Raw genomic sequence first — 40,923 nt, forward strand, 5'->3', positions numbered from 1 at the left:
CGACTTGCCCCGCGATCGTTTCGGCCACCCTGCGGTTTACCGCTATACTGCCCGCCTTTTCGTTTCATCATCAGGTTTCACGTTCTTGGACATCATCGACAACGCCGCCGCCGAATCGGCGGCCGAAGGCTTCACCCGCATCGCCCTGGGCGTGGAATACAAAGGTTCGCGCTACCGCGGCTGGCAGCGCCAGGCCAGTGGCGTGCCCAGCGTCCAGCAAGCGCTCGAGCAGGCGCTGTCGAAGGTGGCCAACGAACCGATCAGCGTGATCTGTGCCGGGCGCACCGACGCCGGGGTGCATGGCTGCGGGCAGATCGTGCATTTCGATACCCAGGCCGTGCGCGACGAACGCGCCTGGACCCTGGGCACCAACTTCAACCTGCCCCACGACATCAGCGTGGTCTGGTCCAGGCCGATGCCTGCGGATTTCCATGCCCGCTTCAAAGCCAACGCGCGGCGCTACCGCTATGTCATCTACAACGACCCGATCCGTCCGGCCCACCTCGCCGAGGAAGTGACCTGGAACCATCGGCCGCTGGATGTCACGCGCATGGCCGAAGCCGCGCAGTACCTGCTCGGCACCCATGACTTCAGCGCTTTTCGCGCCAGCCAGTGCCAGGCCAAGTCGCCGGTCAAGCACATCCATCACCTGCGCGTTACCCGCCATGGCCAGATGATCGTGATCGATGTGCGTGCCACCGCCTTCCTCCATCACATGGTGCGCAACATCGCCGGCGTGCTGATGGCCATCGGTACCGGCGAGCGCCCGGTGGAATGGGCCCGCGAGGTGCTCGAGGGGCGTGATCGCCGCGCGGCCGGGGTTACCGCGCACCCTTATGGGCTGTACCTGGTGAAGGTGGAGTACCCGCCCGAGTACGCGCTGCCGCAGCGTTACATCGGCCCACACTTTCTCACCGGTTTCGAGTCGTTGCTGGACTGACGGGGCAAAGGTCATTTGCTACCATCGGCGCTTTCATCGATCACTCAGGGTTCGCTGTCCATGAGCAACGTTCGCAGCAAGATCTGCGGGATTACCCGCATCGAGGACGCCCTCGCCGCTGTCGAGGCCGGCGCCGATGCCATCGGCCTGGTGTTCTATGAAAAAAGCCCGCGGGCCGTGGACGTGCGCAAGGCCCGGGCGATCGTCGAGGCGTTGCCGCCCTTCGTGACGACCGTGGGCCTGTTCGTCAATGCCTCGCGTTGCGAGCTGAACGAGATCCTCGAAGTCGTTCAACTGGACCTGCTACAGTTCCACGGCGATGAAAGCCCGGCTGATTGCGAGGGTTACCATCGCCCTTGGATCAAAGCCCTGCGTGTACGCCCCGGCGATGACCTCGAGGCGGCCTGCAAGCACTACGCCGGCGCCCGCGGCATCCTGCTGGACGCTTATGTGCCCGGCATCCCGGGGGGAACCGGCGAAGCGTTCGACTGGTCTTTGATACCGCAACACCTGAGCAAACCGATCATCCTGGCTGGCGGCCTGTCAGCCGACAATGTCGCCCAGGCCATCCGCCAGGTGCGCCCGTACGCGGTGGATGTCAGTGGTGGCGTGGAACAAGCCAAGGGCATCAAGGATGCCGTGAAGATCGAGGCCTTCATGCAGGCAGTGCGCCAGGCATGACGGCGGATGTGACGGCTGGCCGCGCGCCATCGTCCATAGGTTTCGCAGCCCGATGCTGCCAGGCCGCGCCTGCAATACAGCGGCTCGGGCCATCGGCGTAATTATTGGAGGTGGGGCGGTACATGGCGCAGTCATGGCCGGCTCATCGTCGTTTCAAAGCAGAATTTGAGCTCAAGGGCAGGGTGGGGCAGGCAACGCCTCCCGCCCGCCATTACTGGAGAAAGAAAGCATGAGCAACTGGTTGGTAGACAAACTGATCCCTTCGATCATGCGTTCCGAGGTGAAGAAGAGCTCGGTGCCCGAAGGGCTGTGGCACAAGTGCCCGTCCTGCGAGGCCGTGCTTTACCGTCCGGAGCTGGAAAAGACCCTCGATGTCTGCCCCAAGTGCAACCACCACATGCGCATCGGCGCACGTGCGCGCATCGACATCTTCCTCGACCAGGACGGCCGTGCCGAACTGGGTGCCGACCTGGAGCCGGTCGACCGCCTGAAGTTCCGTGACGGCAAGAAGTACAAGGACCGCCTGACCGCTGCCCAGAAGCAGACCGGCGAGAAAGACGCACTGATCTCCATGAGCGGTACCCTGATGGGCATGCCGATCGTGGTCAGCGCCTTTGAATTCTCCTTCATGGGCGGTTCGATGGGTGCCATCGTCGGCGAACGCTTCGTGCGCGCCGCCAACTACGCCCTGGAGAACCGCTGCCCGATGGTGTGCTTCTCCGCCTCCGGTGGTGCGCGCATGCAGGAAGCGCTGATCTCGCTGATGCAGATGGCCAAGACCTCGGCGGTGCTGGCGCGCCTGCGTGAAGAAGGCATCCCGTTCATCTCGGTGCTGACCGACCCGGTCTATGGTGGTGTTTCCGCCAGCCTGGCAATGCTCGGCGACGTGATCGTCGGCGAGCCCAAGGCACTGATCGGCTTCGCCGGCCCGCGGGTCATCGAGCAGACCGTGCGCGAGAAACTGCCGGAAGGCTTCCAGCGCAGCGAGTTCCTGCTGGAGCACGGCGCCATCGACCTGATCATCTCCCGTGACGAGCTGCGTCCGCGCCTGGCCCGCCTGCTGGCCCAGATGACCGGCCAGGCAACCCCGGCAGAAGCCCGTGAGGCGGCTGCGGTAGCGTGATGAGCCAGCGCAACCTGGGCGAGTGGCTCGCCTACCTCGAACAGTTGCACCCTACGGCCATCGACATGGGCCTGGAGCGTTCCCAGCAGGTGCTGGCGCGCCTGCAGTTGGGCAAGCTGGCGCCTCGCGTGGTGACAGTCACCGGCACCAACGGCAAAGGCTCCACCTGTGCTTTCGTGGCCTCGCTGCTGCGCGCCCAGGGGCTCAAGGTCGGGGTCTACAGCTCGCCGCACCTGTTGCGTTACAACGAACGCGTGCTCATCGATGGCGTCGAAGCCAGCGATGAGCAACTGTGCGAAGCCTTTGTCGCCGTCGAGGCGGCGCGCGGCGATACCTCGCTGACCTATTTCGAGATGGGTACCCTGGCGGCGTTCTGGCTGTTCAGCCAGTCGCAACTGGATGCCGTGGTGCTCGAGGTGGGCCTGGGCGGCCGGCTGGATACGGTCAATGTGGTGGATGCCGACATTTCGCTGGTCACCAGCATCGGCGTCGATCATGTCGACTACCTGGGGGACACCCGCGAATTGGTGGCCTTCGAGAAGGCCGGGATCTTCCGCCGGGGCAAACCGGCCCTGTGCGGTGACCTGGATCCGCCACAACCCTTGCTGGACAAGGCGAGCGAGTTGGCTTGCCCGTTGTTCCTGCGCGGGCGCGACTTCGACCTGGGCAGTACCGACAACTACTGGCATTGGCGCGGCAGCAAGGCCGACGGCACGCAGCTTGAATTGCGCGACCTGCCGTTGCTCGACCTGCCCATGGAGAACGCAGCGCTGGCCCTGCAGGCTTTTGCGCTGATGGACCTGCCGTGGGATGAGGCGCTGGTTAAGCAAGCGCTGCTGGACACCCGTATCACCGGCCGGCTGGATCGGCGCTCGCTGGTATTCAAGGGCAAGCGCATAGAGTTGCTGCTGGATGTGGGCCACAACCCGCATGCGGCCGAGTATTTGGCGCGTCGCCTGGCAGCCCGCCCGCCGAAAGGTCGGCGTCTGGCGGTTTTCGGGCTGTTGGCCGACAAGGATCTGCAGGGTGTGATCGCGCCTTTGCAGGGATTGGTCGGGCATTGGGCAGTGGCGCCGCTGGATACGCCGCGCAGCCGCCCGGCTGAGGAACTGGCCAAGGCCTTGACGAACCTCGGTGCGACAGTGAAGTCTCACCCCAGCGTCGATGCAGCCCTCGAAGGGCAGTGCGCCCAGGCGACGGCGGATGATCAGATCCTGCTGTTCGGTTCGTTTTTCTGCGTCGGCGAGGCCCTGGCCTGGCTTGAACGGCAGGCCCCAGAGGATGGAGTAGATGGCAGTGCTGGATAAAGGGATGAAGCAGCGCATGGTCGGTGCGCTGGTGCTGGTGGCGCTGGCGGTGATCTTCCTGCCGATGCTGTTCACCCGCGAGGACGAGATGCGCCAGGTGCGTGTCGAGGCGCCCCAGGCGCCAGCCATGCCGAGCCTGCCTCAGGTGCAGGTCGAGCCGGTGCAGGTGCCGGAGCCGCAGCCATTGCCGGAGCAGGCTGATCCAGCGCCGGTGGTGATCGATGAATCGACGGCGCCAGTGACCACGCCAAGCCAGCCCATCGCGCCAGCGCCTCAGGCCCAGGTGGCTGCTGCACCCAAGCCGCAGACGCCGGTGCCGACGCCAAAGGTCGAAACCCGTCCAGCACCTGCGCCCGCACCTGCTCCGGCAGTCACGGCGGCGGCGGCGAGCAAGCCGGCCGCGCCAGGCAAGATCGACGTTAACGGCCTGCCGGTGAGCTGGTCGATCCAGCTGGCCAGCCTGTCCAACCGCGCCGGTGCCGAAAAACTGCAAAACACCCTGCGCAGCCAGGGCTACAACGCCTACATCCGTTCGGCCGGTGGCATGAACCGGGTGTATGTGGGGCCATTGATCGAACGCGCCGAGGCCGAGCGCGTGCGTGACGTGATCAATCGCCAGCAGAATCTCAAAGGGATTCTGGTGCGCTTCCAGCCAGAGCGCGGCTGAAACCATCGCGGGGCAGGTCGCAGCGGCGCACCGCCGCTCCCACGGGTATTGAGGGTTGTGCAATCCCTGTGGGAGCAACTGTCTGCTGTTGCCTGTGCTGGCCTTATCGCTGGAAAGCCAGCTCCCACAGGCATGGCATTAGTCCTGAAGGTCATGTGATCCTTGTGGGGGCCGGCTTGCCGGCGATAGGGCCTCGTCAGGCGCCACGGCCCGAATTGCAAGGTGCAAAGCTGTCCCTGGAGTCAGCCTGCAGCCCTTCAAACACCTGACATTCCGCTTACCCCAAGCCCGCCGCTCTGGTAAAATGCGCCGCCTCAAACGTCGGCAGGCAGCACCGTGGCATTTACCTGGGTTGATTGGGCGATCATCGCGATCATCGCCATTTCCTCACTGATCAGTCTCAAGCGCGGCTTCGTCAAGGAAGCCTTGTCTCTGGTCATCTGGATTGTCGCCGGGGCGTTGGCCTGGATGTTCGGTGGCTCGCTCTCGGTCTATCTCGAAAGCTACATTCAGACGCCCTCGATGCGCACCATCGCCGGCTGCGCCATTCTTTTCGTCGCCACCTTGCTGGTGGGGGCAATGCTCAACTTCCTCATCGGCGAGTTGATCCGCGTGACCGGGTTGTCCGGTACCGATCGCTTCCTCGGCACGGCCTTCGGCGCCGCGCGTGGGGCCTTGCTGGTGGTGGTGGCTGTCGGGCTGCTCAGCCTGGGGCCGGTACAACAGGATCCGTGGTGGCAGGAATCTCGCCTGATACCACAATTTCTATTGGTAGCCGACTGGTCGAAAAACCTGATTCTCGGGTTCACCGGCCAGTGGATGTCCAGTGGGGTCAGCGCACCCGTTGACCTTCCGTTCAAGGAACAGTTGCTCGGGCCTGCAAAGCCCTGAGCGCTATTCACTCAAGTTTCATCAAAGTAGGGGTTGCGTCGCATGTGTGGCATCGTCGGTATCGTCGGTAAGTCGAACGTCAATCAGGCGCTGTATGACGCGCTTACGGTCCTCCAGCACCGCGGCCAGGACGCTGCCGGTATCGTGACCAGCCATGACGGCCGGTTGTTCCTGCGCAAGGATAATGGCCTGGTGCGCGACGTCTTCCAGCAGCGCCACATGCAGCGCCTGGTCGGCAGCATCGGTATCGGCCACGTGCGTTACCCGACCGCCGGCAGCTCCACCTCGGCCGAGGCCCAGCCGTTCTATGTCAACTCGCCGTACGGCATCACCCTGGCGCACAACGGCAACCTGACCAACGTCGAGCAGTTGGCCAAGGAGATCTACGAGTCCGACCTGCGTCACGTCAACACCAACTCCGACTCCGAAGTGCTGCTGAACGTGTTCGCCCATGAACTGGCGGTGCGCGGCAAGCTGCAGCCTACCCAGGAAGATGTGTTCGCCGCGGTCTCCCACGTGCACAGCCGCTGCGTCGGTGGTTACGCGGTGGTGGCGATGATCACCGGCTACGGCATCGTCGGCTTCCGTGACCCCAACGGCATCCGTCCGGTGGTGTTCGGCCAGCGTCACACCGACGAAGGCGTCGAATACATGATCGCCTCCGAAAGCGTTGCGCTCGACGTGCTCGGCTTCACCCTGATCCGTGACCTGGCGCCGGGCGAAGCGGTGTACATCACCGAAGAAGGCCAGCTGTTCACCCAGCAGTGCGCGAACAACCCCAAGCTGCAGCCGTGCATCTTCGAGCACGTCTACCTGGCTCGCCCGGACTCGATCATCGACGGCGTCTCGGTGTACAAGGCGCGCCTGCGCATGGGCGAGAAGCTGGCCGAGAAGATCCAGCGCGAGCGCCCGGACCATGACATCGACGTGGTCATCCCGATCCCGGACACCAGCCGCACCGCCGCGCTGGAGCTGGCCAACCACCTGGGCGTGAAGTTCCGCGAAGGCTTCGTCAAGAACCGCTACATCGGCCGTACCTTCATCATGCCCGGCCAGGCTGCGCGCAAGAAATCGGTGCGCCAGAAGCTCAATGCCATCGAGCTGGAATTCCGCGGCAAGAACGTGATGCTGGTGGACGACTCGATCGTGCGCGGCACCACCTGCAAGCAGATCATCCAGATGGCCCGCGAAGCCGGCGCCAAGAACGTCTACTTCTGCTCCGCGGCCCCCGCAGTGCGCTACCCCAACGTCTACGGCATCGACATGCCGAGCGCTCACGAACTGATCGCCCACAACCGCACCACCGAACAGGTGGCCGAGTTGATCGGCGCCGACTGGCTGATTTACCAGGACCTGCCGGACCTGATCGAATCGGTCGGTGGCGGCAAGATCAAGATCGAGCACTTCGATTGCGCGGTGTTCAACGGTGAGTACGTCACCGGCGACATCGACGACGCCTACCTCGAGCGCATCGAGCAGGCCCGCAACGACCTGGCCAAGGTTAAGACCCAGGCAGTCAGCGCGATCATCGACCTGTACAACAACTGACTTTGGGAGCGACGGCATGACGGATCAATGGGATGCCGGGCGACTGGACAGTGACCTCGAGGGTGTCGGTTTCGACACCCTGGCGGTCCGCGCCGGTCAGCACCGCACACCGGAGGGCGAGCACAGCGAAGCGCTGTTCCTGACCTCCAGCTATGTCTTTCGCACGGCCGCCGACGCCGCCGCGCGTTTCGCCGGCGAGACGCCGGGCAACGTCTATTCGCGCTACACCAACCCGTCCGTGCGCGCCTTCGAAGAGCGCCTGGCGGCAATGGAAGGTGCCGAACAGGCCGTGGGTACTTCCACCGGCATGGCGGCGATCCTCGCCGTGGTGATGTCGCTGTGTAGTGCCGGCGACCACGTGCTGGTGTCGCAGAGCGTGTTCGGCTCGACCATCAGCCTGTTCGAGAAGTACTTCAAGCGCTTCGGCGTGCAGGTGGACTATGTGCCGCTGGTCGATCTGAACGGTTGGGAGAAGGCCATCAAGGCCAACACCAAGCTGTTGATCGTCGAGTCGCCGTCCAACCCGCTGGCCGAGCTGGTGGACATCACCGCGCTGGCCGAGATCGCCCATGCCCGTGGTGCCATGCTGGTGGTGGACAACTGCTTCAGCACCCCGGCCTTGCAGCAGCCGCTCAAGCTTGGCGCCGACATCGTGTTCCATTCGGCCACCAAGTTCATCGACGGCCAGGGCCGTTGCATGGGCGGCGTGGTTGCCGGGCGCAGCGAACAGATGAAAGAAGTGGTGGGCTTCCTGCGCACCGCCGGTCCGACCCTCAGCCCGTTCAATGCCTGGATCTTCACCAAGGGCCTGGAGACGCTCAAGCTGCGCATGCGTGCCCATTGCGAGAGTGCCCAGCGCCTGGCCGAGTGGCTCGAACAGCAGGACGGTGTGGAGAAGGTGCACTACGCCGGGCTGCCGAGCCATCCGCAGCATGAGCTGGCCAAGCGCCAGATGAGCGGTTTCGGCGCGGTGGTCAGCTTCGAGGTCAAGGGTGGCAAAGAGGGCGCCTGGCGCTTCATCGATGCTACTCGGGTGATCTCGATCACCACCAACCTGGGCGACAGCAAGACCACCATTGCCCACCCGGCCACCACTTCCCACGGCCGTTTGTCGGCGCAGGAACGTGAAGCGGCGGGCATCCGTGACAGCCTGATCCGCGTCGCCGTCGGCCTGGAAGATGTGGCCGACCTGCAAGCCGATCTTGCCCGCGGCCTGGCGGCGCTGTGATCGACTGGAAGGGTGGCGAGCCTGGCCATAACGGCCGGGTAGCCCTGGTCACCGGTGCCGCGCGCGGCATCGGCCTGGGCATCGCCGCCTGGCTGATCTGCGAAGGTTGGCAAGTCGTCCTCAGTGACCTGGACCGCCAGCGTGGCGCACGGGTGGCCAAGGCGCTGGGCGACAACGCCTGGTTCATCAGCATGGATGTCGCCGACGAAGCCCAGGTCAGTGCCGGGGTGTCCGAAGTGCTCGGGCAGTTCGGCCGGCTGGATGCGCTGGTGAGCAATGCGGCGATCGCCAATCCGCACAACCAGACGCTGGAAAGCCTGTCGCTCAGCCAGTGGAACCGTGTGCTGGCGGTCAACCTCAATGGTCCGATGCTGTTGGCCAAGCATTGCGCACCCTACCTGCGCGCCCATGGCGGTGCCATCGTCAACCTGACCTCTACCCGTGCCCGGCAGTCCGAGCCGGATACAGAAGCCTATGCGGCAAGTAAAGGCGGGCTGATGGCACTGACCCACGCCCTGGCGATGAGCCTGGGGCCGGAAATACGCGTCAATGCCGTCAGCCCCGGCTGGATCGATGCCCGCGACCCGTCGCAGCGTCGAGCCGAACCCTTGACTGAGGCCGACCATGCCCAGCATCCGGCGGGCAGGGTAGGGACGGTGGAGGACGTGGCGGCCTTGGTGGCATGGTTGCTGTCGCGCCAGGCAGGGTTCGTCACCGGCCAGGAATTCGTGGTCGATGGCGGCATGACCCGTAAGATGATCTACACCTGAGCTGTAAGCTATTGAGATACAAGAGAAAGGGCCGCGAGGCCCTTTTTTGTTGCCTGTGTCCCGTGGGCGCGGGCTTGCCCCGCGATGAGGCCGGCAGCGGCAGCCCGGATGCCCATCTGGCCACGCACCGCTTTTTTGCCCTTTTTTTAAAAAAATTCAATGGGGCTATTGACTTAGCATCGGTACCTGCGTAAATTTCGCGGCCTCAGCGAAGCAAACGCAACAAGCAACATCGCGGGGGTGATTAGCTCAGCCGGGAGAGCATCTGCCTTACAAGCAGAGGGTCGGCGGTTCGATCCCGTCATCACCCACCACTTCCTGAGAATGTTCCTGGTACAGGAAGCTTCTAACGAAGCTGAACGTCAGAGAGGAACAGGACGCAAGTCCACACTGCGCGGCGGTAGTTCAGTCGGTTAGAATACCGGCCTGTCACGCCGGGGGTCGCGGGTTCGAGTCCCGTCCGCCGCGCCATTTTTCAGTAACAGATGGGTGCCTGGCACCGGTCTGAAGTCGAAGGCAAATATGCCTGAGGCTGATCCCAGTTTCAATCAGGTGAAAACCTGAACGATACGCAGCGGTAGTTCAGTCGGTTAGAATACCGGCCTGTCACGCCGGGGGTCGCGGGTTCGAGTCCCGTCCGCTGCGCCATCTTGTGTTTTGAACTCCTTGAACAGTTCGAAGCAAAACAAAAAAGGCGATCTCGCATCGCTTTTTTTGTGCCTGGCTTTCGCGTCCAAACGCTGGAAAGCCTGGATCCCAGTTTCAATCGGGTGCAAGCCCGAGCGATACGCAGCGGTAGTTCAGTCGGTTAGAATACCGGCCTGTCACGCCGGGGGTCGCGGGTTCGAGTCCCGTCCGCTGCGCCATCTTCAGTTCTGAGCCCCTTGAACAGCTCGGAACAACAAAAAAGCGACCTTCGGGTCGCTTTTTTCGTTTCTGGCGGTTGGCAGGCTGCCTGTCTCAGAGCCTGAAATTACCGATCAACCCTTTCAGCTCACCGCCCACCCGCTCAAGTTCGATAGACGCCTCCTCGATTTGCCGGCTGGCATCGAGTGAGTGGCCGGCGACATCGCGCACCCGCTCCACATTGCGGCGAATGCTCACCACGGCCGTGCTTTGCTGCTCGGTACTGGCTGCAATCTGCTGGTTCATGCCCTGGATATCGTCAACGCTGGTCGTGATGACCTGCAGGGCCTCGCTCGCCTGATTGGCAAGCGCAACGGTGCTGCTGGCCACGCGGCGGTTTCCTTGCAGGCACTCCACCGCCTGGCGGGCACCTTCCTGCAGGCGGGTGACCAGCGTTTCGATCTCGGCAGTGGAGCGCTGGGTACGCAGGGCGAGACCGCGCACTTCGTCGGCTACCACCGCGAAGCCGCGCCCGGCTTCGCCAGCGCGGGCGGCCTCGATGGCCGCGTTAAGCGCCAGCAGGTTGGTCTGCTCGGCCACCGAGCGGATAACCGTCATGATGCTGCTGATCTGCTCGGCAGAGGCGCACAGCTGTTGCACGGCCTCGGTGCTGCTGCTGATGTCACTGGCCAGCTGGGCAACCTGGCGCTGGGTATCGCAGACCACCTGCTGACTGAGTTCGGCCTTGTCAGTGGCCTGGCGGGTCGCCTCGCTGGCCAGCGAACTGTTGTGCGCCACCTCCTGCACGGCGCAGGCCATCTGGCTCATGGCCGCCGCCACCTGACGGGTTTCGCTCTGCTGGCTGGCGGCGCCGCTGCTGGTACGTTCGATCACGCCAGCCAGGGCCGCCGAGGCCTGTGAAAGCTGCCCGCTGGCCTGGCCGATCCGGCGCAGGATGCCGCGCAGATTGGCGCTGCTGCGCTCGAGGGCCTGGAGCAATTGGCCGAACTCATCGCGGCGTGGGCCAAGGTCACTGGCGCTCAGGTCGCCTTCGCCAATGCGCCGGGCCATGTCCAGGGCCTGTTGCAGGGGAGTGCAGATCTGCCGGATCAGCAACCAGGCTACCAGGCAGGCCAGTAGCAGTGTGCCGCAGAACACGGCGAGCATGAGGCGCGTGCGTTGGCCGAGCTCGGCAGCACTGACCTGGTTCTGCTGGGTGATGAGCTGATTGATGTGTTCGATGGCCGCAAGCACTTGTGTGGTGAGCTGTTTGCCCGTGGCGCTGGCCAGTGTCTCGCTACCCGCCGCGAGACTGTGCTGCAGGTCGCTCATGTAGTTGCCCATGATCTTGCGTGTGGCGCCAAGATGGGTCTGCGCCTGGTGGTAGGGCATCTGCGTCAGGTTCTCGTCGATCAGCCCGTTCACTTTTCGGTAGGCCTGGTGCAGGTTTTCCAGCTCTGCACGTTCACCGTTCAGCGCATAGGCCATCTGTGTGGCACGGATGTCGTTGAGGCTGTCGAGAATGTAGTTGACCGAGACCAGGCGTTCAGCCCGATGGGTCAGGGTGCCGAGGGTGAAGATTGCGGTCAGGACCAGCACGGCCACCAGCAAGACCAGTGGGGTAAGGCTAAGCAACAGTTTCAGGCGGACCGGCAGATTCTTCATCAGCGATTTCCTTGGGCATTCGAACGGGCGAATAAGTCTAGCGAGGGAATTTCCTTGTCTGGTTAGGAGGTTCTTGTGACTGGCGTACGAAAAATCGCTAATAACAGTGGGAAGATTCCTGGTGCTTCGGCCTGCGTTGTCCACGCCTTTACATGAACCTTGCTCAATGTTGGCCCTTTCAAGGTTTCGGTGGCTTGTGGATGTGTTGCACAATAGGCACCGTTCGATTTACCCGGAATTCACGATGTCCAGATCATCCGTCTACGGTGCGCTCGGGCTGGCCCTTGTGCTGGCGGGCGTATCCGGTTGCTCCTCGAAGAAGGCTACCGTGTACGAGCACGAGAACTTCGACGACTCGGGCACCTTCTCACGCAGTTTCCCAGTCAGCGAAGCGGGCTCCTGCGAAGCCGCCCGGCGTGCGCTGCTCAGCCAGGGCTACATTATCACTAGCAGCGATGCCAACCAGGTGGCCGGCAACAAGAGCTTTCAGCAGAGCGCTGAAAACCACATGCAGATCAGCTTCAACATCACCTGCGTGCCGGACATGAGCGACAAGCAGCGTTCGACCATGTTCGCCAACGCCCTGCAGGACCGCTACACCCTGAAAAAATCCAACACCTCTGCCAGCCTGGGGGTCGGGGTGCTGGGCTCGGTGTCGATGCCGATCGGCTCCAGCGACGACTCGATGGTCAAGGTCGCCAGCGAGACAGTGGCCGCGCCACAGTTCTACGAGCGTTATTTCGCCTTGGTGGAGGGCTACCTGCCGAAGCCGAAAAAGGTGAAGAAGGCCGATGCCCCTGCCGAGCCGCCGAAAGTGGAGCAACCAGCGCCGGCCTTGGGGCTGCCCGAGCCTGCGCCAACCTCGCTGGCACCCGCCCAGCCAGATGTGGCGCCGCAGGCGGCGAGCGCCCCGGTGGCCGTGCCTGCCGCAGCCCAGGCCAGCGCGCCTGCTGCCCCTGAACCGGCCGCCGCGGTGCCCGTTCACGAAGCGCCAGCAGCCCCGCTTGTGGATGACAGCCACGGTTCGCAACCGGTTGCACCGCCCGTCGAGGCGGCCCCGATCCAGGCCCAGCAACTGCCTGTACAGAGCGAGGCGGCACCGGCTTCGCCGTGAGCTGTCGCTAACTTCCTGCAGGCCTGCTACGTTTACCGTTCATGGGGCTGTAATGGTTCCGTCATCCGAAGCGCTTAGGGTGGCGGTGGAACCCATGAATGAAGAACGAGGAAGCAGGCAGATGGACGACTACCAGGAAGAATTGCTCGAATTCCAGGCTTATGAACTGGATGTGCCAGAGCCGGCGGAAGACGCCACCGAGCTCTAGGCTTTGTACGAAAAGTGCCTGCGCGACGATCATGCTGCGTTGAAAACAGGCTCGGAATGCTCATTTGCAATTAGCAAACTCCGCTTCCTCGCCTGTTTTCGCCTTGCCTGATCGCCGCTCGGCGACTTTTCGTACAAACCCTAACCCACCTGCCGCTGATGGCGGCGATACTCCCCCGGCGTTACGCCCGTCCAGCGCTTGAATGCGCGCTGGAAGGCTTCGGCCGATGCAAACCCCAGCAGATAGGCGATTTCGCCGAAGGCCAGCTCCGTGTCACGGATGTAGGTCTCGGCCAGGTCGCGGCGCGTGTCGTTGAGCAGGTTGCGATAGCGCGTGCCTTCTTCGGCGAGTTTGCGCCGCAGGGTCCAGGTGGGCATCTGCAGGTGCTGCGCCACTTCTTCCAGATCCGGTTCGCGGCCGCCGTTGAGCAGCGGCCCCAGCAGGTGGGTGATGCGTTCGCCCAGGCTGCGTACCCGGGTGCGCTGGGCCAGTTCCGTTTCGCACAGCTGCAACAGGTGCTGCCAGGTGCTCGGACAGTGTTGCGGGTTGGCCAGGGCCAGGGTGGCCTGGCTCAGGCGCAACTGGTTGGCCGCGGCGCCAAACTGCACGGTGGTGCACAGGCGCTGGTATTGCTCGGCATAAGCCGGCGCTTCGAACTCGATCTCCAGCCGCTCGGCCTGGATCGGCCTGCCGGCCAGGCTTGACAGCTGCGCCAGCCAGCCGCCGAGCAGCGAGTCGACCACGAAGCGGTTGTAGGCGTTGTACGGGCTGATGGAATAGAAGCGCAGCCAGGCGCCTTGCGGGTCTTCATGAAAGCTCGACTGGCCACGGTAGTTGGCGGCATACAGCGGTTCGAAGCGCAGCAGCGTACGTGCGGCCTCGCCGAGGGTTGGCGCCTGGGCGGCGGTGACACCGGCCAACCCGGCCTGGGCCAGGCGGCTGAGGTGGCCCATGTGCAAACCCAGGGCAGGCTCGGCGCTCAAGGCGATGGCGGCGTGGCCCAGGTGCATGTAGCGCGGGATCGACAGGCGCGCCCCGGGTTCGGCCAGGCGCCGATTATCCAGCCCATAACGCAGCAGCAGTGGCTGCGGATCGTGGCCGAGCTGGCCGAGCGCTTCGGCCAGGGGCTGGACGAAGCCTACCGACAACTCGCCCAGGCGCACGCGCTGACGGGGCATGCCGTTACAGCCACAGGTTGAGCAGGCGGGCGCCCTGGCTGGCGCTGCCCGCCCACAAGGTGCCGGCCTCGCTGGCAAAGCCCTGGCCGCCGCCGCTCTGCTCCCAGAACTGCCCGCGCAGGAACACGCTCATGCTGGCGGCGCCGTCGCTGGCCGCCTGGGTCAGCCGTTGCCAGGCCTCCTGCTCGCTGACCTCGCCACGCTGCACCGGCAGTTCGGCCGCCGCGGCCTGGTGACGGTTGCCGCGCCAGGGCAGTTGCCAGCGCTGCTTGCCACTGAGGAACACCGGGTTGGCGATCAACTGTACCGATTGCCCGGCCAGCAGCCGGTAGTTGTCCGGGTACCAGCTGTCACTGCCGACCAGCACGCCCAGGCGCCCGGCGGGCGTCTGCAGCACCTGCAGCGGCTGCTGGCGGCCATGGTGGATGTAGCGGCGGGTTTCGCTGTCCGGGTAGCGCTGGTATTGCGGTTGCCCCAGCACGCTGCCGTCAGCGGCGAACACCAGGCTGCTGTTGAACAGCGGGCCGCTGCCGGCATGCAGCACGCCGTTCCTCACGTAAGGGGCGGGCAGGACGATCGAACCGGCCACCAGGGTGACCCCGAACTCCCGCGCCAGGCCGCCGAACAGCTGCTGGTAGTCGGCGGCCATCTGCGCGGCCTTCATGCGCAGGCGCGCATCGCTGCGCCGGTCGTCGCCGCTGGCCGACAGCATCGCCAGGCCGTAGCGCAGCGGGTTGCTCAACTCCAGCCATTGCCAGGCCTCGCGGTCGCGGGTGGCCTGGTACAGCTCGTTCTTTTCGCCACGGGCCCACAGCCAGGTGCCGATATGTTCGGGCAGTACCACCACGGTACGGGCATTCACCAGGCCCTGATCGCGGGCCTGTTGCAGGTACGCCGACAGCTTGCGGTGCAGGCGCGCAAGGTTCTGGTAATCGCCTGGATACAGCAGCGGCTCCACACCCAGGAGATTGCCGCGCTCGCCCGGTACCCCCTGGTTGAGCGCCAGCTCGATACGCAGGTCGGACAGGTAGTGGCCTTCCGGTCGTTGCAGGGTCCAGAAGCCGTAGCCGCAAAGGCCGGCGATGATGACCAGCGCCAGGGCGCCGGCTAGCAGTTTTCGCATGGAGCGGTTCAGCGCAGTAGAGAAAGAGGAGGTTAGGGTAAGCCTGCTGTGCAGCAGGATCAATAAGTTGTCAGTTTCGATCATTGAGCGCATTCAAACGCCTGTTTAATGTCGGCCTCAGACAAACGACGGGGGCCCGCCTTCGAGGTTCCCGCATTCCGTGATCACGCCACCTGTGGAGCTTATCCATGGCCAACACCCCCTATCCGCACCTGCTGGCCCCACTCGACCTGGGCTTCACCACCTTGCGCAACCGTACGCTGATGGGCTCGATGCACACCGGGCTCGAAGAGCGCCCAGGCGGCTTCGAGCGCATGGCGGCCTACTTCGCCGAGCGTGCCCGCGGTGGCGTCGGCCTGATGGTTACCGGCGGCATCGCCCCCAACGACGAGGGTGGGGTGTATTCCGGCGCGGCCAAGCTGAGCACCGAAGCCGAGGCCGACAAGCACCGGATCGTCACCGAGGCCGTGCATGCAGCCGGTGGCAAGATCTGCCTGCAGATCCTTCACGCCGGCCGCTATGCCTACAGCCCCAAGCAGGTGGCGCCCAGTGCCATCCAGGCGCCGATCAATCCGTTCAAGCCCAAGGAGCTGGACGAGGAGGGCATCGAGAAGCAGATCGCCGACTTCGTCACCTGTGCAAGCCTGGCCCAGCGCGCCGGCTATGACGGCGTCGAAATCATGGGTTCGGAAGGCTACTTCATCAACCAGTTCCTGGCGGCCCACACCAACCACCGCAGCGATCGCTGGGGCGGTAGCTACGAGAACCGCATGCGCCTGGCGGTGGAGATCGTGCGCCGGGTCCGCGAAGCGGTCGGGCCGAACTTCATCATCATCTTCCGCCTGTCGATGCTCGACCTGGTCGAGGGCGGCAGCAACTGGGAAGAGATCGTGCTGCTGGCCAAGGCCATCGAGCAGGCCGGCGCCACCCTGATCAACACCGGTATCGGTTGGCACGAGGCGCGCATCCCGACCATCGCCACCAAAGTGCCGCGCGCGGCATTCAGCAAGGTCACCGCCAAGCTGCGCGGCGCGGTGAGCATTCCGCTGATCACCACCAACCGCATCAACACTCCTGAGGTGGCCGAGGCCGTGCTGGCCGAAGGCGACGCCGACATGGTGTCGATGGCCCGGCCGTTCCTGGCCGACCCGGACTTCGTCAACAAGGCCGCGCAAGGCCGCGGCGACGAGATCAACACCTGCATCGGCTGCAACCAGGCCTGCCTGGACCACACCTTCGGCGGCAAGCTGACCAGTTGCCTGGTCAACCCGCGCGCGTGCCACGAGACCGAACTCAACTACTTGCCAGTACTCAACGTCAAGCGCATCGCCGTGGTCGGCGCCGGCCCTGCCGGCCTGGCTGCCGCCACCGTGGCTGCCGAGCGTGGCCACCAGGTGACCCTGTTCGATGCCGCCAGCGAAATCGGCGGGCAGTTCAATGTGGCCAAGCGTGTGCCGGGCAAGGAGGAGTTCTTCGAGACCCTGCGCTACTTTGGCAACAAGGTGAAGAGCACCGGCGTCGACCTGCGGCTCGATACCCGCGTCGATGTGGCGGCGCTGGTCGAGGGCGGTTTCGACGAAATCATCCTGGCCACCGGCATCGCACCGCGTACCCCGGCCATCCCCGGCATAGACAACGCCAAGGTGCTCAGTTACCTGGACGTGCTGCTGGAGCGCAAGCCGGTGGGCGAGCGGGTGGCGGTGATCGGCGCCGGCGGTATCGGTTTCGATGTGTCCGAGTACCTGGTGCACAAGGGTGTGGCCACCAGCCAGGACCGCGAAGCGTTCTGGAAGGAGTGGGGCATCGACGGCCAACTGCAGGCCCGTGGCGGCGTGGCCGGTATCAAGGCCGAGCCGCATGCCCCGGCGCGCCAGGTGTACCTGCTGCAGCGCAAGAAAACCAAGGTCGGTGACGGCCTGGGCAAGACCACCGGCTGGATCCACCGCACGGGGCTGAAGAACAAGCAGGTGCAGATGCTCAACAGCGTCGAGTACCTGAGCGTGGACGATGCCGGCCTGCATGTGCGCGTCGGTGACGGCGAGCCGCAGTTGCTGGCGGTGGACAATATCGTCGTCTGCGCAGGGCAAGACCCGCTGCGCGAGTTGCACGAAGGGCTGTTGGCCGCGGGGCAGTCGGTGCACCTGATCGGTGGCGCAGACGTGGCTGCAGAGCTGGATGCCAAGCGTGCGATCAACCAGGGGTCGAGACTGGCCGCCGAGCTCTGATCCATCACAATCGCGGGGCAAGCCCGCTCCCACGGGCTATCGTGGGAGCGGGCTTGCCCCGCGATGCGTTTGTCCGGGCAACTGATAAACTCGCGCCATGCCCGAATTCTCCCTACCCCAAGCCCCCCTGCAACGCCTCGACCTGCCCTGGCTCCGGCATGCCGGTGTGGAGGCCGCCGTCCTGCGCCTTGACCTGATCGATCCCCTGATCAGCGGCAACAAATGGTTCAAGCTGCGTCACCACCTGCTCGAAGCCCGGCAGGCCGGATCACCGGGCCTGATCAGCCTGGGCGGCAACCACTCCAACCACCTGCATGCCCTGGCCGCCGCCGGCAAGCGCTTCGGCTTCGCCACCGCCGGGCTGCTGCGTGGCCATGAGCAGGACACGCCAACCGTGCGCGACCTTCGGGCGCTGGGCATGCAATTGCACTGGCTGGGCTTCGCCGGTTACCGAGACCGGCACCAGGCGGGTTTCTGGCAGCCCTGGCAGGCCCGTTATCCGGGCTGGCACTGCATCCCCGAAGGCGGCGGCGGCCCCGCCGGTGCCCAGGGCTGCGCGCTGATCGTCGAACAGTGCCGGGCGCAACTGGCCGTGCTGGGTTGGCAGGACTACGACGCCTGGTGGCTGGCCGCCGGTACCGGCACCACCCTGGCGGGGCTGGTGTTGGCGGAGCAGGGCAGGCATGCGGTGCATGGCGCCCTGGCCGTGCCCCTGGATCATGGCGTGCCGCAAACCGTAGCGGCCCTGGCGGGCACGTACGGATACACATTGCATGAAGCCAGCCGTGGCGGCTTTGCCCGGATCGACGACGAGCTGTTGGCGTTCGTCGCCGAGAGCGAACAGCTGGCCGGCATGCCGTTGGAAGCCTTGTACACCGGCAAGGCGCTGCTGGCCCTGCGTGACCAGGTGGCGGCCGGGCGCTTCATGCCCGGCACCCGCCTGGTGTTCCTGCACAGCGGTGGCCTGCAGGGGCGACGCGGTTACTTGTAGGGCAGCATGCGCAGCAGGGTGTTGTCGCGGCGCACGTAGTGGTGATACAGCCCAGCCAGCGCGTGCAGGCCGATCAGCCAGTAGCCCCAGCTGCCGATGCGTTCATGCCAGCCTTTGATGAACTTGGCCAGGTCTGGGTCCGGCGCGACGATGGCCGGCAGTTCCAGGCCATAGAAGGGGATCGGCTTGTCGGCGGCGCTGAGGATCGCCCAGCCGGCCAATGGCAGGCCGATCATCATCAGGTACAGCAGCAGGTGCACCAGGTGCGACAGCCCGGTCTGCCAGGCCGGTGGCTTGGGCACGATCGCTGGGGTGGGGCGCGACAGGCGCAGGGCCAGGCGCAGCCACACCAGCACAAACACGCTCAGGCCAAGCATGAAGTGCAGGTCCTTCATCACATCGCGTTCGGCGCTGCCCTTGGGGAACAGGCCACGCAGCTCGATGCAGGCGTAGACGGCGGCCAGCAGCACCAGCATCAGCCAGTGCAGGGTGATCGACAGCCGCGAGTAGTGGGCTGCGGGGGTGGATGAAACCATGGTGGATCCTCGTCATCAGGTCTGGAAGGGCGCTCTTGATTGGCGCCTGCTCTCAACTTTAATCGCTGGCGTGAAAAACGGCTTGCTTCAGATCTATCAAGTGCAGCCGACATAGCCAACCAGGTGCTGGCCATGGGCCTGCGCCTGTTTTCTATCGCACAAGGATGATGTGTTCAATGAAACCCCTGATTACCGCCCCTCGGGCGGCGCTGTTCGCTTCCCTTTCCCTGTTGCTTGCCGGTTGTGAGCAAGCCCCGGCCGTCAAGACGCCGCCGGTTGCCCAGATGACCATTCCGCTGTGCGTCAACGACCAGTGCGCGGTACTGGATCAAAATGGCGCCTTTCGCGTAGGCCCCGACAACGACTACGACCTGATCTACACCCAGCCCTTCACCAATGCCTTCATCTTTGGCAAAGGCGACTACTGGAATCTGGCCAGTGGCGACGGCAAGCATGTGCTGCGCGCCGAGCTCACCGATGAGGTCTTCCCCTTGACGCCGGGCCTGTTCGGCTTCGTGCGCGATGGCAAGTCCGGGGTGATGGACGAGCAGGGCAAGGAAGTCCTGCCGGCCGCGTTCGATAGCATCTATGTCGGTGGCGAGAATGACTTCATCGTCGTTGAGCTGGATGAGCGGCGCGGCATTCTTACGCCCAAGGGCGAGAAGGTCAGCGAAGCGGTGTTCGATTCGTTGTACATACGCGACGATTTCACCAAGCGCGGCAACTGGGTGCTCGCCCAGAAAGGCAGTGAAAACTGGGGCTACAACCTGCAGACCAAGGTGCTGCGCAAGCTTGATTTCGACACCATTTCCAGCGCGGCGGACGGTTTCCTGGTGGTCTCCCGCGAAGGGCAATCCGGTGTCGGCCTGGCCAATGCCGCAGGCGATCTGGTGATCCCGCTCGGTAAATACTGGCTGGGCACCCCGGGCGCTGGCCTGGTGGGTTACCGCGATGGCTACGACAAACCCTGTGGTTACCTCGACTACCAAGGCAAGGTGATCATCGAGGCGCAATACCAGAGCTGCGAAACCTTCGGCAAGACCGGCGCCATGGTCCAGGTGCCACGCACCGAGCAAGACCGTGGCAAGGCCGGCATGATCGGCCACGACGGCAAGTGGCTGATCCAGCCCGAATACGATTCGGTCGGTGACGCAGGCCTCGGCCTGATGGGCATGAGCGGCCATCGCCCGGGCTTCAACCATATCGGCAAGCTGCAGAACGCCTTCCTGGCGACCTACGGCACCATCGACCTGGACCAGGGCAAAGTGCTGGTCCAGCCCACCTACCAGCAGATCGGCGTGATCACCCCCCAGCGCTTTGCCTTCACCGAACTGAAGTCGCCGCGCAAGACCGTGGTATTCCTCGGCATGCCGAGCGAGGCAGCCACCGTGGGCCTGATGGACGCGCAGGGCAAGGTACTGATCAAGCCTGAGCAGTTCGTGATGCTCAAACTGACGGCGGACGGGCATCACCTGGTGGCTTCCGAGGGCAGCACTTCGGATGCGTCGCGGGCGCTGTACGACCTCGACGGCAAGCTGCTGGTGCCGGCCAAATGGCAAGACCTGCAGGTTGACGAAGCAAGGGGTGCGATCTTCGGCTACAGGGTCGAGGGCAATGGCGACGACGCCGTGCGAACCCTGCGTGCCCTGTACCGGCTGGACGGCACCGTGGTGTTCGACACCAACCGTCTGCCATGTGGCGCGGAGCAGGTAGTGGATGGCAAGGGCAAGGTGCTGTGGCCGCAAGATGCCCAGGCACATTGCCCGGCGCCTGAGCCTGTGGCCGAGGCCTCCTGATCTTCGCGACCGCCTGCCGGGCCTCTTCGCGGGTCAGCCGCTGAAGGGGCCTGGGCTCATCACCCAGGCAGGTGCGGCCAGCTGTCGGCCACCAGGAATACCCGCTCTACTTCTTCCCAGCCCCCGTCTGCCTGCTGCGTCATTCTGGCCAGCAGCTGCGCGGGTGCGTGGGCGTCCAGCCCTGCCAGCCACGCCTGGAATTGCGCGGCACTCAAACTGTCCCCTGGCGCCAGGTGTGCCGGTGCCAGCCAGGCATGGCGGGGCAGGGGCTGCCAGCGCTGCGCCGGGTCGTAGGCCCAGTCTCGCCGGTGCAGCCAGCCGCCACGCAGGTGTTCGGGGTTGCTGCCGCTGGGCGGTCGGGCTGGCGGGCCGGCCAAGGGATAGAACAGATAACCGCCGAGCCACAGGTGTGCCTGCACCTTGTTCACGCCCAGCGCGTCAAGCACCTGACGGCTGTGCGGCCCACTCGACATGGGCAACTGGTGCTGCGCCAGGTGCGCCAGTTTCTGTCCCAGCCGGTCATGGCAACCAGGCCCAAGCCAGTCGGCGGGGTCGCTGCCCTTACCCGTACTGGGCCCCAGGTAAAGTTTGATTGCCAGCTCCAGGTGATGATCGCCTTCGCGGTCGCGCAGCAGGATATCCAGCTCGCCCAGGGTGTGCCCGCCATCGCGGATCGCCAGGTTGGCCGCCAGCAGCTCGATGCCCGGCGCCTGGCGCAAGGCGAACTGCCACAGCGCTTCGTAATACAGCCCCAGCCTGCGGCTGCTCAGGCGTGCCAGCCCTTCGAGCAACGGCGCCGGGGCCTGGTCGAGGGCGCGCAGCCAGTCGGCCAGGCGCGCCGGGTCGTCGGCCCAGCCGCTGGCGTGGAGCGGGTGGCGCTGTGGCTGCGGGGCGTCTTGCAGCAGGGGCGGCGACAGGATCGTCCAGGCCAGGTCGCGCACCGCGGGGTGGCGCAACTGGCGGGGCAGGGGGGCGAGGTCGGCGAAGGGCATCATCCCGCGAGCATAGCCGGTTTGCCGCTGCCCGGTGCTTTCGCCCATAATCCCGGCATAGTCACCCCGCCGCAGAGCCTTGCAGGAGCACCATGGAGCAATTTCGCAATATCGGTATCATCGGACGCCTTGGCAGCTCCCAGGTGCTCGACACCATTCGCCGACTGAAAAAATTCCTCCTCGAGCGCCACCTGCACGTGATCCTCGAGGACACCATCGCCGAAGTACTGCCCGGCCACGGCCTGCAAACCTCCACCCGCAAGCTGCTGGGCGAGGTGTGCGACCTGGTCATCGTGGTCGGTGGCGACGGCAGCCTGCTTGGCGCCGCCCGCGCCCTGGCCCGGCACAACATCCCGGTGCTGGGCATCAACCGCGGCAACCTGGGTTTCCTCACCGATATCCGCCCCGATGAGCTGGAGCAGAAAGTCGCCGAAGTGCTCGACGGCCACTACCTGGTGGAGAACCGCTTCCTGCTGCAGGCCGAGGTGCGCCGCCACCACGAGGCCATCGGCCAGGGCGATGCGCTCAACGACGTGGTGCTGCACCCGGGCAAGTCGACGCGGATGATCGAGTTCGAGATCTACATCGACGGCCAGTTCGTCTGCAGCCAGAAGGCCGACGGCCTGATCGTCGCCACCCCCACCGGTTCCACGGCCTATGCGCTGTCCGCCGGCGGGCCGATCATGCACCCCAAGCTCGACGCCATCGTCATCGTGCCGATGTACCCGCACACCCTGTCGGGCCGGCCGATCGTGGTGGATGGCAACAGCGAGCTGAAAATCGTGGTGTCCAACGACCTGCAGATCTACCCGCAGGTCTCCTGTGATGGCCAGAACCACTTCACCTGCGCCCCCGGCGACACCATCACGGTGAGCAAGAAGCCGCAGAAGCTACGCCTGATTCATCCGCTGGACCACAACTACTACGAGGTCTGCCGCACCAAGCTTGGCTGGGGCAGCCGCCTGGGGGGCAGGGACGACTGATGCTCGATCCGGCGCGCAGTTTCGACATCATCGGTGACGTGCACGGCTGTGCGCTCACCCTCGAGCGCCTGCTCGACGCCCTCGGTTACAAACGCATCGGCGGTGTCTGGCGGCACCCACGGCGCCAGGCGCTGTTCCTCGGCGATATCGTCGACCGCGGCCCGCGCATTCGCGAAGCGCTGCACATCGTCCACGACATGGTCGAGGCCGGCCAGGCCTTCTGCATCATGGGCAACCACGAATACAACGCCTTGGGCTGGGTCACGCCTGCCCTGCCGGGCAGCGGCAAGGCCTACGTGCGCGAGCACACGCCACGGCATGCCCGGCTGATCGACGAGACCCTCACCCAGTTCGCCCAGCACCCCGGCGACTGGCACGACTTCATCCAGTGGTTCTACGAGCTGCCGCTGTTCGTCGACGCCGGGCGTTTCCGCCTGGTGCACGCCTGCTGGGACCCGCAGCTGATCGAACCGCTGCGCCAGCAGTACCCCAACGGCTGCATCGACGAGCACTTCGTGCAGGCCTCGGCCGTGTCCGGCAGCTTCGCCTCCACCGTGTGCAATCGCCTGCTGCGCGGCACCGACATGCGCCTGCCGGATGGCCTGACGCTGACCGGCGGCGATGGCCTGACCCGCGCCTTCTTCCGCACCAAGTTCTGGGAAGAGGACCCGCAGACCTACGGCGATATCGTCTTCCAGCCCGACGCGCTGCCCGACGAGGTGGCGCGTGCGCCGCTCAGCCATCACCAGAAGAACGCCCTGTTGCGCTACACCGAGGACGAACCGCTGCTGTTCGTTGGCCACTACTGGCGCAGCGGCCGCCCGGCGCCGATCCGCGGCAACCTGGCCTGCCTGGACTACAGTGCCGTGCTGTACGGCAAGCTGGCCGCCTACCGGCTGGATGACGAAACCCGCATCGACCCGCACAAGTTCGTCTGGGTCGACGTCGAACGCCCACAGGCCAATCAATGAATGTGATCGAAGTGCTGCGCCTGCCGCTGGCGGTCGACCTCAGTGGTTTCGTCGCCCTGCTGCGGCGCCTGCAGGTGCCGCACCGGGTGGTCGAGGAGGGCGAGGAGCAGGTGCTGTGGGTGCCGCCGGCCATTGCCGAGGATGTGCGCGAGCTGTACACGCGCTACCCCGACGGCAATGCCGATCTGCAAGCCATCCCGGAGCCTGCGCAAGGCAGCGCGCCTGCGCCCTCCTTGAAAGAACAGGCCATGGCCTGCAAGGTCACCGCCAGCGTCCTGTTCCTGTCTTTGGTGGTCGCCGGCCTGACCGGCCTGGGCGACAACCTGACCACCATCGCTTGGTTCACCTTCCTGCCGTTCCAGGTGCAGGGCGAGTACCTGTATTTCACCCCGTTGTTGCAGGCACTCGGCGACGGGCAGTGGTGGCGGCTGGTCTCGCCGATGCTGCTGCACTTCGGCGTGCTGCACCTGGCGATGAACGGCATGTGGTACTGGGAGCTGGGCAAGCGCATCGAACTGCGCCAGGGCCCTTGGACGCTGCTGTCCTTGACCCTGCTGTTCAGCCTGGTGTCCAACCTGGCCCAGCATTTCACCAGCGGGCCGAGCCTGTTCGGCGGTTTGTCCGGCGTGCTGTACGGCTTGCTCGGGCATGTCTGGCTGTACCAGAAGCTCGCGCCCAACCCACAGTTCAGCCTGCCCCGGGGCGTGCTGGCAATGATGCTGATCTGGCTGCTGGTGTGCCTGAGCGGTGTGGTCGGCCAGCTCGGCTTCGGCCAGATCGCCAATGCCGCGCACGTGGGCGGGTTGCTCATCGGTTGCCTGACCGGGCTCTTGGGTGGATGGCTCGCCCGGCGTAAACTGTCCGCCTGACTGAGGAGACACCATGTCCACGTTCGCGCAAATGATCGAAAACATCACCCCCGAAATCTACGAAAGCCTGAAAACGGCCGTCGAAATCGGCAAATGGTCCGATGGCCGCAAGCTCACCGCCGAGCAGAAGGAGCTGTCGCTGCAGGCCGTGATCGCCTGGGAAATCCAGAACCTGCCCGAAGACCAGCGCACCGGCTACATGGGGCCGCAAGAGTGCGCGTCGAAATCCGCGCCGATCGCCAACATCCTGTTCAAGTCGGACTCGGTACATTGATCGAACTCGCTCGCGGCTCTTTGAGCAAGATGGCGGTGCGTCTGGAAGCACCGGTCGTTCAATACAGTTTCCGCCTGGACGATACCCAGGTGCCGGTGAACCCGCTGATCGGCCAGTCGATCCGCCTGGAGTACCTCGGCGCCATCCACTGCACCCACTGCGGCAAGCGCACCAAGACCAGCTTCAGCCAGGGATATTGCTACCCCTGCATGACCAAGCTGGCCCAGTGCGACGTGTGCATCATGGCCCCGGAACGCTGCCACTACGATGCCGGCACCTGCCGTGAGCCGTCGTGGGGCGAGCAGTTCTGCATGACCGACCACGTGGTGTACCTGGCCAACTCGTCGGGCATCAAGGTCGGCATCACCCGTGCCACCCAGCTGCCCACCCGCTGGCTCGACCAGGGCGCCAGCCAGGCGCTGCCGATCATGCGCGTGGCCACCCGGCAACAGTCCGGGCTGGTCGAAGATATCCTGCGCAGCCAGGTGCCGGACCGCACCAACTGGCGTGCATTGCTCAAGGGCGATGCCGAGGTGCTCGACCTGGTAGCCATCCGCGAACAGATTTTCGACGCCTGCGCCGACGGTATCCGTGGGCTGCAGGAGCGCTTTGGCCTGCAGGCCATCCAGCCGCTGCCCGATGCCGAGGTGGTGCAGATGCGCTACCCGGTCGAGGCTTACCCGAAAAAGATCGTCAGCTTCAACCTCGACAAGGACCCGGTCGTGGAAGGCACGCTGCTGGGCATCAAGGGCCAGTACCTGATCTTCGACACCGGCGTGATCAACATTCGCAAGTACACGGCCTATCAACTGGCCGTGCTCCAGTAAAGGATCGTCACCATGCGTACCGAACAACCGCAAGTGATCTACCTCAAGGACTATCAGGCCCCCGAGTACCTGATCGACGAGACGCACCTGACCTTCGAGCTGTTCGAGGACCACACGCTGGTGCACGCGCAACTGGTCATGCACCGCAACCCCGCGCGTGGCGCGGGCTTGCCGCCACTGGTGCTCGACGGCCAGCAGCTGGAGTTGCTGCGCGCTTCGCTGGATGACCAGGAACTGCAAGCGGGCGACTACCAACTCGACGACAGCAGCCTGACCCTGCAGCCGAAAACCGAGCGCTTCACCCTCGACACCAGCGTGAAGATCCACCCGGAAAGCAACACCGCGCTGGAAGGCCTGTACAAGTCCGGCAAGATGTTCTGCACCCAGTGCGAGGCCGAGGGCTTTCGCAAGATCACCTACTACCTCGACCGCCCGGACGTGATGAGCGTGTTCACCACCACGGTGATCGCCGAGCAGCATCGCTACCCGGTGCTGCTGTCCAACGGCAACCCGATCGGCAGCGGGCCGGCGGAAGACGGCCGCCACTGGGCCACCTGGGAAGACCCGTTCAAGAAGCCGGCGTACCTGTTCGCCCTGGTGGCGGGTGACCTGTGGTGTGTCGAGAGTGAATTCACCCGTCGGTCCGGCCGCGACGTGACCCTGCGCATCTATGTCGAGGAAGAGAACCTCGACAAGTGCGACCACGCCATGGTCAGCCTGAAGAAGTCGATGCGCTGGGACGAAGAGGTCTACGGCCGTGAATACGACCTGGACATCTTCATGATCGTCGCGGTCAACGACTTCAACATGGGCGCCATGGAAAACAAGGGCCTGAACATCTTCAACTCCAGCTGTGTGCTGGCCCGTGCCGAGACCGCCACCGACGCCGCCCACCAGCGCGTCGAAGGCGTGGTCGCCCACGAGTATTTCCACAACTGGTCGGGCAACCGCGTGACCTGCCGCGACTGGTTCCAGCTGTCGCTCAAGGAAGGCTTCACGGTGTACCGCGATGCCGAGTTCAGCGCCGACATGAACTCGCGCACGGTCAAGCGCATCGAGGACGTTGCCTACCTGCGCACCCACCAGTTCGCCGAAGACGCCGGCCCCATGGCCCACCCGATCCGCCCGGACAGCTTCATCGAGATCTCCAACTTCTACACCCTGACGGTGTACGAGAAGGGCGCCGAGGTGGTCGGCATGGTCAACACTCTGCTGGGGGCCGAGGGCTTCCGTAAAGGCAGCGACCTGTATTTCGAGCGCCATGACGGCCAGGCGGTGACCACCGACGACTTCATCAAGGCCATGGAAGACGCCAATGGCGTCGACCTGACCCAGTTCAAGCGCTGGTACAGCCAGGCCGGTACCCCGCGCCTGGAAGTCAGCGAGGCTTACGATGCCGCTGCGCAGCGCTACAGCCTGAGCTTCCGCCAGAGCTGCCCGCCGACCCCGGGGCAGGTCGAGAAGCTGCCGTTCGTGATCCCGGTGGCACTCGGCCTGCTGGACGCCCAAGGCAACGACCTGCCGCTGCGCCTGGCCGGCGAAAGCGCCGCCAGCGGCACCAGCCGCGTGCTGTCGGTGACCGAGGCCGAGCAGACCTTCACCTTCGAAGGTATCGCCAGCCAGCCGCTGCCCTCGTTGCTGCGCGGCTTCAGCGCCCCGGTCAAGCTGAGCTTCCCGTACGATCGCGACCAGCTGATGTTCCTCATGCAGCACGACAGCGACGGCTTCAACCGCTGGGAAGCGGGGCAGCAGTTGTCGGTGCAGGTGCTCCAGGAACTGATAGGCCAGCACCAGCGTGGCGAAGCGCTCACGCTTGATCAGCGCCTGATCACCGCACTGGGCGCGGTGGTTGGCGATGAGTCGCTGGACCCTGCCATGGTTGCCGAGATGCTCTCGCTGCCGGGCGAGGCCTACCTCGCCGAGATCAGCCAGGTGGCCGATGTGGACGCCATCCACGCGGCCCGCGAGTTTGCCCGCCGGCAGATCGCCGAGCAGTTGTTCGAAGCCCTGTGGGCCCGCTACCAGGCCAATCGCGACGTATCGCGCAAGACCCCTTACGTGGCCTCTGCCGAGCACTTCGCGCGCCGCAGCCTGCAGAACATTGCGCTGTCGTACCTGATGTTGAGTGGCAAGCCGCAGGTCGTGCAAGCGACCCTGGAGCAGTTCGATCAGTGCGACAACATGACCGAGCGCCTCACCGCCCTGGCGGTGCTGGTCAACTCGCCGTTCGAGGCTGAGCGGGCCAAGGCCCTGGAAACCTTCGCCGAGCACTTCAAGGACAACCCGCTGGTCATGGACCAATGGTTCAGCGTGCAGGCGGCAAGTGCCTTGCCGGGCGGGCTGGCGCGGGTCAAGGCGCTGATGCAGCACCCGGCGTTCACCTTGAAGAACCCGAACAAGGTGCGGGCATTGGTCGGTGCTTTCGCCGGGCAGAACCTGGTCAACTTCCACGCCGCCGACGGTTCGGGGTATCGCTTCCTGGCGGACCTGGTGATCGAGCTCAATGCACTGAACCCGCAGATCGCTTCGCGCCAATTGGCGCCGCTGACCCGCTGGCGCAAGTATGACGACAAGCGTCAGGCGCTGATGAAGGGTGAGCTGGAGCGGATTCTGGCGTCGGGCGCGCTGTCCAGTGATGTGTATGAGGTGGTGAGCAAGAGCCTGGCGTAAGCCTGGTTCTGCTCTATCGCGGGGCAAGCCCGCTCCCACGGTGATCGGCGTGGGAGCGGGCTTGCCCCGCGATGTTTTTGCCGGTTAACAAAACATAACGTCCCGCTCGTTGTTTTCTGTCGGATTACCCCGATAGGATGGCCCGAAGCTATTCCAGGGCTCTGGAACAGGGTTTCTCGGCACCTGGCAATAGATTGACCCAGCACAAGAACACAACAGGGGGCAGTCATGAGAGAGCGGATCACGGCACGGGGCCGGCACGGCGTCTGGCCATTGGCGGCCAGCGCGATGCTGGCGCTGGCACTGGCGGCATGGGCGGGCAGCGTCGATGCGGCGGTGGCCGCCGAGGAATACTCGGTGGAGTCGGCCAAGGCCAGCCAGAGCCTGTTGATCGGTGCCACCCACGCAGGCAAGCGCCTGGTGGTGGTCGGCGATCGCGGCCATATCCTGTTCTCCGACGACCAGGGCAAGACCTGGACCCAGGCCCGGGTACCCACCCGGCAACTGCTCACCGCCGTGTTCTTCCTCGATGACAAGCGCGGCTGGGCCGTGGGCCATGACGCGCAGGTCCTCGCCAGCAGCGACGGCGGCGCGACCTGGAGCAAGCAGTTCGAAGACCGCTCCCGCGAAGCCCCGCTGCTCGATGTGCGCATGCTCGACCCGCAACAGGGGTTTGCCGTCGGCGCCTATGGCACGGTGCTCGAAACCCTCGACGGTGGCCAGCACTGGCAGGACGTCGGCGAGCGTCTGGACAACCCCGACCAATTGCACCTCAACGCCATCACCGTGGTGAAAGGCGCCGGCCTGTTCATCGTCGGCGAGCAGGGCAGCATGTTCCGCTCCAGCGACAACGGCCAGAGCTGGTCGAAGGTCGCAAGCCCTTACGAGGGCTCGTTGTTCGGCGTGATCGGTACCGCCCAGCCCAACACCCTGCTGGCTTACGGCCTGCGCGGCAACCTGTTCCGTTCCACCGATTTCGGTGACAGCTGGCAGCCGATCGAGCTTCGGGCCGAGCGTGGCCCGCTCGAATTCGGCCTGGCAAGCGCTACGCTACTCGAGGATGGCAGCGTGGTACTGGTCGGCAACGGCGGCAGCGTGCTGCGCAGCCATGACGACGGTCAGACCTTCAGCGTGCGCAACCGCGCCGACCGCGTCGCCCTGGCCGGGGTCAGCGGCCTCGCCGGCGGCGGCCTGCTGCTGGTAGGGCAGGGCGGTGTGCACCTGGCATCGGCCGACGGCACCCAGGAGGTGCGCCCATGACCAGCCGGGAGAGCTTCGACATGCAGCACAAGGACAAGGCCACCCTGCTGGAACGCCTGATCTTCAACAACCGCCCCATGGTCATCGCCATCTGCGTGCTGGTGAGCCTGTTCCTGTTCTGGCAGGCCACGCAGATCCGCCCGTCCACCAGTTTCGAAAAGATGATCCCGCTGCAGCACCCCTTCATCGAGCAGATGATGGAGCACCGCAACGACCTGGCCAACCTCGGCAACACCGTGCGCATCTCGGTCGAGGCGGTCAACGGCGACATCTTCGACAAGGACTACATGGAAACGCTGCGTCAGATCCATGACGAAGTGTTCTACATCCCCGGCGTCGACCGCGCCGGCCTCAAGTCGTTGTGGAGCCCCAGTGTGCGCTGGAGCGAAGTCACCGAAGAAGGTTTCTCCGGCGGCGAGGTGATCCCCAACACCTACAACGGCTCGCAGGGCAGCCTCGACACCCTGCGCGACAACGTGCTCAAGTCCGGCCAGGTCGGGCGCCTGGTGGCCAACAACTTCAAGTCCAGCATCGTCGACATTCCGTTGCTGGAGAGCTTCCCCGACCCTCAGGACCCAGGCAAGCAGGTCAAGCTCGACTACCAGCAGTTCTCCCATCAGCTGGAAGAAAAGATCCGCGACAAGTTCCAGGCGCAAAACCCCAACGTCAAGATCCACATCGTCGGCTTCGCCAAGAAGGTCGGCGATCTGATCGACGGCCTGGTGATGGTGGCGATGTTCTTCGGCATCGCGCTGGTGATCACCTGGGCGCTGCTGTACTGGTTCACCTGGTGCATCCGCAGCACCATCGCCGTGCTGATCACCACCCTGGTGGCGGTGGTCTGGCAGTTGGGGCTGATGCATGCGGTGGGCTTCGGGCTCGATCCGTATTCGATGCTCGTGCCGTTTCTGATCTTTGCCATCGGCATCTCCCACGGGGTGCAGAAGATCAACGGCATCGCCTTGCAGTCCAGTGAGGCCGACAATGCCCTGACCGCAGCCCGGCGTACCTTCCGCCAGTTGTTCCTGCCGGGGATGATTGCCATCCTGGCCGACGCCGTGGGCTTCATCACCCTGCTGATCATCGATATCGGGGTAATTCGCGAGCTGGCCATCGGCGCCTCGATCGGCGTGGCAGTGATCGTCTTCACCAACCTGATCCTGCTGCCCGTGGCCATCAGTTATGTCGGCATCAGCCAGAAGGCCATCGAGCGCAGCAAGAAGGACGCTACCCGCGAGCACCCGTTCTGGCGCCTGCTGGCCAACTTCGCCAGCCCCAAGGTGGCGCCGGTGTCCATCGTGCTGGCACTGCTGGCCTTCGCCGGCGGCCTCTGGTACAGCCAGAACCTGAAGATCGGCGACCTCGACCAGGGTGCTCCGGAGCTGCGCCCCGATTCGCGCTACAACCAGGACAACCGCTTCATCATCAGCAACTACTCGACCAGTTCCGACGTGCTGGTGATCATGGTCAAGACCCCGGCCGAGAGCTGCTCGATCCACTCGACCATGGCGCCCATCGACGAACTGATGTGGACCATGGACAACACCCCGGGCGTGCAGTCGACCATCTCCCTGGTGACCGTGTCCAAACAGGTCATCAAGGGCATGAACGAGGGCAGCCTGAAGTGGGAGACGCTGTCGCGCAACCCGGGCATCCTCAACAACTCCATCGCCCGTGCCGACGGCCTGTACAACGGCGACTGCTCGCTGGCACCGGTGCTGGTGTTCCTCAACGACCACAAGGCCGAAACCCTGGAGCGGGTCACCGCCGCGGCCAAGGCCTTTGCCGACAGCCACAACAAGGACGGCCTGCAGTTCCTCCTGGCGGCGGGTAATGCCGGGATCGAGGCAGCGACCAACGAAGTGATCAAGTCGGCCGAGCTGACCATCCTGATCCTGGTCTACCTGTGCGTGGCGGTGATGTGCATGATCACCTTCCGCTCCTTTGCCGCCACCCTGTGCATCGTGCTGCCGCTGGTGCTCACCTCGGTGCTGGGCAACGCGCTGATGGCGTTCATGGGCATTGGCGTGAAGGTCGCCACGCTGCCGGTGGTGGCGCTGGGTGTGGGCATCGGCGTGGACTACGGCATCTACATCTACAGCCGTCTGGAAAGCTTCCTGCGCGCAGGCCTGCCACTGCAGGAGGCCTACTACCAGACGCTGCGCTCCACCGGCAAGGCGGTGCTGTTCACCGGCCTGTGCCTGGCCATCGGCGTGTGCACCTGGATCTTCTCGGCCATCAAGTTCCAGGCCGATATGGGCCTGATGCTGACCTTCATGTTGCTGTGGAACATGTTCGGCGCACTGTGGCTGCTGCCGGCTCTGGCGCGGTTCCTGATTAAACCCGAGAAGCTGGCGGGCAAGGAGGGCGGGTCGATCTTCGCCCATTGACGTATGTGGGAGCGGGCCTGCCCCGCGATGGCGGTCGGTCAGGCGGTGATGATGCCCAGGCTGATGTCATCGCGGGGCAAGCCCGCTCCCACGTATTGATGACGGGTAAGTCGACAGCCTGTGCAGTGGCTCCAGAGGATATAATGGCTGCCTATTTTCCCTAGGTATTCCCATGTCCACCCTCGCCACCACCCTCGCAGCCTGCGACATGCTGCTGATCGACGGTCTGCACGCCTTCGACTTCACCTTCGACGAAACCGGCCTTGTGATCGAGTGCATGGACGGCCGCCAGCTGCGCCGCTGGACCTTCACCCCCGAGCAAGTCGCCGCCGCCACTGGCGCGGGCGACGACTGGCGGCTGGCCTCTGCCGAGGGTGAGCATCGTCTAGTCTGTATGAGTGCTTTCAGAGCCCCGGATGAAGAAGATGAATCGGACGTGGACGAGCCTGCTGACCGCTAGCCTCATGACCCTTGCAATCAATGCCCACGCCGCCACCTTGCTGGTGGGCAGCTACACCGATGGCCCCAGCCAGGGTATCTACCGTTACGGTTTTGATGAGCGCAACGGCCACATCGATGCCAAGCCCCAGCAGGTGGTCAAGGCTGTCAGCCCGTCATGGCTGGTGCTGTCCGCCGACCAGCGCCTGCTGTTCGCGGTCAACGAGACTGCGCAAGGCCACGCCAGCAGCTTTTCGCTGAGCGCCAAGGGCGAGATCAAACCGCTGAACCAGGTATCCAGCCAGGGCGATGAGCCGACCCACGCCAGCCTCAGCCACGACCAGCGTTATCTGTTTGTTGCCAACTACGCCGTCGCCCCCGACCCCGGCGGCAGCCTGGTGGTGCTCCCGGTGGCGAAGGACGGCAAGCTCAAAGCGGCGGTGCAGCAGGCGCGGCATGCGCCGAGCAAGGTCAACCCCGAGCGCCAGGCCGGTGCCCATGTGCATTCGCTGGTGCTGTCGCCCGATGGTCGCCACCTGTACGCCTGCGACCTGGGCGCGGACAAGGTGTTCATCTACCGCTACGACGGCGCCAGCCCCGAACACCCGCTGAGCCCGGCGATCCCGCCGGCGGTCGACCTGCCGCCGGGCAGCGGGCCGCGGCATCTGCTGTTCGACGCCAAGGGCAAGCACGCCTACCTGACCCTGGAAATGAGCGCCGAAGTGGTGGTTTTCGATGCCCAGGATGGCGCGCTCACCGAGCGCCAGCGCCTGCCGCTGACCGACCTCAAGGACGCCGCCGCCAAAGCTGCCGGCGGGCTGCACCTGTCTGCGGATGGCCGTTTCCTCTACGTCAGCAACCGTGGCACGGCCAATGAGATCGTGGTGTATGCGGTGGGCAAGGACGACGGCCAGTTGACCCTGCTGCAGCGCCGCTCGGTGGAGGGCGATCATCCCCGGGAGTTCACCCTCGACCCCAGTGGCGACTTCCTGCTGGTAGCCAACCAGAAGAGCAACCAGATCGTGGTGATGCAACGTGATCCGCGCAAGGGCACCCTTGGCCAGACCGTGCAGAAGTTTGACCAGCCGGCGCCGTCGGACCTCAAGTTCCTCGAGTGATGCGTCTTGCTTGTGGGAGCAACTGACTCACTCGCCATTCAAACAGCTGCGCGATTCCTGTGGGAGCGGGTTTACCCGCGAACACGGGCATAGCCCGTGCCAGGCACCGGGGTCCATCTTTGCGGGTGAATCGCAGCGGCGAACCGCCGCTCCCACAGGCAGAGTGCAGGGCGAGGCAATTATCGATTGCCGTGATATTTGCTACTGCCGCAATGAATTTCAGCCAGCGGCTGCATCGGCGTAAGTTTTGACCCAAGGCCCCGACGGGCCAACGTCAAACCACCGAAGTCGAGGTCAGCCCACATGAACTTCAATCTCTTCTCGCTCATCGCTGCTTCCGCCATCTCCGCCTCGGTCGTGCTCCCGGCACACGCGCAGGCCGAACACAGCAGCAAGCCGTCCACTACCCACAGCTACACCGACAAATACCTGCAACAGAGCGCGCACTTCCATGCCGCCCTGAGCAAGCACTCCAATTGAGTGTGAAAAGCCATTGGTAATAGCACAACGCCATGTGATTTAATTTGACGCTAAATTTTTGACTCTCCAAAGGGGCAGAGCATGATGTGGCGTATCACGGCGGTAGTGCTGTTGCTGATGTCGGCGCCGATCCTGGCGCTTTGAGGTGCTCTACTTGGCCATGATGGCCTTGAACAGGTCTGATTCCAGCCAGCCCTGCAACCAGCTCCGCACCCGCGGATAAGCCGCCTCGGCGAACCACTGTGGTTCGACCCCGGCAAACTGGCGCATCAAGGGCAGCAAAGCGGCATCGGCCAGGCTCGGGTGCTCGGCCAGCAGGTAGGGCCTGCTTTCGAGCAAGCTTTCCAGCTCCACGAGCCACGCTTCGGCCTGTTGCCGGTAATGTTCCCGGGAATGCTCGGGGTAGCGCTCGGCATATTTGTACAGGTTCACCTGGGTCTTGAACGTGCTGTCGTTGCGGGCGATCAGCGCATCGGCCCGTTGCGCCGCGGCCGGGTCGGCCAGCAGGCGCCAGTCCTCGGGGTCATGCCGGGCAAGGGCCCAACGCATGATATCCAGGCTTTCTTCCAGCACCCCATCCCCGGTATCGAGCACTGGCACCGTGCCCTTGGGCGACAGTGCCAGCAGCTCGGCCGGCTTGTTCTTCATTGCCACTTCGACAATCGCCACCGGGCACTGCGCATAGCGCAGGGCCAGGCGCGCGCGCATGGCCCAGGGGCAGCGGCGGAACGAGTAGAGGATCACCCGCTCACCTCGACATCGCTCAGGCCGTTACCTTGGCGGCGCACCTGGATCTGCACCGGGATACGCTCGTGCATCTCCTGTACGTGGGAGATCACCGCCACCTTGCGGCCTTGGGCCTGCAGGCCGTCGAGGGCATCCATGGCCAGTTGCAGCGACTCGGGGTCGAGGCTGCCGAAGCCCTCGTCGATGAACAGCGATTCGATGCGCAAGGTGCTGGACGCCATCGAGGCCAGGCCCAGGGCCAGTGCCAGCGAAACCAGGAAGGTTTCGCCGCCCGACAGCGAATGCACCGAACGCAGTTCGTCGCCCATCTCGGTGTCCAGCACCAGCAGGCCCAGGGCACTGCCGCCGCGCTTGAGGCGATAGCGCCGGGCCAGCTGGCGGAGCTGGCTGTTGGCGTGGTGCAGCAACAGGTCGAGGTTGTAGCCCTGGGCGATCTTGCGGAACACATCGCCCGAGGCGGAGCCGATCAAGGCGTTCAGGCGTGCCCAGCGTTGCCACTGCTGATAGGCCTGGTCGATCTGCTCGGCCAGGGCCTGGTGTGCCTGCTGGCGGCGTTGATCGTCGGCCTGTTGGGCGCGCAGTTCGGCGCATTGCTGCTCCTGGGTGACCAACTGCTGTTGCAGCTCGGCGAGGCTCTGCTCCAGTGCTTCGACCGGCAGTTCGCCATGGGCTTGGGCGGCATGTTGCTGCAGGCGCTGTTCGCGTTCCTGCAACAGCACCCGGCCTTGCTCGATGGCCTTTTCCGCCGCCTGCAGGTGTTGGCGCAGCTCGCCGAGCTGAGCGTCGTCGATGGCCAGCAGGCGATCGAGGCCGGCGTCGTCCAGTTCGGGGTGGCTGCTGCGCCATTGGGTGATTGCGCCCTGCAGCTGCTGGTGCTCGTGCTCCAGAGCCTGCTGGCGCTGGCTGTTGGCGTTGAGTTCAGCGGCCAGTTGCACACCCTGGGTACGCAATACCTGCAAGCGCTGGGCGGTGTCGGCGTCGGCGGCCCGAGCCTGTTCCAGCTGCGCTTCCATATGCTGCTGCCAGGCTTCGGCGCTGGCCTGCTCGCCGAGCAGTTCGCCGAGGGTGGCCTGGGCCTGCTGGCGCTGTTCGTCCAGTGCGGCGATTTTCTGCAGCAGTTGCTGCTGATTGTGCTGGCGGGCCTGTTGCTGGTCGCGCAGCTTGTCCAGCTGTTGCTGGCGGGCCTGTTGTTCTTCCTGCTCGTCCTTGCGCTGGTCGAGTTGCTGGCGGCGCAGGGCAATCTGCTGGTCAAGCCCGAGGAAGGCCTGGGCCGGGTCGTCGCGCAGCGCCTGGAGAATGTCCTGGGGCAGCACGCTGGCCAGGTCGTTCAGGCCCTGCTCCAGCTGCTGCTGGTCGGCAGCCAGGGCTTGGTGTTGCTGGTCGAGGTGGCGTTGGGCCTGTTGCTGGGCCTCGCTGGCAGCCTGCAGCTGCTGGGTGAGGCGAGCGGCGTCCTTTTGCAAGGCGAGCAGGGCGCCCTGGCGTTTCTCGTCGCGGTCGATTTCCTCGCCCAGGCGGCGCAACTGGCCGTCGAGCCAGGCGCTGCGAGCCTTGTCGTCCTGGGGAGCGAGCGCCGGCCACAGGGCATGGGCCTGAACGTGATCGAGCAACGGCTGTAGCTGTTCGCCCAGCTTGAGCTGTTGCTGCTGATACTCCTTGAGCTGGGCGTTGACCACGCCCAACTCGGTACGCAGCTCCACCAGCCTGGTGTTGAGCTGTTCGACGTGTTTCTGCGCTGCCTCCTCCTCGGCCTGGTCGTGGCGGCCCAGGCTGTGCAACAAGGCCTCTGGCTGGTGGAACGGGTGCTCGGCGCTGCCGCATACCGGGCACGGCTCGCCATCGCGCAACTGTGCGCGCAGTTCTTCGACGCTGGTGTTGCGCGCCAGGCGCTGGCGATCAAGCAACTGGCGGGTCAGTGTCAGTGCCTGCTCGGCATTTTCCAGCTCGCTCTTGGCCGCGGTGCCTGCGCCGATCAATTGCTGGCGCTGCTGCATGGCCTGCTGCTGGCGATCACGCAGGGCGTCTGTCGCCTGGCGCAGTTCCAGCTCACGGCCATACAGGCGGGCAAGCTCCTCGACGGCGCGCTGCTGCTTGCGGTTGTCCTGGAGCATGCCGCCGAGCAGGTCGATCTGTTCGGCCAGCGCATGGGGTTCGGCGCCGGCTTCGCGGAACAGCATCTCGAAGCTGTCGCGTTGGGCTTGCAGTTGGGCATTGGCCTGGCTCAGCTGGGCCTGCAGGCCGGGCAGCTCCTCGCGGCCCTTGGCCAGCCGGCCGCCGATCTGCATCACTTGCTTCAATTGCGGCAGATAGGCCTGCCAGGCGTTGGCCAGGCTCCCCAGGTGTTCACTGTCGGCCAGTGCCGCATCGATCTGCGTCAGTTGCTGCTGGCTGCGCAGTTGGTTTTCTTGCAACTGCTGCAGGTGTTGCTCAGCGTCGCTGACTTCCTGCACCGCCTGCTGGCACGCTGCGCGCTGTTCGCCCAGCTCTTTGTCGAGGCGGGCCAGGTCGCCTTGGGCGGCGAATGCCTGGCGCAGACGCGGGGCGTTATCGCTGTGCTGGGCCTGATGCTGGGCCAGGGCCTGGCGCGCCGTTTCCAGCGCCTGCTCAAGTTCGCTGGTGCGGCTATGCAGTTCACCTTGTTGGCGCTGCTGTTCGGCAATCGCCACGGCCAGCGGCGCCAATTGTCCGGCCAGATCCTGCTGGCGATGGAACTGGTGACGCTGCGGTGCAAGGCGCTCCAGGCGCTGCAGGTCGAGGCGTTGCTCGGCCAGTTGTTGCCAGGTGTGCTCGGCGGCTTGCAACGTTGCCTGGGCTTCGCCGTGCTGGGCTTGCAGCTGGCGTTGTTCGTCGAACCAGGCGCGCTGCTGTTCCAGTTGGCGCTGGCGGGCCTGGTCGGCCTTGAACTGCTGCTGCGCCTGCTCCAGCTGCTGGTCGAGCAGGGCGCGGGCGTCGCTTGCCATCGGCAGCAGGTGCTCGGCCTGCTTCTTCAGGTCGTTGTGGCGTTCGCCGGTTTCCCGCGCCTTGCTGAAGGCGCGCTGGCCGAGGCGGGTGTAGATCGCCGTGTTGGTGAGCTTTTCCAGCAGTTCGCTGCGCTCTTTGTCGTCGGCCTTGAGGAAGGCGCCGAACTCGCTCTGGGCCAGCATTACCGCGCGGGTGAACTGTTCGAAGTTAAGCCCAAGGCGTGCTTCGATCAGCTGCTTGTATTCGTTCTTGCCACTGCCCAGCAGTTGTTCGCTGTCCAGGTCGTACAGGCTCTGGCGGCTGTTCTGCAGCTTGCCATTGGCTTTCTCGCGGGCGCGGTTGGCTTCCCAGCGGGCGCGGTAGCGGCTGCCGTCGATGCCGACGAAGTCGACCTCGGCAAAACCGCTGCCGGTGCCGCGGCGCAGCAGGTTGCGCGGGTCCGAGGTGGGGATGTCGCCGTCGGCGTCGGGCACCTTGGCTTCCCGGGCAATGTCGTTCAGCCGCGGCACAGTGCCGAACAAGGCCAGGCACAGGGCATCGAGCAGGGTGCTCTTGCCGGCGCCGGTGGGCCCGGTGATGGCGAACAGGCCGGCGCTGGCCAGGGGCTCTGCGGTGAAATCGATGTCGATCGGCCCGGCCAGCGAGGCGAGGTTCTTCAGGCGAATGGCAAGAATCTTCATGGCTGCTCCTCTTCGTGCAGGACGTCCTGCAGCAGCTCGGCAAAATCGGCCAGGGCCTGCTCGTCGGCGGGGTTGCCGTAGGCCTGCTGCCAGGCACGGCCGAACAGGTCCTGCGGGGTCATCTGCGCCAGTTCAACGAACGCCAGTTCATCGTCTTCCTGGCGGCCCGCGCCTGCGTACTCGGCGCTGATGCGCACCAGGCGCACCGCCTTGCCCTGCAGGGCGCCCTCGATCTGCTGGCGCAGGTCGGGCTGCGGCTCGTCCAGTACTACCCTTACTTCGAGCCAGGGTTGGCGGTTGGGGTCTTCGAGCAGGTCGATCACTGGCAGTTCGCCGAGCTGTACCAGCAGCTCGCCCAGCGGGGCCGGGCCGACCCGCTGCAGGGCCACCGCGCGCGGGACCAGGCGTGGCTCGACGCTGACCAGTTCGCTGCCGTCGAGCTCCACTTCCAGCACCTGGTGCGGGTAGTTGATCTCGGCGAACGACAGCGGGATCGGCGCGCCGCTGTAGCGGATGCGGTTCTCGCGGTTGACCTTCTGCGGCTTGTGCAGATGGCCAAGGGCAACGTAGCCGATGGCCTTGTCGAACAGCCGCGCCGGCAGGGCTTCGGCATTGCCGATGATCAGGCTGCGTTCGGAGTCTTCCGAGATGCTGCCGCCGGCCATGTGCGCATGGCTGATGGCGACCAGGGCCTGGTCCTTCTTGCGCTTTTTCTGCGCTGCCGCGATCAGTTGCTCGTGCACCTGGGTGATGCCTTGCAGGTAGTCGTCCCCCAGTGCCGGGCCAGTGACTTCGGCCGGGCGCAGGAAGGGCAGGGCCAGGCACCAGGCCGCTACCTTGCCGCGGGCGTTGGTCAGCGGGATCAGCAGGCGTTCGGCGTCCAGCTGGCCTTCGTCCAGCCAGTGCACCCGGCCCAGGGCATGGGTGCGCAGGCGGCGCATCAGCGGCGCCGGCAGCTCGATGCGCGAGCCAGAGTCGTGGTTGCCGGCGATCATCACGATATCCAGCTTGGGCTGCTGCTCATGGGCCTGGACGATGAAGTCGTACAGGCGCTCCTGGGCTTTGACCGGCGGGTTGACGGTGTCGAAGATGTCGCCGGCGATCAGCAGCGCATCGGGCTGGCGCAGGTGCAGTTGGCCGAGCAGCCAGTCGAGGAAGCAGGCATGTTCGAAGTCGCGTTCCTGGCCATGCAGGCTCTGGCCAAGGTGCCAGTCGGAGGTGTGAAACAGACGCATGGAAGATCCGTTGGATGAGCGGCAGGGGGCATTTGGGTGAGGGCGGTATGGTAACCCATTGCGGGGTAAGCTCGCTTTCGCTGTGCCGCCTCGATTGCGAATGGGGCGAAAGGTGGGCCAAAGCTTCTGACAGATATCAATACGTTCTTGCGGAGTTTTTTTGTTAAGGACAAGGCATGTTCGAGTGAGTGTTCTGCTGTTGCTGTAGGACGTTTCTTGATCTGCTTCCGGCGCCGTCGGAGGCGTCCTCAAGCTGCTAGCGTTCGGCGTTTTCTGCGTACAAAGGAAAGGCCGCATGACCCGCAACCCTTTCAAGGGCATCGCCGCAGGTGACCGCCCATGACCTATCGCATCGTGATTTTCGGCAAGGGGCAGGGCCTGGTGGGCGACCGCACCACCACCGGCGCCACCTGCATCGGAGACCGCGCAGCGGGTAACGTGAATGGCCGTGCCTGGCTGCTCGAAGGCGACCAGACCACCGCCTGCCCGAAGTGCGGACAGGTGGGCACCCTCATCGACGGCGAACAGCGCTTCCTCCAGGATGGCGTACCCACCGTCGTCGACGGCGCCCGCGTGCGCTGTGGCTGCCCGCTGGGCAGCAACCGCCTGATCGCATCGTCCCAGGCCGCCCCGGCCAAGGCGCCTGTCACTTCACCGGTGGCTGCTGAACGCGCCACACTCACCCCACAAGCCGCCATGGCGACCCCTTCAGGGCTGCAACCCGGTTTCTATATCGTGCCGCGCAGCATGACCGGCGAGCAGGTGCTGCAACAGCTGGCCGCGCTGCCGGGCAACCTGCCGCTGTCGCTGGTGCATCGCCTCAACCCCACCTTCGACCAAGGCTTCAAGGCGGGCGAGCTATTCGTGCTTGGCGCCCCCGAGCACAGCTACGCCTGCACTCGCGAAGAAGCCGAACTGATGGCTGCGGCCCGCAGTGCCCGGGCGTCGCTGGCGCAGCTTAGCACCGAAGAAGCCGACTTCATGATGCGACATATGGCCGAGATCGCCGGTGTGCTCAACGGCGCGAGCCAGTCGATGGGGGTGGGCAAGGACATGCTGTCGCGGGGGCTGGGGCAGGTGGAAGACACGCTCAAAGGCATCGAGCGTTTGCACCAGCGCGAGTTCGTTGCGCACCGGCACCTGAACAGCCCGCAGTTCTTCGCCGAGCGCAAGGCGCTGTATGGCCAGCTGAAC

33 protein-coding genes, 4 tRNA genes and 1 pseudogene are annotated in these 40,923 nt (G+C 64.9%); 29 read left to right on the forward strand and 9 right to left on the reverse strand.

Translation table 11 applies throughout. The features are described 5' to 3' along the window. Positions 1-85 precede the first annotated feature (85 nt). From truA to DM373_RS23570, 13 genes are all read left to right on the forward strand, one after another. Complete coding sequence (gene truA, locus DM373_RS23510) at positions 86-940, forward strand: tRNA pseudouridine(38-40) synthase TruA (RefSeq protein ID WP_110995838.1); 855 nt, start codon at positions 86-88, stop codon at positions 938-940. Positions 941-1,000: 60 nt separating this feature from the next. Next, complete coding sequence (locus DM373_RS23515) at positions 1,001-1,621, forward strand: phosphoribosylanthranilate isomerase (RefSeq protein WP_110995839.1); 621 nt, start codon at positions 1,001-1,003, stop codon at positions 1,619-1,621. Positions 1,622-1,850: 229 nt separating this feature from the next. Next, positions 1,851-2,744: an acetyl-CoA carboxylase, carboxyltransferase subunit beta gene (accD, locus tag DM373_RS23520; RefSeq protein WP_110995840.1), complete on the forward strand. Its 894-nt coding sequence runs from the start codon at positions 1,851-1,853 to the stop codon at positions 2,742-2,744. Then, complete coding sequence (gene folC, locus DM373_RS23525) at positions 2,744-4,051, forward strand: bifunctional tetrahydrofolate synthase/dihydrofolate synthase (protein WP_110995841.1); 1,308 nt, start codon at positions 2,744-2,746, stop codon at positions 4,049-4,051. Before accD ends, folC begins: the two co-directional genes overlap by 1 nt. Beyond that, a complete protein-coding gene (locus tag DM373_RS23530) occupies positions 4,035-4,718 on the forward strand; it encodes an SPOR domain-containing protein (RefSeq protein WP_110995842.1) in 684 nt (227 codons plus the stop codon). Before folC ends, DM373_RS23530 begins: the two co-directional genes overlap by 17 nt. Positions 4,719-5,054: 336 nt before the next feature. Beyond that, positions 5,055-5,609, forward strand: coding sequence for a CvpA family protein (locus DM373_RS23535; RefSeq protein ID WP_110995843.1), 555 nt, complete (start codon positions 5,055-5,057; stop codon positions 5,607-5,609). Positions 5,610-5,651: 42 nt separating this feature from the next. Next, on the forward strand, positions 5,652-7,157 hold the full coding sequence (gene purF, locus DM373_RS23540) for an amidophosphoribosyltransferase (RefSeq protein WP_110995844.1): 1,506 nt from the start codon (positions 5,652-5,654) through the stop codon (positions 7,155-7,157). Positions 7,158-7,173: 16 nt separating this feature from the next. Then, entirely contained in the window at positions 7,174-8,385 is a 1,212-nt protein-coding gene (locus DM373_RS23545; RefSeq protein WP_110995845.1) for an O-succinylhomoserine sulfhydrylase, read from the forward strand. Then, on the forward strand, positions 8,382-9,155 hold the full coding sequence (locus DM373_RS23550) for an SDR family oxidoreductase (protein ID WP_110995846.1): 774 nt from the start codon (positions 8,382-8,384) through the stop codon (positions 9,153-9,155). The genes DM373_RS23545 and DM373_RS23550 overlap by 4 nt, the downstream gene beginning before the upstream one ends. 238 nt (positions 9,156-9,393) lie before the next feature. Next, a tRNA-Val gene (locus DM373_RS23555) sits at positions 9,394-9,469 on the forward strand. An 80-nt stretch (positions 9,470-9,549) separates the two neighbouring features. Further along, positions 9,550-9,626, forward strand: a tRNA-Asp gene (locus DM373_RS23560). A 100-nt stretch (positions 9,627-9,726) separates the two neighbouring features. Beyond that, positions 9,727-9,803: transfer RNA gene (locus DM373_RS23565), tRNA-Asp, on the forward strand. Positions 9,804-9,944: 141 nt separating this feature from the next. Beyond that, positions 9,945-10,021, forward strand: a tRNA-Asp gene (locus tag DM373_RS23570). Positions 10,022-10,115: 94 nt separating this feature from the next. On the opposite strand, the gene DM373_RS29805 is transcribed toward DM373_RS23570, so the two are convergent. Beyond that, positions 10,116-10,829 carry a methyl-accepting chemotaxis protein gene (locus DM373_RS29805; protein ID WP_425272609.1) on the reverse strand — a complete coding sequence of 238 codons (714 nt, stop codon included), beginning with the start codon at positions 10,827-10,829 and terminating at the stop codon, positions 10,116-10,118. A gap of 144 nt (positions 10,830-10,973) precedes the next feature. Beyond that, positions 10,974-11,666 (reverse strand): annotated as a pseudogene (locus DM373_RS29810) (HAMP domain-containing protein); the annotation flags it as partial. A gap of 244 nt (positions 11,667-11,910) precedes the next feature. Here DM373_RS29810 and DM373_RS23580 point away from each other — a divergent pair. Next, positions 11,911-12,780 (forward strand): DUF2242 domain-containing protein, encoded by an 870-nt coding sequence (locus tag DM373_RS23580; protein WP_110995848.1) that lies wholly within the window; start codon positions 11,911-11,913, stop codon positions 12,778-12,780. 348 nt (positions 12,781-13,128) lie between these two features. Here the strand turns inward: DM373_RS23580 and DM373_RS23585 are convergent, their stop codons facing one another. Both DM373_RS23585 and DM373_RS23590 read right to left on the reverse strand, forming a co-directional pair. Further along, a complete protein-coding gene (locus DM373_RS23585; RefSeq protein ID WP_110995849.1) occupies positions 13,129-14,166 on the reverse strand; it encodes an AraC family transcriptional regulator in 1,038 nt (345 codons plus the stop codon). 4 nt (positions 14,167-14,170) lie between these two features. Beyond that, positions 14,171-15,289: a nitrilase-related carbon-nitrogen hydrolase gene (locus tag DM373_RS23590; protein ID WP_110995850.1), complete on the reverse strand. Its 1,119-nt coding sequence runs from the start codon at positions 15,287-15,289 to the stop codon at positions 14,171-14,173. Between the two features lie 188 nt (positions 15,290-15,477). On the opposite strand from DM373_RS23590, the gene DM373_RS23595 reads away from it, so the two are divergent. Further along, positions 15,478-17,514: an NADPH-dependent 2,4-dienoyl-CoA reductase gene (locus DM373_RS23595; protein ID WP_110995851.1), complete on the forward strand. Its 2,037-nt coding sequence runs from the start codon at positions 15,478-15,480 to the stop codon at positions 17,512-17,514. Positions 17,515-17,611: 97 nt separating this feature from the next. After that, the gene (locus tag DM373_RS23600) at positions 17,612-18,505 is read left to right on the forward strand and encodes a 1-aminocyclopropane-1-carboxylate deaminase/D-cysteine desulfhydrase (RefSeq protein ID WP_110995852.1); all 894 of its coding nucleotides are present in this window, start codon (positions 17,612-17,614) and stop codon (positions 18,503-18,505) included. Here the strand turns inward: DM373_RS23600 and DM373_RS23605 are convergent. Then, on the reverse strand, positions 18,496-19,041 hold the full coding sequence (locus DM373_RS23605; protein ID WP_110995853.1) for a cytochrome b: 546 nt from the start codon (positions 19,039-19,041) through the stop codon (positions 18,496-18,498). The genes DM373_RS23600 and DM373_RS23605 overlap by 10 nt on opposite strands. A gap of 176 nt (positions 19,042-19,217) precedes the next feature. Between DM373_RS23605 and DM373_RS23610 the strand changes: the two genes are divergently transcribed. Continuing rightward, the gene (locus DM373_RS23610; protein WP_167409859.1) at positions 19,218-20,837 is read left to right on the forward strand and encodes a WG repeat-containing protein; all 1,620 of its coding nucleotides are present in this window, start codon (positions 19,218-19,220) and stop codon (positions 20,835-20,837) included. 59 nt (positions 20,838-20,896) lie between these two features. Here DM373_RS23610 and DM373_RS23615 read toward each other — a convergent pair whose 3' ends face one another. Further along, positions 20,897-21,877, reverse strand: a complete 981-nt coding sequence (locus tag DM373_RS23615) for a DUF1853 family protein (protein ID WP_110995855.1) — start codon at positions 21,875-21,877, stop codon at positions 20,897-20,899. Between the two features lie 44 nt (positions 21,878-21,921). Between DM373_RS23615 and DM373_RS23620 the strand changes: the two genes are divergently transcribed. The 11 genes from DM373_RS23620 (at position 21,922) to DM373_RS29010 (ending at position 34,109) form a co-directional block, all read left to right on the forward strand. Continuing rightward, on the forward strand, positions 21,922-22,812 hold the full coding sequence (locus DM373_RS23620; protein WP_110995856.1) for an NAD(+) kinase: 891 nt from the start codon (positions 21,922-21,924) through the stop codon (positions 22,810-22,812). Further along, positions 22,812-23,783: a metallophosphoesterase gene (locus DM373_RS23625; protein WP_110995857.1), complete on the forward strand. Its 972-nt coding sequence runs from the start codon at positions 22,812-22,814 to the stop codon at positions 23,781-23,783. The genes DM373_RS23620 and DM373_RS23625 overlap by 1 nt, the downstream gene beginning before the upstream one ends. Next, positions 23,780-24,652, forward strand: a complete 873-nt coding sequence (locus tag DM373_RS23630) for a rhomboid family intramembrane serine protease (RefSeq protein WP_110995858.1) — start codon at positions 23,780-23,782, stop codon at positions 24,650-24,652. Before DM373_RS23625 ends, DM373_RS23630 begins: the two co-directional genes overlap by 4 nt. A gap of 13 nt (positions 24,653-24,665) precedes the next feature. Further along, on the forward strand, positions 24,666-24,926 hold the full coding sequence (locus tag DM373_RS23635; RefSeq protein ID WP_110995859.1) for a YeaC family protein: 261 nt from the start codon (positions 24,666-24,668) through the stop codon (positions 24,924-24,926). Beyond that, entirely contained in the window at positions 24,923-25,753 is an 831-nt protein-coding gene (locus DM373_RS23640) for a DUF2797 domain-containing protein (RefSeq protein ID WP_110995860.1), read from the forward strand. The genes DM373_RS23635 and DM373_RS23640 overlap by 4 nt, the downstream gene beginning before the upstream one ends. 12 nt (positions 25,754-25,765) lie before the next feature. Beyond that, positions 25,766-28,423, forward strand: coding sequence for an aminopeptidase N (gene pepN, locus DM373_RS23645; RefSeq protein ID WP_110995861.1), 2,658 nt, complete (start codon positions 25,766-25,768; stop codon positions 28,421-28,423). A gap of 228 nt (positions 28,424-28,651) precedes the next feature. Continuing rightward, positions 28,652-29,683, forward strand: a complete 1,032-nt coding sequence (locus tag DM373_RS23650; RefSeq protein ID WP_110995862.1) for a WD40/YVTN/BNR-like repeat-containing protein — start codon at positions 28,652-28,654, stop codon at positions 29,681-29,683. Further along, a complete protein-coding gene (locus DM373_RS23655) occupies positions 29,680-32,073 on the forward strand; it encodes an efflux RND transporter permease subunit (RefSeq protein ID WP_110995863.1) in 2,394 nt (797 codons plus the stop codon). The genes DM373_RS23650 and DM373_RS23655 overlap by 4 nt, the downstream gene beginning before the upstream one ends. A 172-nt stretch (positions 32,074-32,245) precedes the next feature. After that, positions 32,246-32,533 (forward strand): DUF5629 family protein, encoded by a 288-nt coding sequence (locus tag DM373_RS23660; protein ID WP_110995864.1) that lies wholly within the window; start codon positions 32,246-32,248, stop codon positions 32,531-32,533. Then, a complete protein-coding gene (locus DM373_RS23665) occupies positions 32,499-33,629 on the forward strand; it encodes a lactonase family protein (protein ID WP_110995865.1) in 1,131 nt (376 codons plus the stop codon). The genes DM373_RS23660 and DM373_RS23665 overlap by 35 nt, the downstream gene beginning before the upstream one ends. 303 nt (positions 33,630-33,932) lie before the next feature. Then, a complete protein-coding gene (locus tag DM373_RS29010) occupies positions 33,933-34,109 on the forward strand; it encodes a hypothetical protein (RefSeq protein WP_167409860.1) in 177 nt (58 codons plus the stop codon). A 150-nt stretch (positions 34,110-34,259) separates the two neighbouring features. Here DM373_RS29010 and DM373_RS23670 read toward each other — a convergent pair whose 3' ends face one another. Genes DM373_RS23670 through DM373_RS23680 form a run of 3 tightly spaced genes read right to left on the reverse strand, consistent with a single transcriptional unit; the run spans position 34,260 to position 39,729 of the window. Beyond that, the gene (locus tag DM373_RS23670) at positions 34,260-34,853 is read right to left on the reverse strand and encodes a glutathione S-transferase (protein WP_110995866.1); all 594 of its coding nucleotides are present in this window, start codon (positions 34,851-34,853) and stop codon (positions 34,260-34,262) included. After that, entirely contained in the window at positions 34,850-38,494 is a 3,645-nt protein-coding gene (locus DM373_RS23675) for an AAA family ATPase (protein ID WP_110995867.1), read from the reverse strand. Before DM373_RS23675 ends, DM373_RS23670 begins: the two co-directional genes overlap by 4 nt. Then, complete coding sequence (locus DM373_RS23680; protein ID WP_110995868.1) at positions 38,491-39,729, reverse strand: exonuclease SbcCD subunit D C-terminal domain-containing protein; 1,239 nt, start codon at positions 39,727-39,729, stop codon at positions 38,491-38,493. The genes DM373_RS23675 and DM373_RS23680 overlap by 4 nt, the downstream gene beginning before the upstream one ends. Before the next feature lie 339 nt (positions 39,730-40,068). Between DM373_RS23680 and DM373_RS23685 the strand changes: the two genes are divergently transcribed. Continuing rightward, positions 40,069-40,923, forward strand: an 855-nt coding sequence (locus DM373_RS23685; protein ID WP_167409861.1) for a PAAR domain-containing protein, incomplete at its 3' end; no start/stop codon positions are given.

The organism is Pseudomonas sichuanensis (assembly GCF_003231305.1).
GTDB classification, from domain to species: Bacteria; Pseudomonadota; Gammaproteobacteria; order Pseudomonadales; family Pseudomonadaceae; genus Aquipseudomonas; species Aquipseudomonas sichuanensis.

Excerpts from the sequence above, each read along its gene's own strand:
- DM373_RS23515 (WP_110995839.1), top strand. The coding sequence starts at position 1,001 with ATGAGCAACGTTCGCAGCAAGATCTGCGGGATTACCCGCATCGAGGAC.
- accD (WP_110995840.1), top strand. The coding sequence starts at position 1,851 with ATGAGCAACTGGTTGGTAGACAAACTGATCCCTTCGATCATGCGTTCC.
- folC (WP_110995841.1), top strand. The coding sequence starts at position 2,744 with ATGAGCCAGCGCAACCTGGGCGAGTGGCTCGCCTACCTCGAACAGTTG.
- DM373_RS23530 (WP_110995842.1), top strand. The coding sequence starts at position 4,035 with ATGGCAGTGCTGGATAAAGGGATGAAGCAGCGCATGGTCGGTGCGCTG.
- purF (WP_110995844.1), top strand. The coding sequence starts at position 5,652 with ATGTGTGGCATCGTCGGTATCGTCGGTAAGTCGAACGTCAATCAGGCG.
- DM373_RS23545 (WP_110995845.1), top strand. The coding sequence starts at position 7,174 with ATGACGGATCAATGGGATGCCGGGCGACTGGACAGTGACCTCGAGGGT.
- DM373_RS29805 (WP_425272609.1), bottom strand. The coding sequence starts at position 10,829 with ATGAGCCAGATGGCCTGCGCCGTGCAGGAGGTGGCGCACAACAGTTCG.
- DM373_RS23580 (WP_110995848.1), top strand. The coding sequence starts at position 11,911 with ATGTCCAGATCATCCGTCTACGGTGCGCTCGGGCTGGCCCTTGTGCTG.
- DM373_RS23585 (WP_110995849.1), bottom strand. The coding sequence starts at position 14,166 with ATGCCCCGTCAGCGCGTGCGCCTGGGCGAGTTGTCGGTAGGCTTCGTC.
- DM373_RS23590 (WP_110995850.1), bottom strand. The coding sequence starts at position 15,289 with ATGCGAAAACTGCTAGCCGGCGCCCTGGCGCTGGTCATCATCGCCGGC.
- DM373_RS23595 (WP_110995851.1), top strand. The coding sequence starts at position 15,478 with ATGGCCAACACCCCCTATCCGCACCTGCTGGCCCCACTCGACCTGGGC.
- DM373_RS23600 (WP_110995852.1), top strand. The coding sequence starts at position 17,612 with ATGCCCGAATTCTCCCTACCCCAAGCCCCCCTGCAACGCCTCGACCTG.
- DM373_RS23605 (WP_110995853.1), bottom strand. The coding sequence starts at position 19,041 with ATGGTTTCATCCACCCCCGCAGCCCACTACTCGCGGCTGTCGATCACC.
- DM373_RS23610 (WP_167409859.1), top strand. The coding sequence starts at position 19,218 with ATGAAACCCCTGATTACCGCCCCTCGGGCGGCGCTGTTCGCTTCCCTT.
- DM373_RS23615 (WP_110995855.1), bottom strand. The coding sequence starts at position 21,877 with ATGGGCGAAAGCACCGGGCAGCGGCAAACCGGCTATGCTCGCGGGATG.
- DM373_RS23620 (WP_110995856.1), top strand. The coding sequence starts at position 21,922 with ATGGAGCAATTTCGCAATATCGGTATCATCGGACGCCTTGGCAGCTCC.
- DM373_RS23625 (WP_110995857.1), top strand. The coding sequence starts at position 22,812 with ATGCTCGATCCGGCGCGCAGTTTCGACATCATCGGTGACGTGCACGGC.
- DM373_RS23630 (WP_110995858.1), top strand. The coding sequence starts at position 23,780 with ATGAATGTGATCGAAGTGCTGCGCCTGCCGCTGGCGGTCGACCTCAGT.
- DM373_RS23635 (WP_110995859.1), top strand. The coding sequence starts at position 24,666 with ATGTCCACGTTCGCGCAAATGATCGAAAACATCACCCCCGAAATCTAC.
- pepN (WP_110995861.1), top strand. The coding sequence starts at position 25,766 with ATGCGTACCGAACAACCGCAAGTGATCTACCTCAAGGACTATCAGGCC.
- DM373_RS23650 (WP_110995862.1), top strand. The coding sequence starts at position 28,652 with ATGAGAGAGCGGATCACGGCACGGGGCCGGCACGGCGTCTGGCCATTG.
- DM373_RS23655 (WP_110995863.1), top strand. The coding sequence starts at position 29,680 with ATGACCAGCCGGGAGAGCTTCGACATGCAGCACAAGGACAAGGCCACC.
- DM373_RS23660 (WP_110995864.1), top strand. The coding sequence starts at position 32,246 with ATGTCCACCCTCGCCACCACCCTCGCAGCCTGCGACATGCTGCTGATC.
- DM373_RS23665 (WP_110995865.1), top strand. The coding sequence starts at position 32,499 with ATGAATCGGACGTGGACGAGCCTGCTGACCGCTAGCCTCATGACCCTT.
- DM373_RS29010 (WP_167409860.1), top strand. The coding sequence starts at position 33,933 with ATGAACTTCAATCTCTTCTCGCTCATCGCTGCTTCCGCCATCTCCGCC.
- DM373_RS23675 (WP_110995867.1), bottom strand. The coding sequence starts at position 38,494 with ATGAAGATTCTTGCCATTCGCCTGAAGAACCTCGCCTCGCTGGCCGGG.
- DM373_RS23680 (WP_110995868.1), bottom strand. The coding sequence starts at position 39,729 with ATGCGTCTGTTTCACACCTCCGACTGGCACCTTGGCCAGAGCCTGCAT.